52 protein-coding genes (2 of these 52 only partly in view) are annotated in these 55621 nt (G+C 72.0%); 22 read left to right on the top strand and 30 right to left on the bottom strand.

Annotation, left to right across the window (positions count from 1 at the left end; translation table 11 throughout):
• On the top strand, positions 1-178 hold the final stretch of the coding sequence (locus tag OG251_RS23525; RefSeq protein WP_326679021.1) for an FAD-dependent oxidoreductase. The gene continues 773 nt to the left of window position 1, outside the view; 178 of the gene's 951 nt are visible here — the last part of the coding sequence; its start codon lies off the left edge, out of view; the stop codon is at positions 176-178.
• 60 nt (positions 179-238) lie between these two features.
• On the opposite strand, the gene OG251_RS23520 is transcribed toward OG251_RS23525, so the two are convergent.
• The 3 genes from OG251_RS23520 to OG251_RS23510 all read right to left on the bottom strand — a co-directional run bounded on the left by OG251_RS23520 (position 239) and on the right by OG251_RS23510 (position 3080).
• Positions 239-1390, bottom strand: coding sequence for a Cmx/CmrA family chloramphenicol efflux MFS transporter (locus OG251_RS23520; protein ID WP_326679020.1), 1152 nt, complete (start codon positions 1388-1390; stop codon positions 239-241).
• A 259-nt stretch (positions 1391-1649) separates the two neighbouring features.
• Complete coding sequence (locus tag OG251_RS23515; RefSeq protein ID WP_326679019.1) at positions 1650-1784, bottom strand: hypothetical protein; 135 nt, start codon at positions 1782-1784, stop codon at positions 1650-1652.
• A 12-nt stretch (positions 1785-1796) separates the two neighbouring features.
• Positions 1797-3080 (bottom strand): geranylgeranyl reductase family protein, encoded by a 1284-nt coding sequence (locus OG251_RS23510; RefSeq protein ID WP_326679018.1) that lies wholly within the window; start codon positions 3078-3080, stop codon positions 1797-1799.
• 97 nt (positions 3081-3177) lie between these two features.
• Here OG251_RS23510 and OG251_RS23505 point away from each other — a divergent pair, with 97 nt between their 5' ends.
• Complete coding sequence (locus OG251_RS23505; protein ID WP_326679017.1) at positions 3178-3696, top strand: GNAT family N-acetyltransferase; 519 nt, start codon at positions 3178-3180, stop codon at positions 3694-3696.
• 12 nt (positions 3697-3708) lie between these two features.
• On the opposite strand, the gene OG251_RS23500 is transcribed toward OG251_RS23505, so the two are convergent.
• Positions 3709-4401 carry a demethylmenaquinone methyltransferase gene (locus OG251_RS23500; RefSeq protein WP_326679016.1) on the bottom strand — a complete coding sequence of 231 codons (693 nt, stop codon included), beginning with the start codon at positions 4399-4401 and terminating at the stop codon, positions 3709-3711.
• A 156-nt stretch (positions 4402-4557) separates the two neighbouring features.
• Here OG251_RS23500 and OG251_RS23495 point away from each other — a divergent pair, with 156 nt between their 5' ends.
• A complete protein-coding gene (locus OG251_RS23495) occupies positions 4558-5376 on the top strand; it encodes a DUF3152 domain-containing protein (protein WP_326679015.1) in 819 nt (272 codons plus the stop codon).
• A 275-nt stretch (positions 5377-5651) separates the two neighbouring features.
• Here the strand turns inward: OG251_RS23495 and OG251_RS23490 are convergent, their stop codons facing one another.
• The 4 genes from OG251_RS23490 to OG251_RS23475 form a co-directional block, all read right to left on the bottom strand.
• Positions 5652-6302 (bottom strand): imidazolonepropionase-like domain-containing protein, encoded by a 651-nt coding sequence (locus OG251_RS23490; protein WP_326679014.1) that lies wholly within the window; start codon positions 6300-6302, stop codon positions 5652-5654.
• Positions 6303-6311: 9 nt separating this feature from the next.
• A complete protein-coding gene (mqnC, locus tag OG251_RS23485) occupies positions 6312-7511 on the bottom strand; it encodes a cyclic dehypoxanthinyl futalosine synthase (protein WP_326679013.1) in 1200 nt (399 codons plus the stop codon).
• A gap of 72 nt (positions 7512-7583) precedes the next feature.
• Positions 7584-9458, bottom strand: coding sequence for a serine/threonine-protein kinase (locus tag OG251_RS23480; RefSeq protein WP_326679012.1), 1875 nt, complete (start codon positions 9456-9458; stop codon positions 7584-7586).
• A 346-nt stretch (positions 9459-9804) separates the two neighbouring features.
• On the bottom strand, positions 9805-10683 hold the full coding sequence (locus OG251_RS23475; RefSeq protein ID WP_326679011.1) for a menaquinone biosynthetic enzyme MqnA/MqnD family protein: 879 nt from the start codon (positions 10681-10683) through the stop codon (positions 9805-9807).
• Between the two features lie 285 nt (positions 10684-10968).
• Between OG251_RS23475 and OG251_RS23470 the strand changes: the two genes are divergently transcribed.
• Positions 10969-11172, top strand: a complete 204-nt coding sequence (locus tag OG251_RS23470) for a cold-shock protein (protein ID WP_006347360.1) — start codon at positions 10969-10971, stop codon at positions 11170-11172.
• A gap of 119 nt (positions 11173-11291) precedes the next feature.
• Here OG251_RS23470 and OG251_RS23465 read toward each other — a convergent pair whose 3' ends face one another.
• From OG251_RS23465 to OG251_RS23440, 6 genes are read right to left on the bottom strand one after another with little or no spacing between them, the layout of a single operon-like run.
• Positions 11292-12182 (bottom strand): ABC transporter ATP-binding protein, encoded by an 891-nt coding sequence (locus OG251_RS23465; RefSeq protein WP_326679010.1) that lies wholly within the window; start codon positions 12180-12182, stop codon positions 11292-11294.
• Positions 12179-13180, bottom strand: coding sequence for an ABC transporter ATP-binding protein (locus tag OG251_RS23460; protein ID WP_326679009.1), 1002 nt, complete (start codon positions 13178-13180; stop codon positions 12179-12181). The genes OG251_RS23465 and OG251_RS23460 overlap by 4 nt, the downstream gene beginning before the upstream one ends.
• Before the next feature lie 4 nt (positions 13181-13184).
• A complete protein-coding gene (locus OG251_RS23455) occupies positions 13185-14036 on the bottom strand; it encodes an ABC transporter permease (RefSeq protein WP_326679008.1) in 852 nt (283 codons plus the stop codon).
• Positions 14033-14980 (bottom strand): ABC transporter permease, encoded by a 948-nt coding sequence (locus tag OG251_RS23450; RefSeq protein ID WP_073718493.1) that lies wholly within the window; start codon positions 14978-14980, stop codon positions 14033-14035. The genes OG251_RS23455 and OG251_RS23450 overlap by 4 nt, the downstream gene beginning before the upstream one ends.
• A gap of 7 nt (positions 14981-14987) precedes the next feature.
• Positions 14988-16643 carry an ABC transporter substrate-binding protein gene (locus OG251_RS23445; RefSeq protein ID WP_326679007.1) on the bottom strand — a complete coding sequence of 552 codons (1656 nt, stop codon included), beginning with the start codon at positions 16641-16643 and terminating at the stop codon, positions 14988-14990.
• A 13-nt stretch (positions 16644-16656) separates the two neighbouring features.
• Positions 16657-17865, bottom strand: a complete 1209-nt coding sequence (locus OG251_RS23440) for a C45 family peptidase (RefSeq protein WP_326679006.1) — start codon at positions 17863-17865, stop codon at positions 16657-16659.
• A gap of 131 nt (positions 17866-17996) precedes the next feature.
• On the opposite strand from OG251_RS23440, the gene OG251_RS23435 reads away from it, so the two are divergent.
• Positions 17997-18896, top strand: a complete 900-nt coding sequence (locus OG251_RS23435) for a MurR/RpiR family transcriptional regulator (RefSeq protein ID WP_442818366.1) — start codon at positions 17997-17999, stop codon at positions 18894-18896.
• A 148-nt stretch (positions 18897-19044) separates the two neighbouring features.
• The gene (locus tag OG251_RS23430; RefSeq protein WP_326679004.1) at positions 19045-19872 is read left to right on the top strand and encodes a MerR family transcriptional regulator; all 828 of its coding nucleotides are present in this window, start codon (positions 19045-19047) and stop codon (positions 19870-19872) included.
• Between the two features lie 53 nt (positions 19873-19925).
• Here the strand turns inward: OG251_RS23430 and OG251_RS23425 are convergent, their stop codons facing one another.
• Positions 19926-21146, bottom strand: a complete 1221-nt coding sequence (locus tag OG251_RS23425; protein ID WP_326679003.1) for an amidohydrolase family protein — start codon at positions 21144-21146, stop codon at positions 19926-19928.
• Positions 21147-21407: 261 nt separating this feature from the next.
• On the opposite strand from OG251_RS23425, the gene OG251_RS23420 reads away from it, so the two are divergent.
• Both OG251_RS23420 and OG251_RS23415 read left to right on the top strand, forming a co-directional pair.
• A complete protein-coding gene (locus OG251_RS23420) occupies positions 21408-24365 on the top strand; it encodes an AfsR/SARP family transcriptional regulator (RefSeq protein ID WP_326679002.1) in 2958 nt (985 codons plus the stop codon).
• A gap of 204 nt (positions 24366-24569) precedes the next feature.
• Positions 24570-24734 (top strand): hypothetical protein, encoded by a 165-nt coding sequence (locus tag OG251_RS23415; RefSeq protein ID WP_198952980.1) that lies wholly within the window; start codon positions 24570-24572, stop codon positions 24732-24734.
• 333 nt (positions 24735-25067) lie between these two features.
• Here the strand turns inward: OG251_RS23415 and OG251_RS23410 are convergent, their stop codons facing one another.
• On the bottom strand, positions 25068-26651 hold the full coding sequence (locus OG251_RS23410; RefSeq protein ID WP_326679001.1) for a FadD3 family acyl-CoA ligase: 1584 nt from the start codon (positions 26649-26651) through the stop codon (positions 25068-25070).
• Between the two features lie 103 nt (positions 26652-26754).
• On the opposite strand from OG251_RS23410, the gene OG251_RS23405 reads away from it, so the two are divergent.
• From OG251_RS23405 to OG251_RS23395, 3 genes are read left to right on the top strand one after another with little or no spacing between them, the layout of a single operon-like run.
• Complete coding sequence (locus OG251_RS23405; RefSeq protein WP_326679000.1) at positions 26755-27903, top strand: lipid-transfer protein; 1149 nt, start codon at positions 26755-26757, stop codon at positions 27901-27903.
• A 1-nt stretch (position 27904) separates the two neighbouring features.
• Positions 27905-28357, top strand: a complete 453-nt coding sequence (locus OG251_RS23400) for a Zn-ribbon domain-containing OB-fold protein (protein WP_326678999.1) — start codon at positions 27905-27907, stop codon at positions 28355-28357.
• A gap of 3 nt (positions 28358-28360) precedes the next feature.
• Positions 28361-29143 carry an enoyl-CoA hydratase/isomerase family protein gene (locus OG251_RS23395; RefSeq protein ID WP_326678998.1) on the top strand — a complete coding sequence of 261 codons (783 nt, stop codon included), beginning with the start codon at positions 28361-28363 and terminating at the stop codon, positions 29141-29143.
• Between the two features lie 43 nt (positions 29144-29186).
• Here OG251_RS23395 and OG251_RS23390 read toward each other — a convergent pair whose 3' ends face one another.
• Complete coding sequence (locus OG251_RS23390; RefSeq protein ID WP_326678997.1) at positions 29187-29735, bottom strand: hypothetical protein; 549 nt, start codon at positions 29733-29735, stop codon at positions 29187-29189.
• A gap of 277 nt (positions 29736-30012) precedes the next feature.
• Between OG251_RS23390 and OG251_RS23385 the strand changes: the two genes are divergently transcribed.
• Entirely contained in the window at positions 30013-30702 is a 690-nt protein-coding gene (locus OG251_RS23385; protein WP_326681380.1) for a hypothetical protein, read from the top strand.
• A gap of 156 nt (positions 30703-30858) precedes the next feature.
• Here the strand turns inward: OG251_RS23385 and OG251_RS23380 are convergent, their stop codons facing one another.
• The gene (locus tag OG251_RS23380; protein ID WP_326678996.1) at positions 30859-33240 is read right to left on the bottom strand and encodes a serine/threonine-protein kinase; all 2382 of its coding nucleotides are present in this window, start codon (positions 33238-33240) and stop codon (positions 30859-30861) included.
• 201 nt (positions 33241-33441) lie between these two features.
• On the bottom strand, positions 33442-34251 hold the full coding sequence (locus tag OG251_RS23375; protein ID WP_326678995.1) for a VOC family protein: 810 nt from the start codon (positions 34249-34251) through the stop codon (positions 33442-33444).
• A gap of 322 nt (positions 34252-34573) precedes the next feature.
• On the opposite strand from OG251_RS23375, the gene OG251_RS23370 reads away from it, so the two are divergent.
• On the top strand, positions 34574-35221 hold the full coding sequence (locus OG251_RS23370) for a TetR family transcriptional regulator (protein WP_326678994.1): 648 nt from the start codon (positions 34574-34576) through the stop codon (positions 35219-35221).
• A 306-nt stretch (positions 35222-35527) separates the two neighbouring features.
• On the opposite strand, the gene OG251_RS23365 is transcribed toward OG251_RS23370, so the two are convergent.
• Together OG251_RS23365 and OG251_RS23360 are read right to left on the bottom strand one after the other, a co-directional pair.
• Positions 35528-36016, bottom strand: coding sequence for a nitroreductase/quinone reductase family protein (locus OG251_RS23365; RefSeq protein ID WP_326678993.1), 489 nt, complete (start codon positions 36014-36016; stop codon positions 35528-35530).
• The gene (locus OG251_RS23360; protein WP_326678992.1) at positions 36016-37251 is read right to left on the bottom strand and encodes an acyl-CoA dehydrogenase family protein; all 1236 of its coding nucleotides are present in this window, start codon (positions 37249-37251) and stop codon (positions 36016-36018) included. The genes OG251_RS23365 and OG251_RS23360 overlap by 1 nt, the downstream gene beginning before the upstream one ends.
• A 194-nt stretch (positions 37252-37445) precedes the next feature.
• Between OG251_RS23360 and OG251_RS23355 the strand changes: the two genes are divergently transcribed.
• The 4 genes from OG251_RS23355 to pspAB all read left to right on the top strand — a co-directional run bounded on the left by OG251_RS23355 (position 37446) and on the right by pspAB (position 41144).
• Entirely contained in the window at positions 37446-38627 is a 1182-nt protein-coding gene (locus OG251_RS23355) for a thiolase C-terminal domain-containing protein (RefSeq protein ID WP_326678991.1), read from the top strand.
• A 122-nt stretch (positions 38628-38749) separates the two neighbouring features.
• Positions 38750-39427, top strand: a complete 678-nt coding sequence (locus OG251_RS23350) for a pyridoxine/pyridoxamine 5'-phosphate oxidase (RefSeq protein ID WP_326678990.1) — start codon at positions 38750-38752, stop codon at positions 39425-39427.
• Between the two features lie 105 nt (positions 39428-39532).
• Entirely contained in the window at positions 39533-40444 is a 912-nt protein-coding gene (gene htpX / locus OG251_RS23345; protein WP_326678989.1) for a zinc metalloprotease HtpX, read from the top strand.
• A 115-nt stretch (positions 40445-40559) separates the two neighbouring features.
• On the top strand, positions 40560-41144 hold the full coding sequence (pspAB, locus tag OG251_RS23340; protein WP_326678988.1) for a PspA-associated protein PspAB: 585 nt from the start codon (positions 40560-40562) through the stop codon (positions 41142-41144).
• Between the two features lie 89 nt (positions 41145-41233).
• Here the strand turns inward: pspAB and OG251_RS23335 are convergent, their stop codons facing one another.
• Positions 41234-41647, bottom strand: a complete 414-nt coding sequence (locus OG251_RS23335; RefSeq protein ID WP_326678987.1) for a Zn-ribbon domain-containing OB-fold protein — start codon at positions 41645-41647, stop codon at positions 41234-41236.
• Positions 41644-42096, bottom strand: coding sequence for a DoxX family protein (locus OG251_RS23330; RefSeq protein WP_326678986.1), 453 nt, complete (start codon positions 42094-42096; stop codon positions 41644-41646). Before OG251_RS23330 ends, OG251_RS23335 begins: the two co-directional genes overlap by 4 nt.
• A gap of 157 nt (positions 42097-42253) precedes the next feature.
• Here OG251_RS23330 and OG251_RS23325 point away from each other — a divergent pair, with 157 nt between their 5' ends.
• Positions 42254-43414 carry a flavin-containing monooxygenase gene (locus OG251_RS23325; RefSeq protein WP_326678985.1) on the top strand — a complete coding sequence of 387 codons (1161 nt, stop codon included), beginning with the start codon at positions 42254-42256 and terminating at the stop codon, positions 43412-43414.
• Positions 43415-43451: 37 nt separating this feature from the next.
• Here the strand turns inward: OG251_RS23325 and OG251_RS23320 are convergent, their stop codons facing one another.
• The 4 genes from OG251_RS23320 to OG251_RS23305 form a co-directional block, all read right to left on the bottom strand.
• Entirely contained in the window at positions 43452-43931 is a 480-nt protein-coding gene (locus OG251_RS23320; RefSeq protein WP_326678984.1) for a hypothetical protein, read from the bottom strand.
• Positions 43932-44020: 89 nt separating this feature from the next.
• Complete coding sequence (locus OG251_RS23315) at positions 44021-45823, bottom strand: alpha/beta hydrolase (RefSeq protein WP_326678983.1); 1803 nt, start codon at positions 45821-45823, stop codon at positions 44021-44023.
• Positions 45820-46074, bottom strand: coding sequence for a hypothetical protein (locus OG251_RS23310; RefSeq protein ID WP_326678982.1), 255 nt, complete (start codon positions 46072-46074; stop codon positions 45820-45822). The genes OG251_RS23315 and OG251_RS23310 overlap by 4 nt, the downstream gene beginning before the upstream one ends.
• Positions 46075-46571: 497 nt before the next feature.
• Positions 46572-47453: an NAD(P)H-binding protein gene (locus OG251_RS23305; protein ID WP_326678981.1), complete on the bottom strand. Its 882-nt coding sequence runs from the start codon at positions 47451-47453 to the stop codon at positions 46572-46574.
• A gap of 102 nt (positions 47454-47555) precedes the next feature.
• Here OG251_RS23305 and OG251_RS23300 point away from each other — a divergent pair, with 102 nt between their 5' ends.
• The gene (locus tag OG251_RS23300; protein WP_326678979.1) at positions 47556-48506 is read left to right on the top strand and encodes an AraC family transcriptional regulator; all 951 of its coding nucleotides are present in this window, start codon (positions 47556-47558) and stop codon (positions 48504-48506) included.
• A 156-nt stretch (positions 48507-48662) separates the two neighbouring features.
• Here the strand turns inward: OG251_RS23300 and OG251_RS23295 are convergent, their stop codons facing one another.
• Positions 48663-49511, bottom strand: a complete 849-nt coding sequence (locus OG251_RS23295; protein WP_326678978.1) for an NAD(P)H-binding protein — start codon at positions 49509-49511, stop codon at positions 48663-48665.
• A gap of 285 nt (positions 49512-49796) precedes the next feature.
• Here OG251_RS23295 and OG251_RS23290 point away from each other — a divergent pair, with 285 nt between their 5' ends.
• The 3 genes from OG251_RS23290 (at position 49797) to OG251_RS23280 (ending at position 53738) form a co-directional block, all read left to right on the top strand.
• Positions 49797-52025 (top strand): acetate--CoA ligase family protein, encoded by a 2229-nt coding sequence (locus OG251_RS23290; RefSeq protein ID WP_326678977.1) that lies wholly within the window; start codon positions 49797-49799, stop codon positions 52023-52025.
• Between the two features lie 199 nt (positions 52026-52224).
• Positions 52225-53070, top strand: coding sequence for an enoyl-CoA hydratase/isomerase family protein (locus OG251_RS23285; protein ID WP_326681379.1), 846 nt, complete (start codon positions 52225-52227; stop codon positions 53068-53070).
• 65 nt (positions 53071-53135) lie between these two features.
• The gene (locus tag OG251_RS23280) at positions 53136-53738 is read left to right on the top strand and encodes a flavin reductase family protein (RefSeq protein ID WP_326681378.1); all 603 of its coding nucleotides are present in this window, start codon (positions 53136-53138) and stop codon (positions 53736-53738) included.
• Between the two features lie 13 nt (positions 53739-53751).
• Here the strand turns inward: OG251_RS23280 and OG251_RS23275 are convergent, their stop codons facing one another.
• The gene (locus OG251_RS23275; protein WP_326678976.1) at positions 53752-55173 is read right to left on the bottom strand and encodes an MFS transporter; all 1422 of its coding nucleotides are present in this window, start codon (positions 55171-55173) and stop codon (positions 53752-53754) included.
• A 267-nt stretch (positions 55174-55440) separates the two neighbouring features.
• Positions 55441-55621 carry the end of a ribosomal maturation YjgA family protein gene (locus OG251_RS23270; RefSeq protein WP_326678975.1) on the bottom strand. 257 nt of this gene lie beyond the right edge of the window, so only the last 181 of its 438 coding nucleotides appear in the window; its start codon lies beyond the right edge, outside the window — the gene reads right to left on this strand; it ends in the stop codon at positions 55441-55443.

The raw sequence follows: 55621 nt of genomic DNA, 5'->3' as shown, positions 1-55621 counted from the left end.
TGACCTCGTCCGCGGCGCGGACGGCTACTGCCCGCCGACCGGCCGGCGCTCCCGCCTCATCGTGGCCGGTGACCTGCGATCCGCCCGCTTCCAGCGGATCATGACCGCCATGGGCTCCGGCAGTGAGGCCGCGCTGCGCGCCTACTACGCGACGCGGGAGTTGTCCGCCGGGGACTGATCCACGCGTCAGGGCGGTCGGCGCCGAGCATGTGCCCGGTGCCCCCGCGCCACCCGGCCCTCATGCCATCACCCCTACCCGTACGCGCCGTGCCCCGGCCGTGACCAGGGCGAGGACCATCAGCGCACCGCTCACCCAGACCGGCGCCCGGTAGCCGAATCCGGCGTCCAGGGCCAGACCGCCCGCCCACGGGCCCACCGTGGCCCCGAGGTTGAAGGCGGTCGTGGAGAAGGCGCCCGCGAGGGTCGGGGCGTCCGGGGCCTGGTTGAGGACGCGGGTGATCAGGGCCGTGCCCGTACCGAAGGCGAGCATCCCCTGGACCAGGATCAGGGCGAGGGCCACCACCGGACTGCCCGCCGTCAGGGCCAGCGCGCTCCAGCCGAGGGTGAGGGCGACCATCCCCGAGGCGATGAGCGCGGTGGGGCGGACGTCGGCGAAGCGGCCCGCGACGGTGACGCCGAGGAACGAGCCCACGCCGAAGAGCGCGAGGGCGGCCGGGACCCATCCCGCGCCCAGACCGGTCTCCCTGGTCAGCAGCGGTTCCAGGTAGGAGAACGTACAGAAGGTGGCCCCCTGGACCAGGGCCATCGTGAGCAGGGTGAGCCGGAGCCGTGAGCGGGTCAGGACGCGCAGCTCGGTGCGGACCGGTACGGGTTCGGCGTCGGGCCGTCCGCCCGGGATGCTGCGGACGATCGCCAGGACCGCCGGTACGGAGACGAGGGCCACCGCCCAGAACGCCGACCGCCACCCCCACCGCTCCCCCAGCACCGCACCGGCCGGCACCCCGACCACACAGGCGACCGTGACCCCGCCGACCACCACGGCGGTGGCCCGCGCCTTCAGGTGCGCGGGCACCAGCGAGACGGCCGTCATCAGGGCCACCGCCCAGAAGCCCGCGTTGGCGAGGGCGCCGACGAAACGGGTCGCGAGGAGCACTCCGTAACTCGGGGTGAGCGCCCCCACGACATGGACGGCGACGAACACCGCGAGGAACAGCAGCAGTGCGCGGCGGCGGGGCCAGCTGCGGCTGAAGAGCGCCATCAGGGGCGCGCCGATCACCATCCCGACGGCGAAGGACGAGGTCAGCAGACCTGCCGCGGACAGGGAGACGTCCAGGTCGGCGGAAATGCCCGAGACCAGCCCGGACAGCATGAACTCGGAGGTGCCCTGGGCGAAGACCGCGAGCCCGAGGACGTAGACAGCGAATGGCATGGGAACAGGACCCCTTGGACGGAACCGTCGATGGACGAGACAGACCGGTGTGCGGGGATACGGGCCCACGCCCCGTCGTGCGCGCCGGAGCGGATCCGGCGGGCGGCGACCTGGCGGCGCGGAAGAATGCCCCGCTGATCGCGGGGGCATGACTCGGTGAGCCGCGCTGCGGCGCGCGTGACCGAGGAGGGAACGGCCCGTACCCGCGGTGATCCGGCGGGGACGGAGCCGTGCGAAGAGATGCCCGTGACCCTGTGGGTCACCCGGCGTCGGTCAGCAGGAACTCGGCCACCGGAGCACCGGTGGCCTCGGTCTGTCGGACTCGGGGCTGGACATGGGCGCCACGGTATCCGGCCGGGCGGTCCCGGTGCCAGTGGATAACAGGAGCAGGCACCGGGGGGGAACGTCAGGCCTTCGGGGCCACCTTCGACAGGCCGTTGATGATGCGGTCCATCGCGTCGCCGCCCGTCGGGTCGGTCAGGTTGGCGAGCATCTTCAGGGTGAACTTCATCAGGATCGGGTGCGTGAGACCGCGCTGCGTCGCGATCTTCATGACCTTCGGGTTGCCGATCATCTTCACGAAGGCGCGGCCCAGCGTGTAGTAACCGCCGTAGGTCTCCTTGAGCACCTTCGGGTAGTTGTGCAGGGCCAGTTCGCGCTGGGCCGGGGTGGCGCGGGCGTGGGCCTGGACGATGACGTCGGCGGCGAGCTGGCCCGACTCCATGGCGTACGCGATGCCCTCGCCGTTGAACGGGTTGACCATGCCGCCCGCGTCACCGACGAGCAGCAGGCCCTTGGTGTAGTGCGGCTGACGGTTGAAGGCCATCGGGAGCGCGGCGCCCCGGATCGGCATCGTCATGTTCTCCGGGGTGTAGCCCCAGTCCTCCGGCATGGACGCGCACCACGCCTTGAGGACCTCGCGCCAGTCCAGCTCCTTGAAGGCGGCGGAGGAGTTGAGGATGCCGAGGCCCACGTTGGACGTGCCGTCGCCCATGCCGAAGATCCAGCCGTAGCCGGGCAGCAGCCGGTCCTCGGCGCCGCGCCGGTCCCACAGCTCCAGCCAGGACTCCAGGTAGTCGTCGTCGTGGCGGGGCGAGGTGAAGTACGTACGGACCGCGACGCCCATCGGGCGGTCCTCGCGGCGGTGCAGGCCCATCGCGAGGGAGAGCCGGGTGGAGTTGCCGTCGGCGGCGACGACGAGCGGGGCGTGGAAGGTGACCGGGGTCTTGTCCTCGCCGAGCTTCGCGTTCACCCCGGTGATGCGGCCGGTGCGCTCGTCGATGATCGGGGCGCCGACATTGCAGCGCTCGTACAGCCGGGCGCCCGCCTTCTGCGCCTGCCGGGCCAGCTGCTCGTCGAAGTCGTCGCGCTTGCGGACGAGGCCGTAGTCCGGGTACGAGGCGAGGTCGGGCCAGTCCAGCTGGAGACGGACGCCGCCGCCGATGATGCGCAGCCCCTTGTTGCGCAGCCAGCCCGCCTCTTCGGAGATGTCGATGCCCATGGAGACGAGCTGCTTGGTGGCGCGCGGCGTGAGGCCGTCGCCGCAGACCTTCTCCCGGGGGAAGGCCGTCTTCTCCAGGAGCAGGACGTTCAGTCCGGCCTTGGCGAGGTAGTACGCGGTCGTGGAGCCGGCTGGGCCCGCTCCGACGACGATCACGTCCGCGCTGTGCTCGGAGAGGGGCTCGGTCACGGTCGGATCTCCCGAAGACTCGAATTCGCGTGCCGCGCGGCACATGTCCCATGCAGTCTAGGGGGGCCTGCTGATCAACCTCCCGAAGGGCTCCCCGATGTCGACCGCGCCTGTTTCCCACCCCGACGTACGTCTGCGAGTTCCGACCGACGAGGACGCCCTGACCTGGCACCGGGTGTTCGACGACCCCGAGGTGATGGAGTTCTTCGGTGGCCGGACGGCCGAACTCTCCGTGTACGAGGAGCTGACCGCCCGGCAGCGGCGGCACGACGCGGAGCTGGGCTACTGCCTGTGGACCATGACCGACGAGGAGGACCGCGTCCTCGGCTTCACCGGCGCGCAGCCCTGGCCGCACACCACGTACGGCCCGGTCGGCGAGATAGAGATCGGCTGGCGGCTGGGCCGGGCGGCCTGGGGCCGGGGGTACGCCTCCACCGCCGCGCGCACCGCGCTGGAGCGGGTGCGGGCGGCCGGGGTGCCGGAGGTGGTCGCGATGATCGACTCGCGTAACGCCCGGTCGGTCGCGGTGGCCGAGCGGCTCGGGATGCGCCGGGCCGAGACCTTCACGACCCCCAGGGCGGGGCAGGTCGCGTGGTGCTTCCGGCTGGAGCTGTGACCGGGAGGGCCGTCAGGCGCGTACGCCCCGGTGCAGGGCCACCACTCCGCCGGTGAGATTGCGCCAGGCCACGTTCGACCAGCCGGCGTCCTGGAGCCGTGCGGCGAGGCCCGCCTGGTCGGGCCAGGCACGGATCGACTCGGCGAGATAGACGTACGCGTCGGGGTTGGACGACACCGCGCGGGCGGCGGACGGCAGCGCCCGCATCAGGTACTCGATGTAGACCGTGCGGAACGGCGTCCACGTCGGCTGGGAGAACTCGCAGATGACCACGCGGCCGCCGGGCTTCGTCACGCGGTACAGCTCACGCAGCGCGGCGTCCGTGTCCTGGATGTTGCGCAGCCCGAAGGAGATCGTGACGGCGTCGAACGTCTCGTCCTTGAACGGGAGTTTCGTGCCGTCCCCGGCGGTGAACGGCATCCACGGGTGGCGTTCCTTGCCGACCTTGAGCATGCCGAGCGAGAAGTCGCAGGGCACCACATAGGCGCCCGCCCGCGCGAAGGGCTGCGAGGAGGTGGCGGTACCGGCGGCCAGGTCCAGGATCTTCTGGGCCGGGCGGGCGTCCACCGCCTTCGCGACCTCCTTGCGCCAGAGCCTGGCCTGTCCGAGTGAGATCACGTCGTTGGTCAGGTCATAGCGTCTGGCCACGTCGTCGAACATCGAGGCGACTTCGTGCGGCTGCTTTTCCAGGGAGGCTCGGGTCACCCTCCCATTCAAGCAGTCCGGCCGGATCGCCCTCACGGCGGCGTAAGAGCGGCCGGCACATCGGGGGCCGTCCAAGTCACCCACAACCTTTTGGCCCCGGAGGCACTCAGTAACGGTGAGAAGCGGAACACCTGAACGCGAAGGAGACCTCTGTCCGTGGTGGCTGAGCAGGGCGGACGGCGTACGCGCCGTGCAGCGGGGCAGGGGCGGGGCACGGGGCGCGGGCGGCGCACGCGGCGCGAGGCCCGGCGGGCCCGGACGCGGATACGGGTGCTGGGGGCGACGGCGGTCCCGGCGGTGCTGGTGGCCCTGGCGCTGCTGACCGGTCCATGGGGCGGGGAGGCGAAGTCCCCGGCCGCCGCGGGTGCCTCGGCCGGCTCAGGCCCTGCGGACTCCGCGGACTCGGCCGACTCCGCGAAGCCCGCCACCACCCCGAAGCCGCCCCCCGCCGTCTCGCCCACGGCCGACGCGGACGACACCGCCGAGCCGCCCGCCGGCTCCGTACCGCGTTCCGCCTCCGGCCGGTTCACCGTGGCGCGGCCCGTCGGCGGCACCCAGGGCAAGGGAGAGGTCCACCACTACCGGGTCGAGGTGGAGCGGGGCAGCGGGCTCACCGCCGGGCCCGCGGCGGCGGAGATCAGCGAGATCTTCGGCGATCCGCGCGGCTGGACCGGGCCGGGCGACGACGCCTTCCGGCAGATCTCCTCGGGACCGGCCGGGCTGGTGATCCGGATCGCCACGCCCGACACCGTCGACAAGCTCTGCGGCGCGTACGGGCTGCGGACCCGCGGCGAGGTCAACTGCCGGATCGGCACGACGGTCGTGGTGAACCTCAAGCGGTGGATCAAGGGCTCGCCCCGGTTCGACGGGCCGATCCACGACTACCGCGCGCTGATCATCAACCACGAGGTCGGGCACTGGCTCGGCCACGGCCACGAACCTGTCCGGGGGCGGGACGCCGGGCCCCCGCGATGATGCAGCAGATCGACGGGCTGAAGGGCTGTGTCGCCAACGGCTGGCCGTACGACGCGGACGGAACGTATCTGCGCGGCCCGTCGGTGCGGTGAACCGGGCCGGACACCCCGCGCGCCGGACAGCCGGGCCGGACACCCCCACGGCGCCACAGCCGGGCCGGGCGCCCCCACCGGTCGGCGTCGCAGGTCAACCCCACCGGACCGTGTCGCCGAAGGCCCTCGCCGGACGCCCTCGCCAGACGCCCTCGCCGATCGGCCCCGGCGCACGGCCCACCGTCAGCGGCGCCGGTACACCATCCGTCCGGCGAGCACCGTGACCACGCAGGACGCGGCACCCACCGTGGTGAGGCCCGCGACATCGGGCACGTCGAACACCGCGAAGTCGGCGTCGCGGCCCGCGAAGTCCAGCGGCGGCGGCAGCAGCGCCTCGCTCAACGGCCGCCCCGCCAGGGGGTCCAGGGACGGGCGCCCCGGGGCCTCGCCCCCGGCGGAACGTCCCCGTACGCCCAGGCCCACCCGGTGCACGGCGTCCGCCACCGCGTCCCGGGTCAGCGGGCCCGTGACGGCGACCGTGCCGTGGGCCAGCATGCGCTGCACCCCGCGCCGGGCACTCGCGCCCCAGCGGGTGTCCGTCATGCCGAGGGCGTCGAGCGCGGCCCCGGTGAGCGGCTCGGTGCCCAGGGCGTCGGCCTCGCGCGGGTCGGGGTGGTAGGTCCGCTCCAGCAGTTCGGGGCCGTACGGATGGAGCAGACCGGGCGTCAGCACGCCCGGCCAGCGGCGGACCCTGGCGGCCGGATGGGCGGTCGCCAGCTCCTCGTACGGACCGGTGGCGGTGAGCAGCCGCCCCTCCACGAGGACGGCACCGCCGGGCACGGGCTCGCGCCCGTGGCCCGGCAGCAGCAGGTCCGCGGTGTGGATCGTCAGCAAGGAGGGGGCCTAGTTGGTGCTGAGGAGCTTCAGCTCCGGGTGGGCCGTGCCGCCCTCGATCGCGGTGGACGAGATGTGCGAGACGACACGCTCGTCGACCGGGTCGTTCGCCGGGTCGTCGTGCACGACGAGGTGCTCGTACGTCGTGGCGCGCTGGGCGGGGACACGGTCCGCCTTGCGGATCAGGTCGATGATCTCCAGCCGGTTGGAGCGGTGCTTGGCACCGGCCGAGGAGACGACGTTCTCCTCCAGCATGATCGAACCGAGGTCGTCGGCGCCGTAGTGCAGCGACAGCTGGCCGACCTCCTTGCCGGTGGTCAGCCAGGAGCCCTGGATGTGGGCGACGTTGTCCAGGAACAGCCGGGCGATGGCGATCATCCGCAGGTACTCGAAGAGCGTGGCCTGCGTCTGGCCCTTCAGCTTGTTGTTCTCGGGCTGGTAGGTGTACGGGATGAACGCGCGGAAGCCGCCCGTGCGGTCCTGTACGTCGCGGATCATGCTCAGGTGCTCGATGCGCTCGGCGTTGGTCTCGCCGGTGCCCATCAGCATCGTGGAGGTGGACTCGACGCCCAGGCCGTGGGCGATCTCCATGATCTCCAGCCAGCGCTCGCCGGACTCCTTGAGCGGGGCGATCGCGGTACGCGGCCGGGCGGGCAGCAGTTCGGCGCCCGCGCCCGCGAAGGAGTCGAGACCGGCGGCGTGGATCCGCTCGATGGCCTCCTTCGCCGACACCTTGGAGATCCGGGCCATGTGCTCGATCTCGGAGGCGCCCAGCGAGTGGATGACCAGCTGCGGGAACGCCTTCTTGATCGCGGAGAAGTGCTCCTCGTAGTACTCGACGCCGTAGTCCGGGTGGTGGCCGCCCTGGAACATGATCTGCGTACCGCCGAGCTCCACGGTCTCCGCGCAGCGGCGCAGGATGTCGTCGAGGTCGCGGGACCAGCCCTTGGCGGTGTCCTTGGGCGCGGCGTAGAACGCGCAGAACTTGCAGGCCGTGACGCACACGTTGGTGTAGTTGATGTTGCGCTCGATGATGTACGTCGCGATGTGCTCCGTACCGGCGTAACGGCGACGGCGTGCGGTGTCGGCCGCCGCTCCCAGCGCGTGCAGGGGGGCCGACCGGTAGAGGTCGAGCGCTTCCTGCGGGGTGATCCGACCGCCTTCGGCGGCTCGGTCGAGGACGGGCTGAAGGTCGGCCTTCTCGGTCACCGGGCTGTCACCTTTCGGCGGTTTTTCTACGGATCCACGGACCGATCCAGCGTACGCCAGCCCCTGGCGCCGTCAGCCGCCGGACCGGGTCAGCGTGCCGTACGGAAGACCCGCGCCGCTCTCCTCGGACCGGAACCGCAGCCGGCCGCCCGCGCTCCTGGTGAAGACGACCTCGGCGGTGGTCGTGGTGCACAGGCCCGCCGTGCTGGGGCGGTCGGGGTCGGTGCGCTCCTTGAAGGTCAGCTCGTCGGCGGTTCCGGAGGCGAGCGTGCCGACGCTGTGGCAGCTGACGCTGATGCCGAGGCTGGAGATGGTCGTACGCATCCGGACCACGTCGGTGCCCCGCTTCCCCTCGGTGAACACCGCGGTGAGGGTGCCGTGCGGCTGTCCGGTCGTCCGCTCCGTGAGCGAGCCCTTCCAGGTGCCGACGAACTCCTTCGGCAGCGCGTCGACCTGAGCGCCGCCGGAACCGGTGGGTGCGGAGCCGGCGGGGGTCGGATCCCCCTCCTCGGACGGGGACTTGGAGACCGACGGTGCCGCGCCCGCGCTGTCGCCGCTCTTCCGTTCCCCGCCGCTGCCGGGCAGCACGTCGGTGAGTATGCCGGTGCTCACCATCACCACGGCGCAGGCGCTCGCCACGGCCAGGGCGACCGTGCAGCTGACCCGTCGCCCGCGGCGCTCACCGGCCGGCTGCGATTCGGCGTTCACGGTGACGGAGAACCGGGGGTCATGGGTCCGCTGCTCGGGCGTGGCGCCCGCACCGGTCTCCCCGGCGGAGGAGAAGAGCGGAGGCCCGGGGGAGAAAAGCTGAGGCCCGGGGGAGAAGAGCGGAGGCCGGGGGGCGGAGCGTCCGGAGGCCCAGCCGGTGGCGGGCTGCCCGCTGTACGGCGGCGTGGGCGATACCGGACCGAGCCGCCGCCCCAGGGACGGGGGGCCGCCCGTGCCGGGCCCGTCGCCCCCCTCCCCCGGGCCGGCCTCTCCCTCGCCCCGGTCCTGGATCTCCAGCGACGCGTTGCTGAACGGCACCGGACCCGTCTGCATCGGTACGTCCTGAGGCTCCAGGTCCAGCAGGGCCACCGCGGCCCGGCTGACCTCACGCACCAGCGGACCCGGCAGCCAGCCGCCCGCCACCATCGCGGCGGCCCCGCCGGGTGCGAGGGCGCGGGCGAGGGAGGCCGGGGCGGGCCGGTCCGCCGGGTCCTTGGCCAGACACCCGGCGACCACCTCGCGCAGCCCGCCCTCCAGGTCGCCCAGCTCCGGCTCCTCGTGCACCACCTTGTAGAGGAGCACGGCGGACGAGTCGCCGACGAAGGGGGCGGTGCCGGTGGCCGCGTACGCGAGGACCGCGCCCAGCGAGAAGACGTCGGCCGCGCCCGAGACGTCGTGGCCCCGGATCTGCTCGGGGGCCATATAACCGGGCGAGCCGACGGAGACGCCGGTCGAGGTGAGCGAGACGGTCGCCCCGAGGGCCCGCGCGATGCCGAAGTCGATCAGCCGGGGGCCGTCGAGGGCGAGCAGCACATTGGACGGCTTCACATCGCGGTGCACGATGCCCTGCCCGTGGACGACGGCGAGCGCCTCGGCGAGGCTCGCGCCCAGGGTGCGTACCGCGTGTTCGGGCAGCGGGCCGTGGTCGGTGACCGCCTCCGACAGCGGGGGTCCGGCCACATAGCCGGTCGCGACCCAGGGCACGGGCGCGTCCGGATCGGCGTCCAGCACCGGGGCCGTCCACTGGGCGCCGATGCGCCGGGCGGCCTCGACCTCGCGCCGGAACCGGGCCCGGAACTGCTCGTCCAGGGCGAAATGGGGATGGACGACCTTGACCGCGACGGTACGTCCTCCCGCGCTGCGCCCCAGATAGACCCGGCCCATACCGCCCGCACCGAGCCGGCCGAGCAGCCGGTAGGCGCCGATGGTGTGCGGTTCGCCGGCTTCCAGCGGCTGCATAAGGACTCCCCCTGTGGACCGTCCGGACCTCCGACCGAAGCCTATGGGGCGGGGGTCATGAGGTCACAGGGAAACGTGTTACCGATTTCCCCCCTAAGGGCACGAAGGGAGGTTTTCGCCACGGTAAAAGGCGCGAATGTGTCGTTCATCCGATCGATACCGGGACGCAAACGAGACTCACCCCGGACGCCGTCCATTATTCGACATCCGGGCACCGGACGTATGTCCGGCCCATTCGTTCCATTCGCTCCATTCACCGTCGCGCCGATAAACGGCTGGACGGTACGGGATTCATCCATTCCCGCTATCTCTTCCCGGGACACCTCCGGGCCGCTCCCGGCCGCTCTCAGCCGCCCAGCAGTTCCACCTGGACGTCCGCCGGGTACCCGGTGTCCGCACCGGTCCGGCGCGCGAACTCCCGTACGCCCGCCAGCTGATCCGGACCGAAGCGGAAGTCCAGGGTCGTGAAGTACCTCTCCAGCACCTCCGCGTCGAAGGATTCCCAGCGCGCGGCCTGCTCGGCGACCTTGGTGACCTCCTCCAGGGAGACGTCCCGCGAGGCCAGGAACGCCTCGTGCACCTTGGCCGCCTGCTCGGGCTGCGCGGCCAGATAGTCCTTGCGGGCCGCCCAGACGGCGAAGACGAACGGCAGGCCCGTCCAGTCCTTCCACATCCGGCCCAGGTCATGGACCTGGAGCCCGAGCCGGGGCGCGTCGTGCAGGTTGGCGCGCAGCGCGGCGTCACCGATCAGCACGGCGGCGTCCGCCTCCTGCATCATCTGCCCGAGGTCGGGCGGGCAGGTGTAGTAGTCGGGGCTGACTCCGTAGCGCTCGGCGAGGAGCAGCTGCGCGAGCCGCACCGAGGTCCGCGAGGTCGAACCGAGCGCCACCCGGGCCCGGTCGAGCTGCTCCAGCGGCACCTGGGAGACGATGACGCACGACATGACGGACCCGTCGCAGCCGACCGCGATATCGGGGAAGGCGACGAGGTCGTCGGCGTTGCGCAGGAACTCCACCAGCGTGATGGGGCCGATGTCCAGGTCGCCCCTGATCAGTTGCTCGCTGAGTCTCTCCGGGGTGTCCTTCGAGAGCTCCAGGTCGAGCAGGGTTCCCGTCCGTGCCAGGCCCCAGTACAGGGGGAGGCAGTTGAGGAACTGGATGTGACCGACGCGCGGCCGGCTGCGACGGTGGTCGCCTTCGAGGGGAGAGACGGTTGAATTGTCCACATCCCGAGGCTAGACCCGGACCCGTCCGAGGACGTCACCGGGGCGACGCGACACCCTCCCGAGTCGCTTCCGCGTCACGTCATCGGCGGGGCAATCAAACATTCGAGTGAAGTGATCTTTCCCTCTACCGCTCGCCAGAGACTGCGTGCTAGGCTCGTCGCAAGTTGCAGTTTGGTTTCCCTTGCAGTACAGAGCCTGCGGAGCATGTAACCCGCAGGCTTTTGTAGTTTTCAGACTTGTTTGCAGGTTCTGGAGCAGGGCAACCCTTTGGCCCAAGGAGGGCTTATGGCTACCGGAACCGTCAAGTGGTTCAACGCTGAAAAGGGCTTCGGCTTCATCGCCCAGGACGGCGGCGGCCCGGATGTCTTCGTCCACTACTCCGCGATCAACGCGGCCGGGTTCCGCTCCCTTGAGGAGAACCAGGTCGTGAACTTCGACGTCACTCAGGGACCCAAGGGTCCGCAGGCTGAGAACGTCACCCCGGCCTAGTTGCCCGGGTCGGCCGATCGCGGCCGTTTTGCAGTACCCAAGGAGCCCCGCTCCTCCGTTTCGGCGGAGGAGCGGGGCTCCTGCCCTTTTCTTCCCTGAACTCTCCGGGAAGCGTCTGCTCACACCGTGGCGGCCCGCGCCCTGACCGCGTCCGCCGGGTCCCAGCCCGCCCGGGGCACCGAGGCCAGCAGCAGCCTGGTGTACGGGTCGGCCGGGTCGGCCAGCACCGCGGCCGTCGGGCCCTGTTCCACCGTCGTGCCCCGGCGCATCACCACGACCTCGTCGGTGAGGTGCTGGACGACCGCCAGATCGTGGCTGACGAAGACGAGGGCGACCCCGGTGTCCCGGCGGATCTCACCGAGCAGCTGGAGGATCTGCGCCTGGATCGAGACGTCGAGCGCGGCCACCGCCTCGTCCAGGACCAGCACCTTCGGGCCGACGGCCAGCGCACGGGCGATGGCCAGGCGCTGGCGCTGGCCGCCGGAGAGACCGTGCGGCCGGGCGCCCGCCTCCCGCGCACCGAGCCCCACCTGATCGAGGAGCCCGTCGACCAGGGCCTCCTCCCGGCCGTGCAGCCGCACGGCCGTGGTCAGGCACTGCCGGGCGGTGAGCCGGGGGTCCAGCGAGATGTACGGGTCCTGGAACACCATCTGGATCTCCCGGGCGCGCGCCAGCCGGGCCGCCCGCCCGCGCGGCGTCCGGCGGTCACGGGGCCGCCCGGCCACGGTGACGGTTCCCGCGTCGGGGCGTACGAGGCCCACCAGCATCCGGGCCACGGTCGTCTTCCCGGAACCGGACTCCCCGACGATCCCCAGCGAACCGCCCGCCGGGACGGTGAAGGTGATGTCGTCGGCGGCGGTGAGGTGCCCCTTGCCGGGCAGCGCGTACGTCTTGCGCAGCCCGGCCACGGCGAGCAGCGGCACGGCTCCGGTGTCGGTGTAGGTGGCAGTGGCAGTGGCAGCCTTCGCGGCGGTCCCGCTCATGGAAGCCCTGCTCGTACCGGCGGTCATCGCTCACTCCTCTTCTCCGTGGCCGTCCCCGTGCCCGTCCCCGTGCCCGCGAGCGCGGGCAGGCGGCGGCAGGACGCGGTGCCGCCGCCGTCCAGCGGCACCGGCTCGGGCCGCCAGGTAGCGCACTCCGGTTCGGCCTCCGGGCAGCGGTCCGCGAACTCGCAGCCGCCGAAGGCGTCCGCCAGCGACGGCGGGCGCCCCGGGATCGGCCGGATCTCCCGCTCGCCCTCCCCCAGGGTGGGCGAGCAGGCCAGCAGTCCCCGGGTGTAGGGGTGCCGGGGCCGGTCGAAGAGGGCCCCGGCGGGTTGCTCCTCGACGACCCGGCCCGCGTACATCACGTACACCCGGTCGCAGTACGCGGCGGCCAGGTGCAGGTCGTGCGTGATGAACAGCAGGCCCAGGCTCCGCTCGGCCCGCAGGGTGCGCAGGAGGGCCAGGATCTCGGCCTGGGTGGTGACGTCCAGGGCGCTGGTCGCCTCGTCGGCGAGCAGCAGCCTGGGCTCGGCGGCCAGGGCGCCGGCGATGACGACCCGCTGGAGCATGCCGCCGGACAGTTCGTGCGGACGCTGGCGGACCCGGCGTTCGGGATCGGAGAGGCCCACGGTGTCGAGCAGTTCCACCGCCCGTGCGCGGGCGGCCCGCTTGTCGAGGCCGGTCCCGGCGAGCCGTTCGGTCAGGAAGTCGCCGACGCGGCGGACCGGGTTGAGGGCCGAGCGGGGGTCCTGGTGGACCATCGCGACCGTACGGGCACGGTGCTCGCGCAGCGCCTCACCGCTCAGCGCGAGGACGTCGGTGCCGTCGACCCGTACCGAACCGGAGACGGCCGTCTCCGCGGGGAGCGCGCGCAGCGCCGCCCTGGCGGTCGTGGACTTGCCGGAGCCGGACTCGCCGACCAGGCCGACCACTTCGCCGCTCGCCACCCGCAGGGACACCCGGTTCAGGAGGGGCCGGGCGGCGCCGGGGAGTTCGAGGGTGAGGTTGTCGATGTCGAGGAGCATGCGGCTACCTCCCGCTGTCGAGTCGGTCGGCGGCCCAGACCCCGACGACGTTGAAGGACACCACGACCAGGGCGATGGCGACGCCGGGGACCATGGCCGGCAGCAGCGCGCCCTGGACGACGGCCGCCTGCCCCTCCTGCACCATCAGGCCCCAGTCGGAGCTGGGCGGCTGGGCGCCGAAGCCCAGGTAGGAGAGCGTGGCCAGGGACATCAGGGCCTCGCCGAACAGCACCACCAGATAGCCGGTGATCGACCGGCCGAGGTTGGGGACGAGATGGCGGGCGCAGATCCGGGCGCCGCCCATGCCCTGGACGCGGTAGGCGTCGATGTAGGGCTTGCGGCGTTCGGCGAGCGCCACGGAGCGGGTGTATTTGGCGACGGTCGGGGTGTAGGCGAGTCCGAGCGCGAGCACGGAGGTCGTCATTCCTGCGCCGAAGACCGCGATGATCAGCACGGTGAACAGCAGCCCGGGGAAGGCGTACATGACGTCGGTGAGCCGGGAGACCACCGTGTCCGCCCAGCCGCCGCGCCAGGCCGCGAGGGTGCCCAGGGCGACTCCCAGGACGGCGGCGATGGCGAGCAGGAGCACCGGCGCGATCAGGCTGGTGCGGGCCCCGTACAGCACCCGCGAGAGCAGGTCCTGTCCGGAGGAGTCGGTGCCGAGGAGGTGCGCGCCGGTGGTGCCGTTCAGCGACGCGGAGAGGTCGATGGCGTCGGGGGCGTACGGGGCGAGCAGCGGGGCGAGGACTGCGGCGACGACCACGAGGGCGAGCGCCGCGCCCGCGACGACGACGCCGGCCGGCCACCGGTCCCCGGTCCGCTTCGGGAGGGAAGGAGTGGACAGGGTCGTGCTCATGCGGCGGCCTCCTTCACCCGTGGGTCGAGCAGCGGGTGCACCAGGTCGACGAGGGTGGTGACGACGATGTAGCCGGTGACCATCAGCAGGAGGACGGCCTGCGCGACCGGGAAGTCGTGCGTGTTGATCGCGCCGACGAGCAGCGAGCCGATGCCGCTGATCCCGAACGCGGTCTCCACGACGACGGTGCCGGCCAGCATGCCCGCCATGACCAGACCGCACATGGTGACGATCGGGCCCAGCGCGTTGCGCAGGACGTGGCGGAGCACGATCTCGCGCTCCGGTACGCCGGAGGCGCGGGCGACCTCCACATGGTCGGCGGCGCCCGCGTCGGCCATGGCCTGCCGGGTCACCCGGCTGATCAGCGCGAGTGCGCCGAGCGCCAGCGCCAGGGCGGGCAGCGTCAGATGGTGCAGGGTTCCGGCGAAGCCCTCGCCGCCGCCGGTCACCGGGAACCACCCCAGCTGGACGCCGAACAGCGCGACCAGCGCGATGGCCGAGACGAACGAGGGGACGGAGGCGGCCAGGGTCGTCCCGCCGACCACGGCCGAGTCGATCCAGGTGCCGCGGCGGACGGCGGCCAGGATGCCCGCGCCGACGCCGAGGACGACGAAGAGCACGGTCGCGTACGCCACCAGCGCGAGCGTCGTCGGGAAGCGGGCGGTGAGCAGATCGGCGACCTGGTCGCTGTATTTGAAGGAGCGGCCGAGGTCGAACTGGAGGCAGTCGCCCAGCCAGCGCCCGTACTGCACGACGAGGGGCTCGTCGAGGTGGTACTGCGCCCGGACCAGTTCCAGCTTTTCCGGGGTGAGTTTGTCGCGGCCGCCGGCCAGGAAGACGGCGGGGTCGCCGGGTGCCGCGTAGACCGCGGCGAAGATGACGAACGAGGCGGCGAGGAGGGTGGCCAGCAGTCCGGCCAGCCGCCGGGAGATCCGGGCGAGCATCGCGGAATCAGCCCTCCTTCGCGCCGAGTTCGGCGGCCCACGGGTAGTAGAGGTAGGCCATGGAGGCGGGGGGTCCGGTCAGCTTCTCGTTCAGGACGAGGACGGACGGGACCTGGGCGACCGAGATCCAGACGGCGGCGTCGGTGAAGGTCTTCTGGACGTCGGCCGTGAGTTTCGCGCGGGCGGCGTCGTCGAGGGTGCCGAGCGCCTGCTTCACCTTGGCGTCGTACGCCTTGTCCTTGAATCCGACCCAGTTGTTGGAGGAGTCGGAGAGCGCGTTGTCGTAGAAGCCCATCGGGTCGGCCTTGGAGATGTACCAGTCGCCGACCAGGACATCGATCTCGCCGCGGATCTCCGGGTCGCTGTAGAACTGCTCGAACTGCGCGGTCGGCACCGTCTTGATCTGCCCCTTGAGGCCGATGCGCTGGAGTGCGGCGCGCACGGCGTTGGCGACGACGGTGCGGCCCTGGCTGGCGTCCGTACCGATCACGATCGGGGTGGCCGCGTCGGCTCCGGCGTCCTTCACCAGCTGCTCGGCGGCGGCGAGATCGTCGGCGGTGGGGGCGGCGGGGGCGTACGCGATGGCCTTCTGGGCGGCTTCGAAGACGGGCTTCTCGTAGCCCCACGCGCCGGAGCCGACCGGGGTGCCCCACGGCTGGACCATGCCGCCGTAGCCGGAGGCGGCGATGCCCTTGCGGTCCAGTGCGAGCGAGAGCGCCCGGCGGACCCGGGGGTCCTTCAGCCCGCCGCGTTCGGTCGGGATGAGGACGAGGGAGGCGGTGGAGGGGCCGTAGTGCTGCTCGATGCCCTTCTTGCCGTTGAGCGCGGAGGCGGTGTTCGGCGACTCGGCGTACGCGCCGTCGGCGGCGCCGGTCGTCAGCGCGTTGACGAGGGCGCTGTCGGTGGCCCAGCGGAAGATGACCTTCTTGGTCAGCGGCTTCTCGCCCCAGTACCCGTCGTAGCGCTCGATGGTGATCGAGTCGCCGGACTTCCAGCCGCCGAGCGCGTACGGCCCGGTGCAGGCGTCGGGCTGTCCCGGGGTGCCGAAGTCCTTGCCCGCCTTCTCGACCTGCTCCTTGTTCCAGACGATGCCCGCGTCACCGGCGAGCGCCTTGGAGAACAGGGCGTCCGGGGCCTTGAAGGTGATCGTGATCTGCCGGTCGCCGGTCTTCTTCATCCCGGCGATGTTGCCGAACTCGTCGCCCTGCTCCATGTCGGGGTCGGCGTGCCGCTGAAGGCTCCACAGCACGTCGTCGGCGGTCATCGGGGTGCCGGCGTGGAAGGTGACTCCGGAGCGCAGGGTGAGGACGAGGGTCCGGTCGTCGGGCGTCTCGGCCTTCTCCGCGAGGAAGGGCTTCGTCGACATGTCCGGCTGGAGCTGGTAGAGCCGCTCGCAGACGTTGGTCAGGACGACGCGGCCCGCGCTGGAGCCCTGGGTGTCCAGGTCGAGCGAGTCCGGTTCGTCCTCCAGCAGCCAGTCGGCGCGGGCGAGTTCGCCCTTGGCGGGGGCGGTGACCGGGGTGAGGGTCAGCTTGGCGGCGTCGGTGGCGGTGCCGCTGCCCGAGGTGCTCCGGGTGGCGCCGCTACAGCCCGCGGCCGCGACCATCGTCGCGGCGACGAGGCCCGCGGCGAGTGCCGTCCTTCGTGAAGGGAGGTGGGTCATCACTGCGTTCCTGTCAGTTCTGGCCGTACGGGCCGTCGTAGAGGTTCCAGGGGAGGTGCTGGTACTCGCGGTCGCAGGGGGTTCCGGCGGTGACGTGGTAGTCGCCGGTGGTCAGGTCGGCCAGCGAGGAGACGAGGGTCGTCCAGTGCTTGACGACGGGCTGCCGGGGGTCCGGGTGGGTGCACAGGGACTCGGGGTGACCGAGGTGGTCCGACATCGCGCTGCGGATGATCCGCCGCGACTCGTCGGGCCCGGTGGAGCCGCGCAGCGCCTTGAGACCCTGCTCGGCGCGCGGGACGCGGACCAGGGAGTCGGACGACATGGGGCGGTATCCGGCGGCGGCCAGCGGGGCGGGGATGCCGGCCTGGTAGTGGTTGCCGTGCACGAGCAGGCCGTCGGTGGGATACATCCAGCCGTGCCCGGCGGGGGTGGTCTCCAGGTCGATGGCGAAGCCTTCGCGGCAGGTGAGCAGGGCGTTGCTGGCGATGTGGGCCCGGGTGCGGCACAGCACGTCGAGGGCGTCGGTGATGTTGCTCTGGTCCAGGACGCTGCGGCGTACGACGGTCTGGGGCAGCCCGATCGTGTCGTCGAAGCGGCCGCCGAGACCGTTGGCGTTGAAGGCGATCCCGGCGGAGTTGGCGCCCTGGCGGCCGATCTGTCCGGCCTCGACCTGCATGATCAGGGTCGGCCGCGGCGGCTGGACGATACGGATCATGACGACGGTGTCGGCGACTCCGGCCCGCCAGTCCCAGTTCTGCCCGGCGTAGACGTGTCCGTCGCCGCTGGCCTCGCCGTAGGCGGCGAAGGAGGTGCAGCCCTCGGCGGGTTCCTCGTCGGGCGGGCCGGCGGGCTCCTCGTCGGACGTCTGCCCGTCCGCCCTCATCCGCGCGAAGGACTTGTCGTAGATGACCTCGCCGCGGGCGTTCAGGGCGAGGACGTCCAGCAGGCCGACGCCCGCGCCGTCCGCGATGCCCCGCATCTCCTCGACGAGGTGGGGCGCGAAGTCGCGTACGGGTTCCAGCCAGCGGGCGGCGCGGGCGGCGACCCGGGACCAGGTCAGCCCGGCCGACTGGCCGAACGCCTCTTCGTAGTAGCCGAGGGCCGCGCGCAGTTGGGGCCGTACGGCTTCGCCGTACTGGCGGCCCCGGTCGAGCGGGCTGCCGGAGATCTCGATGACCGGGAGGACCCGGGCGGGGGCGGGTTCCGTGGGACGGGGTGCCATTGTTCTCCTCGCGACGGAACGCTTCCGCGACCGGCACCGCAGGATCACCACGATCCTGTAACGTCGATTTCAGAAAGCGTTCCCTTTGGAACGTACTGCCCAGGACAGTAACGCCGGTCACACGGAAGTCAATGCTTGTAATGGAAATTCCAGAGAACGAGACCGGAGTGACGCGTCTCCGTGCCGCGATTCGCGACCAATGGGAGGAACTGTCCGCTTCCGAGCGGGCGGTGGCGCAGTACCTCGTCAGCGCACCCGTGGAACAGCTGCTCTTCGCCAGCGCCCAGGAGCTCGGCGCCGCCAGCTCCACCAGCAACGCCACCGTCGTCCGCGCGCTCCAGCGCCTCGGTTACGCCGGTCTGCCCGCGCTCAAGCGGGAGCTGGCCAACGACTTCACCTCCGCCGTCGCGCCCGAGGTGCGCCTCAAGCAGCGCATCGCGTACGTGGGCCAGGACCTGGACTCCATCTGGGCCGATGTCTTCGACGAGGCCCATGAGCGCATCGAGCACGCCCGGCGCCTCACCGAACCGGAGGCCCTGAGGCGTTCGGTGGCCGCGCTCGCCGAGGCGCACGAGGTGTTCTGCTACGGGATCGCCGCCTCCGAACCGGGCGCCCGCCACCTGGCGCTGGCGCTGGGCCGGATCGGCCGCCGGGCCCGCTTCGTCTCCGAGACGGGCTTCGCCCTCGCGGACCAGCTGCTGGCCCTCGGCCAGGGCGACGCCGTGGTGATCTTCCAGCCGGGCCGCCGGCTGGTGGAGCTGGCCGTCATGATGGACCGCGCCCGCGCGGTCGGCGCCAAGGTCGTCCTGGTGACGGACGAGCTGGGCGAGGCGTACGCGGACCGCGTCGAGGCCGTCCTGACCGCGCCGCACACCCCGACCGGGATCACGGCGGAGTCGCTGACGGGGCTGCTGGTCGCCGACGCGCTGCTGCTGGCGCTGGCCACCCTGGACGAGACCCGGGCGGTGGAGTCCTCGCACCAGCTGACGGCGCTGCGGGAGCAGTTGCTGGACCGGAAGCGGCGCGACTGAACGCCTTCGCGAACGCCTGAACACCTTCGCGGACGCCGGAACGCCTTCGCGACGTGGCGGCGCTCGCCCCCGCGGTACGTCCGAACGCCCGCGCGGCGCGACGGCGCTTGACCTTGACACCGTGTGAGGCGGTGCAGTGGGGGCCATCATGTTCACCATCGGAGACTTCGCCCGGTACGGGCGGGTGTCGGCCCGCATGCTGCGTCACTACGACGCCATCGGTCTGCTGCGCCCCGACCGCACCGACCCCGCCACCGGATACCGCTTCTACGGCGCCGCCCAGCTCGCCCGCCTCAACCGCGTCATCGCGCTCAAGGATCTCGGCTTCACGCTCCAGCAGGTGCGGGCCGTGCTCGACGAGGAGGTGGGGCCCGAGGAGTTGCGCGGGATGCTGCGGCTGCGGCGGGCGGAGCTGGAGGCGGCCAGGTCGGCGGCCGAGGCGCGGCTTGCCCAGGTCGAGGCGAGGCTCCGGTCGATCGAGAGCGAGGGGCACATGCCCACGGACGATGTCGTACTGAAGACCGTTCCCGCGGTACGGGTGGCGGAGCTGACCGGGACCGCGGCGAGTTACGGGCCCGCGGACATCACGGAGGTGATCGTTCCGCTGTACGACCGGCTGTTCGGCCTGCTCGGCACGGCGGGGCTCTCCCCGTCCGGACCGGGTATCGCGTACTACGAGGACGCCCCGTCCGGCGGCGGCGCGATCGCCGTGCACGCCGGGGTGACGGTCTCCGCACCGGTGGGCCCGGTCGGGGCCACCGGGATCACGGTGGTGGAGCTGCCCGCGTTCGAGGCGGCGACGATCGTGCACCGGGGCCCGATGGACACCGTCCTGCCCACGGAGCAGACGCTGGCCCGGTGGATCGACGCCAGTGGATACCGGTCGGCGGGGTACGCCCGGGAGGTCAACCTGGAGTGCCCGGACGACCGGGAGAAGTGGGTGACGGAACTCCAGGAGCCGGTCACCGGGGCCTGACACACGGAACGGGGGTGAGGGGCTCGGGGCCCCTCACCCCCGTTCCGCCCGGTTCACGGCCCCGCCCACAGCCCGTCGTCCGTCAGCCCCAGCAGGTCGATCGCGTTCCGGCGCACGATCCGGTCCACGATCTCCGCGTCCAGGTGCCCCATCTGCTCCTCGCCGACCTCGCGGGAGCGGGGCCAGGTGGAGTCGGAGTGCGGGTAGTCGGTCTCGTACAGGACGTTTCCGACGCCGATCGCGTCGAGGTTCTTCAGCCCGAAGGCGTCGTCGAAGAAGCAGCCGTACACATGCTCCGTGAACAGCTCGGACGGCGGCCGGTGGACCTTGTCGGCGACGCCGCCCCAGCCGCGGTTCTCCTCCCAGACCACATCGGCGCGTTCCAGGATGTACGGAATCCAGCCGATCTGGCCCTCCGCGTACATGATCCGCAGGTTCGGGAAGCGCTCGAACTTGCCGCTCATCAGCCAGTCGACCATCGAGAAGCAGCAGTTGGCGAAGGTGATGGTGGAGCCGACGGCGGGCGGGGCGTCGGCCGAGGTGGACGGCATCTTCGAGGAGGAGCCGATGTGCATGGCGATCACCGTCCCCGTCTCGTCGCAGGCCCGCAGGAACGGATCCCATTCATCCGTATGTATGGACGGGAGCCCGAGATGCGGAGGTATCTCGGAGAACGCCACCGCGCGCACGCCCCGCGCCGCGTTGCGCCGGACCTCCTGTGCCGCCAGCTCCGCGTCCCAGAGCGGGACGAGGGTGAGCGGGATGAGCCGGCCCCGCGCGTCGGGACCGCACCACTCCTCCACCATCCAGTCGTTGTACGCCCGGACTCCGAGCAGGCCCAGCTCGCGGTCCTTCGCTTCGGTGAACGTCTGGCCGCAGAACCTCGGGAACGTCGGGAAGCACAGCGCGGACTGGACGTGGTTGACGTCCATGTCGGCGAGCCGGTCGGGCACCGAGTACGAACCCGGACGCATCTGCTCGTAGGTGATGACCTCCAGCCTGATCTCGTCCCTGTCGTAGCCGACGGCGGTGTCCAGCCGGGTGAGCGGCCGGTGCAGGTCCTCGTACACCCACCAGTCGCCGACCGGCCCTTCGTCACCCTTCGCCCCCATCACGGGCGCGAACCTGCCGCCCATGAAGGTCATTTCCTTGAGCGGCGCCCGGACGATCCGCGGACCGGTGTCCGCGTACTTGGACGGGAGCCGGTCCCGCCAGACATGAGCGGGCTCCACCGTGTGGTCGTCCACCGAGATGATCTTCGGGAAGGTCTCCATGCGTACCACGGTAGCGTTGATCTGACGAACCGTCAGCTATCTGTTCGTGATCGGCACCCGGCTCGGTTCCCGAATCGTTGTCGAGGGCTTGTGCAGAGCGTCACCCGCTGCTGACGAGTCGGCCTAAAACAAGGCAGACTGTTGAGCGCGATACCAGCGGTACGGAGCAATCCGGATGCCCGTCACACATCGGCACACAGGCAGGCATTCCGACACAGGCACCAGAGCAGGACCGGCAGGCGAGCAGGACTGGGGGCATCAATGGACCGTCACCACGGGCCACGCGTGCGCGTGCCGGAGCAGCGCGCTCCGGACGAACCGGCGGCCGGTGCCGCGCTGCGGTTCGCCGTGCTCGGGCCCGTACGCGCCTGGCGCGGTGGCGAGCTGCTGCCCTCCGGTTCACCGCAGCAGCGGGCCCTGCTGACCGCGCTGCTCCTGCGCGACGGGCGGACGGCCACCGCGTCCGAACTCATCGACGCGATCTGGGGCGAGGAGCCGCCCCAGCAGGCGCTGGCGGCGGTACGGACGTACGCCTCCCGGCTGCGCAAGGCGCTCGGCCAGGACACGCTGGTCAGCGAGTCCGGCGGCTATGCGATCCGGACCCGGCGGGAGGCCCTGGACGTCAGCCTCGCCCAGGAACTGGCCACCGAGGCGGAGAAGGTCCGCGCGGGCGGCGACCGCTGCCAGGCCCGCACCCTGATCAACAAGGCGCTGAGCCTGTGGGACGGCGAGGCGCTCGCCTCCGTGCCCGGTCCGTACGCGGAGAACCAGCGCACCCGGCTGGAGGAATGGCGCCTCCAACTCACCGAGACCCGGCTCGACCTGGACCTGGAGGTCGGCTGCCACGCGGAGGCCGTCTCCGAACTGACCGCGCTCACCGCCACGCACCCGCTGCGCGAGCGGCTGCGCGGACTGCTGATGATCGCCCTGTACCGCAGCGGACGCCAGGCCGAGGCCCTCGCGGTGTACGCGGACACCCGCCGACTGCTCGCCGACGAACTGGGCGTCGACCCGCGCCCCGAACTGGCGCAGCTCCAGCGGCGCATCCTCCAGGCCGACGAGGAACTGGCCCGCCCGGCCGACGAACCGGCCCCGGTGTCCGCCACGCTCCGCCCCGCCCAGCTCCCCGCCACCGTCCCCGACTTCACCGGCCGCACCTCCTTCGTCGCGGAGCTGGGGGCCCGGCTCGCGACCGCCGAGGGCTCGGTCATGGCGGTGTCCGCGCTGGCCGGCATCGGGGGCGTCGGCAAGACGACCCTCGCCGTCCACGTCGCCCACCAGGCCCGTCCGCACTTCCCGGACGGCCAGTTGTACGTCGACCTCCAGGGCGCCGGATCCCGTGCGGCGGAACCCGAGACGGTGCTCGGCTCCTTCCTGCGCGCACTCGGCACCGCCGACTCCGCGATCCCGGACACCCTGGCCGAACGGGCCGCCCTCTACCGCTCGGCCCTGGACGGCCGCCGCATCCTGGTCCTCCTGGACAACGCCCATGACGCGGCGCAGATCCGCCCGCTGCTCCCCGGCACGGCGGGCTGCGCGGCGCTGGTCACCAGCCGGGTCCGGATGGTCGATCTGGCCGGTGCGCACCTGGTGGACCTCGATGTGATGTCCCCCGAGGAGGCCCTCCAGCTCTTCACCCGGATCGTCGGCACGGAGCGGGTCGGCGCGGAGCGCGAAGCGGCCCTGGACGTGGTGGCCGCCTGCGGCTTCCTGCCGCTGGCCATCCGCATCGCCGCCTCCCGGCTGGCCGCCCGCCGCACCTGGACGGTCTCCGTCCTCGCCGCCAAACTCGCCGACGAGCGCCGCCGCCTGGACGAACTCCAGGCCGGCGACCTCGCCGTCAAGGCGACCTTCGAGCTCGGCTACGGCCAGCTGGAGCCCGCCCAGGCCCACGCCTTCCGCCTCCTCGGCCTCGCCGACGGCCCGGACATCTCGCTGGCCGCCGCCGCCGCCCTGCTCAACCTGGAGCCCCACGCGGCGGAGGACCTGCTGGAGGCACTGGTCGACACGAGCCTGCTGGAGTCGGCGGCACCGGGACGCTACCGCTTCCACGACCTCGTACGCCTCTACGCGCGTGCATGCGCGGAGCGCGACGAACAGCCGCCGGAGGAGAGGGAGAAGGCGCTGTCACGGCTGCTGGACTTCTACCTCGCCACGGCGGCCGGGGTGTACGCGCTGGAGCGGCCGGAGGACCGGCTGGTCGACCATCTGGAGCCCACGGTCCACGCGGGACTCACCTTCGCCGGCCGCCACTCGGCGCTCGACTGGCTCTACGCGGAGGCGACCAATCTGCTCGCCTGCGTGTGCCAGGCGTCCCGCCCCGCGACGCTGCGCCGCGCCGTCGACCTGCTCTACGCCGCCCTCGACCTGGGCGAGTCCGGCGCGAACGCGAAGCAGTACGAGGCGGCCGCGCTGACCGTCCGCGAGGCGGCCCGGGAGTGCGGCGATCCACGGGCGGAGGGCCGCGCCGTGATGTCCCTGGCCAACGCGCACCAGCTGGCCGGGCGGTTCGACCACGCGGACCGCGAGGCCCAGGAGGCGATGCGGCTGGCGGACGCGGTCCAGGACCTGCTGCCCGCCAGCTGGGCGGCCAACGCCCGGGGGATCATCGCCCTCTACCAGAACCGGCACGCGGACGGCGAGGAGTTCCTGAGCCAGGCCATCGCGGCGTTCCGCAGCGACGGGAACCGTCCGGGCGAGGCCAGTGCCCTGTGCAACCTGTCCCGGATACATCTGGCCACCGGCCGGACGAGCAGCGCCATCACGCTGGCCCGGTCGGGCATAGAGATCTACGACTCCCTCGGCCACGCGCTGCGCGGGGCGAACGGCCGCTACGCCCTGGGGATGGCACTGACCCAGAGCGGACAGTTCGCCGCGGCGACCGCCCAGCTGACGGAGGCACTGGAGATCTTCCGTGACAGCCGTCAGCGGCTGTGGGAGGGCATGGCGATGTTCCGGCTGGCGGAGGTGGACATCGCGTCCGGCCGTCCCGCACAGGCCGCCCAGTACTCCGAACTCGCGCTGACCGTCCTGCGGGGCATCGGTGGCGAATGGCGGCGGGGCAACGTCCTGACCGTCCTCGGGCGCGCACTGTCCGGAATCGGGCAGACCGGCCGCGCCCAGGTCTGCTGGCACGAGGCGCTCACCATCTACGAGGAGCTCGGTTCTCCGGAGGCCGACGAGGTCCGGTCGCTGCTGGCGCCGGCCTCCGCGTCCTGACAAACGCGGGCGTTCATCGTTCGTTTATCGCCGCCCGGCATTGTCGTACCTGTCGATCCGTCGCGTCGGGGGGCAGACGGGGCGACAGTGGCCACCCACTAAGGTGAGCGGCCCGATGAGGCCCGTCCGGCAGTCCACGGGGGAACAGCCGGACGGGCCTCGCCAACCCATAGCGCACAGCGCGGAGAGAAGGAGTTGACCATCATGGCCGACGCCAAGAAGCAGGACCCGATCTTCAAGCCTGCGGACCAGCACGCCACCGGTGAGCCCAAGACGCCCATCACGACGCAGGACCAGCACGCGACGGGCGAAGAGATCACCACGCTGGACCAGCACGCCACGTCGGAGCCGTTCAAGCCGGCCAAGTAGGACTTTCTGCCCACGGGGACGGGGGAGTGGCCGCGGCGGCGCGGAGGGGGAGCCGTCGCGGCCGCTGCATGTCCGCGTACGGGCGGCGCCGGGGCCCGAGGACCGTTCCGCGGCTCGGGCCCGTTCCGTGCGCGCGCCACAGCCCCCGGACCAGGAACTCGTGGCCGTGCCGACCTGCCTCCCGCAGCGGCCTGATCGCCTCGTCCGCGACATCCTCGGTGACCGGTTCGACGACGACGCCGCACATCGCCCACTCCCGGACGGGTCGCCGGATCCTGCCGTGATGCGCCTCGATCAACGTGACGGAACGGCCGCCGGACTGTCACCGCACGGTCAGCGGCGCGCGGGACGCGAGCCCTGCTCGCCCCTCCCCCGCAGCTCTCGCTTCACCACTTTGCCGCTCGCGTTGCGCGGCAGCTCGGTCACGAACTCCACCGACCTGGGCACCTTGAAGTTCGCCATCTCGCGCCGTGACCAGGCGATCAGGTCGTCCGCGGTCACCGTCGCCCCCGGCCGCCGTACCGCGTACGCCTTGCCGACCTCGCCCAGCCTCGGGTCCGGGACGCCGATCACCGCCACGTCGGCCACGTCCGGGTGGAGGCCCAGGAGCTGTTCTATCTCGGCCGGGTAGGCGTTGAAGCCGCCGACGATGAACATGTCCTTGATCCGGTCCGTGATCCGGAGGTTGCCCGCCTCGTCGAGCACGCCCACGTCGCCGGTGCGCAGCCAGCCGTCGGGGGTGAGCGCGGCGGCCGTGGTGTCCGGATCCTCGAAGTAGCCGTGCATCACGTGGAAGCCGCGCACCAGGACCTCGCCCGGCTCGCCGGGTCCGGCCAGCACGCGGATCTCCGTACCGGGGATCGCGCGGCCCGAGGTGGTGGCGATGACGTCCGCCGGGTCGCCCCGGCGGCACATCGTGACGATGCCGCTCGCCTCGGAGAGGCCGTACGCCGTGAGGACCGTGGAGATGTGCAGTTCGGTGCGCAGGCGTTCCACCAGTTGGAGGGGGACGACGGCCGCACCGGTCACCACCAGGCGCAGGGCGGAGAGGTCGTGCGCCGCGCGGGACGGGTGGTCCAGCAGGGACTGGTGCAGGGTGGGCGGGCCCGGCAGGACCGAGATGCGTTCGGCGGCGATGTTGGCCAGCGCCGTGTCCACGTTGAACACCGGCTGCGGGACCATGGTCGCGCCCCGCATCAGACAGGCGATGATCCCCGCCTTGTAGCCGAAGGTGTGGAAGAACGGGTTCACGATCAGATAGCGGTCGCCCTCGCGCAGCCCCGCCAGGTCGCTCCAGATCGCGTAGCACCGCAGGGTCTGGGCGTGGGTGATCACCGCCCCCTTGGGGCTGCCCGTGGTGCCCGAGGTGTAGATGATGTCCGAGGGGGCGTCGGGAGCGATCGCGTCGGCGCGGGCGCGCACCTGCGCACCGGACACCCCTTCGCCCGCCGCCAGGAAGTCCTTCCACGTGACGTAGTCGTGCGGGGCGCTGTCCGCGAGCACCACCACCGTCTCCAGGTGCGGCAGTTCGACGTCCGAGCGGCGCAGCGAGGCGACATAGGACGTACCGAGGAACGTGCCCGTGACGAAGAGCAGTTTCGCGCGGCTCCGTTGAAGGATGTACGCCGCCTCCGTGCCCTTGAACCGGGTGTTCAGCGGCACCAGCACCGCCCCCGCCGTCACCGCGCCCAGCGCCGAGACGATCCAGTCCAGGGTGTTCGGGGCCCAGATCGCGACCCGGTCCCCCGGCTCCACGCCCGAGGCCATGCACGCGGCGGCGGCCCGCTCCACGCGCTCGCCGAGTCCGGTGTACGAGAGACGGGTGCGGCCCTCGACCACCGCCTCCAGATCGCCGTACCGTTCCGCCGCCGCCCGTACCAGCTTCGGGATGCTTCCCCACTCCTCGTCGCCGCGCATCGCACGCCCTCCCGCCGAACCGAACCGCAGTAGCTGACTATCCGTCAGATTAGCTGTAGCCTCGGGCGCTGTCAGCAGTCAGGACGTTCCGGGAGGTGCACGGGTGGCGACGCTCAAAGACGTGACAGCGATAGCCGGCATCGGACAGACGGCCTTCGCGAAACAACTCCCCGAGTCCGAGAAGACCTTGGCCTGCCGTGCCATCGTCGCGGCCCTCGACGACGCGGGCATCGACGCCTCGGAGGTGGACGCCTTCGCCTCGTACACGATGGAGGAGACCGACGAGGTCGAGGTCGCCAAGGCCGTCGGGGCCGGTGATGTCACCTTCTTCTCCAAGGTGGGCTTCGGGGGCGGGGGGTCCTGCGCGACCGTCGCGCATCTCGCCGCCGCCGTCGCCACCGGGCAGGCGAGCGTCGGGGTGGCCTGGCGGTCCCGGAAGCGGGGCTCGGGGCCGAGGCCCTGGAAGAACACCGCCGTGCAGCTGCCCACCCCCGCCCAGTGGACCCGGCCGTACGGGCTGCTGCGGCCCGCCGACGAGATCGGCATGCTCGCCCGGCGGTACATGCACGAGTACGGGGCCACCCGCGACCATCTCTTCAACGTCGCGCTCGCCTGCCGCAACCGGGCCAACCAGAACCCGGACGCGATGATGTACGAACGGCCGCTGACCCGCGAGATGTACATGACCTCCCGCTGGATCAGCGAACCTCTCTGCCTCTTCGACAACTGCCTGGAGACGGACGGGGCGCTCGCCTGCGTCATCGTCTCCGCGGAACGCGCCCGCGACTGCCGGCAGAAGCCCGTCCTCATCCACTCCGTCGCCCAGGGCCTGCCCGCCCAGCACCACGGCATGGTCAACTACTGGAACGAAGACCCGCTCACCGGCCCCGCGTGGACGGCGGCGCGACAGCTGTGGAAGCAGGCCGACTTCGGTCCGGACGACGTCGATGTCGCCCAGATCTACGACGCGTTCACTCCCCTCATTCCGCTCTCCCTGGAGGGCTACGGCTTCTGCGGGCGCGGCGAGGGCGCCGCGTTCACCGAGGGCGGGGCGCTGGAGAGCGGCGGCCGGCTGCCCATCAACACCGGGGGCGGCGGGCTCAGCGAGGCGTACGTCCACGGCTTCAACCTCATCACCGAGGGCGTCAAACAGCTGCGCGGGACCTCCACCGCCCAGGTGCCGGACGCCGCCACCTGCCTGGTCACCGCGGGTGAGGGCGTGCCCACCTCCGCCGTTCTGCTGAGGAGTTGAGATGCCGACACCGGATTCCGCCCTTCTGCTGCCCGTCGTCGACGAGGACGGGGCACCGTTCTGGGAGTACGCCGCCGCCGGTGAACTCCGCGTCCAGTCCTGCGCCGCCCCCGGCTGCGGCGAACTCCGCTTCCCGCCCCGGCCCTGCTGCCCGCACTGCCAGTCCTTCGACAGCGAGTGGCGGGCGATGAGCGGGCGCGGCCGCATCTGGTCGTTCGTGCTGCCGCATCCGCCCCTGCTGCCCGCGTACGCCGAACAGGCCCCGTACAACGCGGTCGTCGTGGAGCTTTCCGACGCCCCGCACATCCGGCTGGTCGGAAACGTGGTCGCCGGGCCCGACGCGCGACTGGACTCCGTCGATCCGGGGCGGCTGCGGATCGGGGCGGCGGTCCGGGCCGTCTTCTGCCCGGTCACGCCGGACGTGACCATGGTCCGCTGGCTGCTGGAGCGCTGAGCGATGGCGCTGCGCACCGAGACGGACAAGGGGAGCAAAGTCGCCGTCGTCACCCTGGACCGGCCCACGAGGCTCAACGCCATCGACCTGGCCACCGCCGGTGAACTGGCCGCCGCCTGGCGGGCGTTCCGCTTCGACGAGGAGGTGCGTGCCGTCGTCGTGACCGGAGCGGGCGGGCGCGCCTTCTGCACCGGGATCGACCGGGGGGCCGAGGTCCCGCAGCCCCCGTCCCCGTACACGATCGACGATCCGCTGCTGGCGATCGGCCCCAAGGCGAACGACCTGTGGAAGCCGGTGATCGCGGCCGTCGAGGGGATGGCCTGCGGCGGGGCGTTCTATCTGCTGGGCGAGGCCGAGTTCGTCATCGCGTCCGAGGACGCGACCTTCTTCGACCCGCACACGACATACGGCATGGTCAGCGCGTACGAGGCGATCGCCATGGCCCAGCGGATGCCGTTCGGGGAGGTGGCCCGGATGTCCCTGATGGGCACGGCCGAACGGGTGACGGCCCGCCGGGCGTACGAGACCGGGCTGGTCAGCGAGGTCACCGCGCCCGGCGGCGCGCTGGCGGCCGCGGTACGGGCGGCCACCACGATCGCCTCGTACCCGACGGCCGCCGTCCAGGGCACCGTACGGGCGGTGTGGTCCGCGAAGGAGGCGGCCCGCGCCCAGGCCATGGCGCATGCCCCGCACCTCATCGCGCTCGGCAACCTGGCGCCGGAGCGGCAGGCCGAGCTGTTCGAGGGACGGAGCAGGGGCGGGGACGGGGCTCCCCGGTTGCGGTGAGCCGGTGGCGTTCCGCGGTCGCGGTGAGCCCGCCCGTCCGTCGTCAGGGGCGCGCCACCGCCGTGACCCGGCAGCGCTTCACCTTGGACACCTTGCGGGGGCTGTCCATGCGCACGGTCAGGCTCTTGACGTCGCCGTAGCCGAGTGTCGTGGTGGTCTCCGCGGAGTCGACCTCACGGCCGGCGGCGTCCAGGAAGGTCACATCGATCTCGTACGTCTGATCCGTGCCGGCGGCCTTGGACCTGATCTCCACGACGGACGAGGTGACGGCCCTGCGCTTGCCCTTGCGGGGCTGGGCGCAGCGGATGACCCGGACGTCGGGGGCGTCGGACGCCGTGGTGCCGGGGGTGGGCGTGCCGTAGTCGGTTCCGCCGGAGGAGCTGCTCGACGAGCTGTCGTTGTCGTCGTAGTCGTCGTAGTCGTGGTTGCTCTTCTTGGAGCTGGAGCATCCGCCGCCGCCACCACCCGAGCTGCTGCTCTTGCCACTGCGGCTCTTTCCGCCCTTGCCCCCACTGGTGGAGGTCGAGAACCCGGTGAGCGCGAGCACCACCACGACCAGCACCGCCGCGAACTTCATACGCTGCCGCATCATCGATGCAGCCCCCCTTGAGTTGTCACCGTCTGCTTGCCGGCCGTCTCCGTACCGCCCACAGCATGGCGGCCGAAGACCCATGACCAAGTCATGACCCTGTCACGGTCCCGTCATGGTCTGTGTGTCGGGGTGACCGGTGCGTGAGGGGCGGGGGTGACCGGCGCCTGTGTGGCGGGGGTGATCGGCCGGGCGTAGCGTCGGCCGGGGGTGGGGCGCGGAGGCCGTCGGCACGCGCCGCACGCACCGCACACGCGGCAAGCGCCGCAGGAGGCTGATGATGATCCGCAACGTCCTCGGCTCCGTCGTCGCCCTCATCGGAGCGGCGGGCGCCGTCCAGAGTCCCTTCAGCGAGTGGTACAACAGCCGGCTCGGGCGCGACTACCGCGTCCAGGACCTCTTCGGCGGCATCACCACCACGTCGTCCGGGGTCATGGTCTCGATCCTGCTGCCGTTCCTGTTCGCCGCCCTGGTGGTGATCGTCGGGGTGATCCTGCGGTCACGGCTGCTGGTGGCGTTCGCGGGCGTGGTGGTGCTCGGCTTCACCGTGCTGTGGATGGTCCGGCAGGGGCAGGCGGCGGGCAGCCTGACCGTGTCCGGGGACGGGTCGGGCCTCCGGATGGGGGTGGCGAGCGCCGCGGCGGGCGGGGTGCTGATCCTGCTGGGGGCGCTGCTGATGTCGGGGCGGGTGAAGAAACCGGCCGGGCGGCATGCGGCCCCCTATCGTGCGCCCGGGGAGGACCACCCGGACACCTGGCCGCCCACGCAGGAGCCGGGGATGTCCGCGCAGACGACGCCGTGGCCGGAACCGGAGGCGGACCCGTACACGGGCCCGGACCCCGGCGCCCCGCACGACCCGCCCTCCCGGGGCGCGGCTCCGTACGCGGACCCGGACCAGGACACGGCTCCGCATCCGGTGCATCCGGAGCACGACGAGGGGCACGACCCGGGCCGCCCGCCGCGGAACTGAGACCGCCGCCGTTCCCTGCGCGCGGGCCCGGTACCGTCCCTGCGCGCGGCCCTGCTCCGTCCCTGCGCGCGCGGCCCTGCTCCGTCCCTGCGCGCGGCCCTGCTCCGTCCCTGCGCGCGGCCCTTCCGGCCCCTGCGCACAGGCTCTGTTCCGCCCCTACGCGCGGGCCTTGTTCCCCGTGCCCGTGCCCTTCAGCGCGTCCAGCGCGTACACGCACCGGTCCTTGCTACAGGCGTAGACGACGCCCGCCTGCGCCACCGGTGAGCCCGTGATCTCGCCGCCCGTGGCGAGCTTCCAGCGCAGCTGACCGCCCGCCGCGTCCAGGGTGTAGAGCACATGGTCGGCGGAGCCGAAGTGCACCCGGCCGTCGGCGACGACCGGGGAGCCCACCACGTCACCGCCCGCGGCGAACCGCCACTTCGGGGTGCCGGTGACCGCGTCCAGGGTGTACAGCGCACTGCCGCTGCCGACGTGCACGTTCCCTGCCGCGACCAGCACGGGCTCGATCGACTGCCGGGCCTCCGTGGCGATCCGCCAGCGGTCCTTGCCGGTCGACGCGTCGAGCGCGTACACCGTGCCCAGGTAGTCGGCGAGGTACACCCCGCCCCCGGTGACCGCGGGGCCCGGAGCGAAGGCGGGCGGCGAGAGGAAGACCGCGGGTGACTCGAAGTGCCAGCTCACCCGGCCCGAGGCCGCGTCGACGGCCAGCACCCGGGTTCCCGCCGCGACATAGACGTAACCGTCGGGAGCCGGGGTCACCCGGACCGGGACACCGCCGCAGGAGGCGGCGTCGCCGATCGGGTACGACCACCGCTCGCGGCCGGTACGGGCGTCCACGGCCCGCAGCCGGGCGTCCTGCCACAGGTAGACCGTGCCGTCGTGTATCGCGGGCCCGGCCTCCGACGTCTCGAAGTCCGTCTGGAGGCCCGAGGACTCCCACAGCTTCTCGCCGCTGGACGCCTCCCACGCCTGTACGCCGCCACCGCGGGTCCCCGTCAGGACGGTCCCCCGGTCGGCCTTCAGGGAGTACACCCAGGCATCGGTCCGGAGCCGCCAGCGTTCGGCGCCGCTCGTCGCGTCCAGGGCGTAGAGGGAGGGGCCGTCCGAGGCATGGATCCGGCCCCCGTCGACGGCCATCGCCCAGGCCACGTCACGGGTCTTGAACTGACGGCGGCCGTTGCCCACGTCCAGCGCGTGCACCTCGAAGGACGTCACGTACAGCAGGTCCCCGGAGACGATGGGCGTCCCCCACACATCGTTCGACATGCGAAAACGCCAGGGCCGCCAGCGGTCCGGCGCCGCGGGCGCCGCGTCCGGGGCGGGTGCCGGGGCCGGCACCGGGGCGGTCGCGCCGTTCAGACCGGCGGGCGGCCGGACCCAGCCGGTGGCCGCGGCCGGATGCGCGGCGGCGGCGCCGCGGCCCTCCCCCGCACGCGGCCCGGGGCCGATCGGCACCTTCGCCCCGGCGAGCCGCACCGGGCCGCCGTCGGGCAGCGGGGACGAGACGGGGGCGGGCGAGGAGAGCGGGGACGGGGAGCGCAGGTCGGCGCCGCTGCGCCAGCCGGTGTCCGGGGAGCGCGGCGGGCGCGGGGGCGGCGGCGGTGCGGCGACCGGGGCGGGCGCGGCAGGCGCGGCGGTGCGCCCGCCGCCCCGGCGCCGCTCGATCATCGCCGTGGCACTCACGGGCAGCCAGGCCGACGCCGTACCGCTGTCGTCGCTCCCGGAGGCGAACAGGTGCGGTGCGAGCTGGGCCTGGAGATCGGCGGGGCTGGGCCGCAGCCCGGCGTCCAGCTGCATGCAGGACTCGATCAGCGGGCGCAGGTCGTCGGGCAGGCCCTCGGTGTCCGGGCCCTCCCGCAGCAGCATGAACACCGTCTCGACCGGGTTCGCCCCGTGGAAGGGCGCATGGCCGGTGGCGGCGAAGACCAGCGTCGAGCCGAGCGAGAAGATGTCGCTGGCCCCCGTCACGCTGCGCGAGTCCCGCGCCTGCTCGGGCGACATGTACGCGGGCGTGCCCACCGCGACGTTCGTCATGGTCAGCCGGGTGTTGGAGACCCCGGACGCGATGCCGAAGTCGATCACCCGGGGGCCGTCCTCGACGACCAGGACGTTGGACGGCTTCAGGTCGCGGTGGACGAGTCCGGCACCGTGGATGGACTGGAGGGCCTCGGCGATCCCGGCGGCCAGCCAGCGCACCGCCTGGGTCGGCATGGGCCCGCACTCGTTCACTATTTCTTCGAGGGAGGGGGCGGGCACATAGGCGGTGGCCAGCCAGGGCACCGCGGCCCGCGGGTCGGCGTCGACCACGGCGGCCGTGTAGAAACCGCTGACGGCGCGGGCGGCCTCCACCTCACGCGTGAAGCGGACCCGGAACAGCTGGTCCTCGGCGAGCTCCGTACGGACCGTCTTGATCGCCACCCGCCGGCCGGACGCCGAGCGCGCGAGATAGACCAGCCCCATGCCGCCGGCACCGAGCCGTCCCAGCACCTCGAACGGGCCGATCCGCCTCGGGTCGTGCTGCGTCAGCTGTTCCACCACTTGCCTGCCACCTCCCCGTACGGACCTCAGGAACAGAAGCCCGCGAATTCCCGCCCTGTGCAGCGTCTCACCACTGGGCACCACCTGGCGGTGCGCACCCCGATTGTTCCTGGCTCGGGCGCCGGTTGCGAACCCGGGGGCGGATCAGGGTGTCTCATGTCACTTCGCCCGCTATCCGCCCACAACGGCCGCCCGGAACGATTACGGAAGCAGTTCGATCGGCTGGAGTACGGCGAAGGCGGCGCCCTGATCGTCGTGGAGCACGGCCATCCGCCCGTGCGGGATGTCGAACGGCGGCGCGGAGACCCGGCCGCCCAGCCGCACCGCGGTCTCGACGGCCCGGTCGCAGTCGGCGACGGCGAAGTAGGTGAGGAAGTGGCTGGGCAGCTCGGCGGGGAAGGCGTCCGTGATCACGCTGCGCCCGCCGATCGCGGTGTCGGGGCCCGGCTCGGTGCCCGCCGGGGACCACATCCGGAAGTCGACGAGGGACTCGGCGGTGCCGGAGGCGTCGCTTCCGGACTCTCCCAGGTCGGTGCCCCGGAAGCCGAAGACCTTCTCGTAGAACGGATCGACGCGCTCCGGCTGCCGGGTGTAGACCTCGGTCCAGCAGAAGGCGCCGGGCTCGTTCTGCTTCTCGAAGCCGGCGCGGTCGCCCGCCTGCCAGAGCCCGAAGACCGCGCCGCCGGGGTCGGCCGCCTGGGCCACGAACCCGGCCCGTCCGGCGTGCACCGGCTCGGTGATCACCTGGCCGCCCTCCTCGCGGATCGCGGCCACCGTTGCCCTGATGTCGTCGGTGGAGAAGTAGACGCCCCAGGCGGTCGGCATCCGGCCGTCCTGCTTCGCGGCGAGTGCCGCGACGAGCCTGCCGTCACTGAGGGCATCGGCGAAGGGCATGCCGTCACCGGCGCGGAAGGTCCAGCCGAAGAGCCCGCCGTAGAAGCGCTTGCCCGCTTCGAGGTCGGAGAGCTGCACATCCACCCAGCACGGCGCGGAGTGCGCGAATGCGGCCATGGGCCCGGGTCCTTCCGTTGCAGTGACGCCCGTCACACTCAACGTAGCCTCGGGCCCCGCACTCCGCGCCCCGGCACACCCCCGGCCCATCCATATAGAACTTTCGCCCGAATCGTGAAGATCCTGCACCCCCGTGGACAAAAGTTGTCCACCGAAGTTGTCCACAGGCTGTTGATAACACTAATGCCGACCGGCCTCCCGCCCCGTGGGCGAGCCTCCCGGAACGGGCCCGGATGCCTCCGTACACCCCTCCGGTCCTGCGGCGTTCCCCATTTGCAGTCGGCCGAATCGCGCTCCGATCACCCGTCGGTAAGCTGACGGCATGACAGGACAAGTACGCACCGTCGACGGCCGCGTGGCCGGACGACGCGGCCAGGCGACGCGGCAGAAGCTGCTCGACTGCCTCAGCGAGATGCTCAGTTCCTCGCCGTACCGGGACGTCAAAGTCATCGACGTCGCCCGGAAGGCCGGGACTTCACCCGCGACTTTCTACCAGTACTTCCCCGACGTCGAGGGCGCTGTCCTCGAAATCGCCGAGGAAATGGCCAAGGAGGGCGCCGGGCTGACCGAACTGGTCGCGGGCCGCTCCTGGGTCGGCAAGGCCGGCTGGCAGACCTCCGAGGAACTGGTCGAGGGATTCCTCGACTTCTGGCGTCACCACGACGCGATCCTCCGCGTGGTCGACCTCGGCGCGGCCGAGGGCGACAAGCGGTTCTACAAGATCCGCATGAAGATCCTGAACTCGGTCACCAACTCCCTTACCGAAGCGGTCAAGGAACTCCAGGCCAAGGGCAAGGTCGACAAGGACGTCAGCCCCGCGGCGATGGCGGGCGCCCTGGTCGCGATGCTGGCTGCGGTCGCCTCGCACCAGAAGGGCTTCACCACCTGGGGCGTGAAGCAGGCCGAACTCAAGCCGAACCTCGCCCTGTTGGTCCACCTGGGCATCACCGGCAAGAAGCCGACGAAGTAAGCAACGGCACGGGCTCCGGACGCCCCGGCACACGCCGGGCACGTACGGCAGCCCCGGGCGCCCCCAGGTCCTGTCTCACCGACGGCGGATCACGCATGTGATCCGCCGTCGGCGTCCCCGGCCCCGGCCCCGGACGCGGGCGTGACCTGGAACTGCGGCTTCCAGGGCCTCACGGCGCCCCGGCTCCGGGATGCCGCCCCCGCGCGGCTCACGGCGCCCGGTCCCACCGAAGCCCCGGTCCCAGCCAACGCCCGACGTCACCGCGCACCCGGCCTCACCGAAGCCGACGCCACCGCGCACCCGGCCTCACGCCCCCTCCCGCAACTCCACCCGGAAGAGCCGGATCTCCCGGTCCACCCGCGCCTGATACGTCGCGTAGGGCGGCCAGAACGCCAGCGCGACCTGCCACACCTCCGCCCGCTCCTCGCCCTGGAGCAGTGTGGCGCGCACCGGGATGTCCCGCCCCTTCCAGTTGACGACGGCCGCGTCCGGACGGGCCAGCAGATTCGCGGTCCAGGCCGGATGCCCCGTACGGCCGAAATTGCTGCCGACCAGGATCCAGCTGCCGTCCGCCCCGCCCTCCGGCATACAGGCCAGCGGGGTGGTTCTGGGCTGCCCGCTCCGCGCCCCCGGCACCGTGAGGACGAGCCCCGGCAGCATCCGGGCGCTCAACAGCACCCTGCCCCGGGTGAGCCGGTGCACGGCGCGGTCCATGGCGGGGACGACATGCGGGGCGATCCGCGCGAAGGTGCGGGTCGAGGAGACCTTCTGCATCAGCCGGACACCGCGGGCCATCAGACCGCCACCCGCTGCCCGGCGGTCCGGGGTGCGAACAGTCCCGCCTGGCCCGCCGCGTGGTCGCGCAGCCGGTGGACGGGGCCGAAGAGCAGTTCGTCGGCCGCCGCCCGCTTGAAGTAGAGATGCGCCTCGTGTTCCCAGGTGAAGCCGATGCCGCCGTGCAGCTGGACGGCCTCCGCCGTGGTGACGCGCAGCGCCTCCAGCGCCTGGGCGAGCGCGAGCCCGCCCGCCGACGGGTCCCAGGCCGCGTAGTAAGCGGCGGAGCGGGCCGCCTGCACCCGTACGTACAGATCGGCGAGCCGGTGTTTCACCACCTGGAACGAACCGATGGGCCGGCCGAACTGTTCGCGTTCCTTGACGTAGGCGACGGTCCGGTCCAGCGCGCTCGACGCGGCCCCGACCGCTTCGGCCGCCAGTACCGCGGCGACCGCGCGTCCGGTCGCGGCCAGCGCACCGGCGGCGTCCACGGTGTCGTCGGCGCCGAGGAGTTCGGCGCCGGTGTCGCGCAGTTCGACGCGGGCGAGCGGCCTGGTCGCGTCCATCGAGGTCTGCCGGGTGCGGACGAGTCCGGCCGCCGTGTCCGCGCGGACGAGGAACAGGAGCGTACGGCTGCGCGGGAAGCCTCCGGTGTGGGCGGCGACCACGAGCAGCCCGGCGCTGTGGCCGTCGAGGACCTGGGCGGCCTCCCCGTACAGCCGCCAGCCTCCGTCCCCTTCGTCGCCTCCGCCTCCGTCCCCGCCCACGGCCCCGTCGGCCCGTCTGGCCTGGACCCCACCGGCACGGCCACCGCCCGCCCATTCGCCGCGGGTGTTGTCGCCGGTGAGGCCGAGCGCGGTGGACAGGGAGCCGCCGGGCACGGCGAGGGTGGCGGTCAGCCCGCCCGCGGCGATGCGGGGCAGCAGGGCCGTGCGCTGGGCCTCGGTGCCGAGCGCGGCGATCAGGGGTGCGGCGAGCACGGAGGTGGCCAGCAGGGGTGAGGGCAGCAGGGCGCGGCCGGTCTCCTCGCAGGCGAGGGCCAGTTCGGCGGTCCCGCAGCCGACACCTCCGTACGCCTCGGGCAGCGCGATCCCGGGCAGCCCGAGCTCCCCCGCGAGCCGGTTCCACAGGGCCTCGTCGTAGCCGAGGGCGGTGTCCACGGCGGCACGGACCTCGGCGGGTCCGCAGTGCTCGGCCAGCAGTTCGCGCAGGGTGCGGCGGATCTCGTGCTGCTCCGCGGTGAAGGCGGCGTCCATCCTCGGGCTCCTTCCCCTCGGGAGCGGGTGCCCCCGATCTGACGGTGCGTCATGCTAGGCGGGAAGCGGCGAGAAACCCAGACTCCGGCACACCCCCGCCTCCCCGGAAGCCGCCCCGACTCCCTTCGCGGAAGCCGGAGAACCGGCCTCCGCACCCGGTCACGTCCCCCTGAATCTGATGTACCGTCAGATTCATGCCTTCCTCACCCTCCTCCTCCCCGCGCAAGGTCGCTGTCGTCGGCATATCCCTCGCGGACTGCGGACGCGTCGACGGGCCCACCCCGTACGCCCTGCACGCCCAGGCGGCCCGCCGGGCACTCGCCGACTCGGGCCTGGAGCGTTCGGTCGTCGACGGCTTCGCCTCGGCGGGCCTCGGCACGCTCGCCCCGGTCGAGGTCGCCGAGTATCTGGGCCTCCGACCCACCTGGGTGGATTCCACGGCGGTCGGCGGCGCGACCTGGGAGGTGATGGCCGCCCACACGGCGGACGCCATCGCCGCGGGCCGGGCCAACGCCGTGCTCCTGGTGTACGGGTCGACGGCCCGCGCCGACATCAAGGCGGGCCGCCGCACGTCGAACCTGTCGTTCGGGGCGCGTGGCCCCCTCCAGTTCGAGGTGCCGTACGGGCACTCGCTGATCGCCAAGTACGCGATGGCCGCCCGCCGCCACATGCACGAGTACGGCACGACGCTGGAGCAGCTGGCCGAGGTCGCGGTACAGGCGCGGGCGAACGCGGCGGTCAACCCGGAGGCGATGTTCCGGGACCCGATCACCGTGGACGACGTGCTGTCGGGCCCGATGATCGCGGACCCGTTCACCAAGCTTCACTGCTGCATCCGCAGTGACGGCGGCTGCGCGGTGCTGCTGGCGGCGGAGGAGTACGTACCGGACACGGCGAAGGCCCCGGTGTGGATCCTCGGCACCGGCGAGCACGTCTCGCACTCCGCCATGTCCGAGTGGGAGGACTTCACGGTCTCCCCCGCCGCCGTCTCCGGCCGGCTGGCCTTCGAACGGGCCGGGGTGCGGCCCGCCGACATCGACATCGCCGAGATCTACGACGCGTTCACCTATATGACGCTGGTGACGCTGGAGGACCTGGGGTTCTGCGCGAAGGGCGAGGGCGGCGCGTTCGTCGAGAAGGGCCGGACCGGCCTGACGGGCGAGCTGCCGGTGAACACGGACGGCGGCGGCCTCTCCGCCTGCCACCCCGGAATGCGGGGGCTGTTCCTGCTGGTGGAGGCGGTACGGCAACTGCGCGGCGAGGCGGGCGCACGTCAGGTACGGCGCGCGGGCGGCCGGCTCCCGGAACTGGCGGTGGCCTCGGGGACGGGCGGCTGGTTCTGCTCATCGGGCACGGTGGTGCTGGGCCGGGGCTGAGGGCCCGGCCCAGCAGGCGGGGGCGGGCGGGCCGGGGCTCTCGTACGACCGGCGCGGCCGAGCCTGCCCGGTGCGTGCCACCGCACCGCGTACGGGAGCGCCGCGTGAGGTCCAATGGCCGCATGACCGACGCGACTCCTGATGCTCAGCGCACGTTCCGGGACCTTCTGCACGCCCAGCGCGTCTGGGACGTCGACCTCCCCGGCTTCGACCCGGCCGCCGCGCCGGACGCCCCCGTACCCCTCTTCCACGCCTGGTTCGCCGAGGCGGTGGCCGCCGGGCAGCCCGAGCCGCACACGATGACGCTGGCCACCGTCGACAGCGCCGGCCGCCCCGACGTACGGACGCTGATGCTGCACGACGCGGACGGCCGGGGCTGGCACTTCGCCACGCACTCCACCAGCGCGAAGGGCCGCCAGCTCGCCGCCCGCCCGTACGCCGCGCTCGGTTTCTACTGGCCCGCCCAGGGCCGGCAGGTGCGGGTACGGGGCCCGGTCACGGCCTGCACACCCGCCGAGAGCCGGGCCGATCTGCACGCCCGGTCCACCGGGGCCCTGGCCTCGGCGCTGACCGGGTCACAGAGCGCGGTCCTCGGCTCCGGGGAGGAGCTGACCCGGGCCGCCGACGCGGCGTGGGAGCGGGCGCGGGCGGAGCCGGACGCCGAGGTGGAGACCTGGACGCGCTATGTGGTCGAGCCGGAGGAGGTCGAGTTCTTCCAGGGCGACGCGGGGCGACGGCACGTCCGGCTCCGCTATCGCCGGGAGGCGGACGCCTGGGTGCGGGAACTGCTCTGGCCGTAGGAGACACGGCCGCCGCGCGTCTCCGTCCGTACCGCAGGCCGGATTTATTCGATTTCAACAAGAAAGGGGCATTATGGGAGACAGGTGAGCTGTTGGGAGGCATCGATGCCACGAACCCGTTCCCGTTACGCGCCGGACCGCGGTCTGACCACCCGCATGGTCAGCACCATGTTCTTCATCGGTCTGCTGTACGTCGTCCTCGTCGGCGTGCTGCTCGCGGTGGCGCGCGGGGCCTGGCCGATCATCCTGATCATCACGGGCGGCCTCTTCATCGCCCAGTTCTGGTTCAGCGACCGCATCGCGGCGTACGGCATGGGAGCCCGCGAGGTCACGCCCGAGCAGGCCCCCGAGCTGCACGGTGCGATCGACCGGATATGCGCCCTGGCGGACATGCCGAAGCCCCGGGTGGCGATCGCCACCAGCGACGTACCGAACGCCTTCGCCACCGGGCGCAGCGAGAAGACCGCCCTGGTCTGCGCGACCACGGGACTGCTGCGCAGGCTGGAGCCCGAAGAGCTGGAAGGGGTCCTCGCGCACGAGATGTCGCACGTCGCGCACCGCGATGTCGCCGTCATGACGATCGCGTCGTTCCTCGGTGTGCTGGCGGGCATCATCACCCGAGTGGCCCTGTGGGGCGGCTTCGCCCGCAACAGCCGGGGCAACGACCCCGTGGGCATCGCGATCATGCTGATCCCGCTGGTCAGCGCCGTCGTGTACGCCCTCAGCTTCCTGCTCACCCGGCTGCTCTCCCGCTACCGCGAGCTGTCCGCGGACCGCACGGCCGCGCTGCTCACCGGCCGCCCGTCGTCCCTCGCGTCGGCCCTCACGAAGGTCAGCGGCCAGATGGCCCGCATCCCCACCGAGGACCTGCGGAAGGCGGAGCCGTACAACGCCTTCTACTTCGTCCCGGCCTTCGCCTCCAAGGAGAGCCTGAGCCGGCTGCTCTCCTCGCACCCCACCCTCGAACAGCGCCTGGACCAGCTGGCCCGCATCTCGGCGGACCTGTCCCGCCCGTAGGGGTCCCCGCCGTAACCGTAGGGATCACCCCCCTTCGCGGATCGCCACCCGTACGGATCACCGATCCGCCCCCGCCAAGGACCCCCGCCCGTAACCAACTCCCGAAGGAGACTCCGTGGGCCTGCTCGACGCGATCCTGGGCCGGAGCAAACCGGTCCGCCCCGACCTCGACCAGCTCTTCGCCGTCCCCTCGGCCGCGCTCACCCTCCAGGCGGGCGCGGGTTTCACGCCGACGGGCCTGGGTTCGGTGTGCTTCGCGGGGGTGGAGGGCGGCGGTTTCGCCCGTATCCAGCAGGACGTACGGGAACTGCTGGACGCGGACACGGACCGGGGCGGGGTCCCGGTGGAGTTCAGCCGGGACTCGTACGGCTACACCTGGCTGCTGGCCCGCCACCCGCCCGAGGACACCGCCGGCCTCGTCAACGACCTGCACGCGGTCAACACCCTGCTCCAGGACGGCGGCTTCGGCCCGCAGCTGCTCTGCTCGCTGATCGGCTTCCGGGATGCGGAGGGGCGTTCGCTGGCGTTGGTGTACCTGTACAAGCGCGGCACGTTCTATCCGTTCGCCCCGGTCCCAGGAGGTGCGGAAAAACGGGACAGCCAGCTGGAGTTGCAGACCAGGGCCGTACTCGGCGACGACCTCCGGGTGGAGAAGGACCTCGCCCGCTGGTTCCCGGTCTGGGGTGCGCCGGGGCTGTGATCGAGACCTCAGCGGTCCGTGGTTCGCGGATGCCGAACCCCGGCAGCTCGCCTCTTCGGCACCCGGGTGGCGCGGCGAGCGGCCCCGCGTCAGCGCCGGGCCCGGAACACCGGTACGGCCTCCTCGCCCTCCTCCTGCCGGAAGGTGACCCGTAGCTCCATCCCGATGGCCAGATCCGCTTCCTCGCAGTTCACGATCTCCGTCATCATCCGAGGCCCCTCGGCCAGGTCGACGACGGCCGCCACGTACGGGACGCGGGTGCCGAAGGGCGGCAGGTCGTTGCGGTGGACGACGGACCATGTGTAGAGAGTGGCCCGGCCGCTCGCCCGCTCCCAGGTCACGTCCTCGCTCCAGCAGTGCGGACAGAACTCGCGCGGGTAGTGGTGGGCGCGCCCGCAGGCGCCGCAGCGGCGCAGGAGCAACTGCCCCTCGGCGGCGGCGTCCCAGTAGCGACGGGTGAAGGCGTCGGGTTCCGGCAGGTCGTAGCGGGTCGCGGCCGTCACAGGAAGAGTCCGATCGCGGCGTCGAGCGACCACGTCTGCCAGGACATGGCGAACAGGGCGACGAGCGAGATGAGCGCCATCATGGCGTTCTGCCCCTGCTCGGCCCAGTCGTGGATCATCAGGACGAGGTAGAGCAGGTTGAGCAGGAGCCCGGCGACGAGAGCGACCGGAGTGAGCAACCCGGTGATCAGCCCGAGCCCCAGGGCGAGTTCGGCGTACACGACGAGGTACGCCATCGCCTTGGGCCGGGGCTCGACGATCCGCCGGAAGCCGGTGCGCACCACGGGCCACCGGTGCTTGCCCGCGACGTCGGCCGCCCAGGCGATGCCCGTACCGCGCTCGAACCAGCCCTTCTTGTCCTTGTGCCGCCAGCTCTCCAGCCACCACAGGCCGAGCCCTATACGGAGAACGGCGAGCCATTCCGCGCCGCCGAGCCAGATGGTCTGCATCGGGGTCCCTCCCGGTCGCCAAATCTGACGGTACGTCAGTTCACCCGATGGCGACGGCAGTACGCAAGAGGCGTGCACGGGTCCCCGTGATCAATTCGCAATCGATTTCGGTCTTGACCGAGACCCAACAACAAATCCCGCTATTACGCTCCGAAGCATGTCCGACCGCGCTCTCCTCTCCGGCCCCTCCACCAGGCCCGTCTACGTCATCGGCGGCGGCCCAGGCGGCCTCGCCGCCGCTGCCGCCCTGCGCGCCCGGGGAGTGCGGACGGTGGTGCTGGAGAAGTCGGAGAACGTCGGCGCGTCCTGGCGCCGCCACTACGACCGGCTGCATCTGCACACCACCCGCCGCCGGTCCGCCCTGCCGGGGCTGGCCATGCCGCGCCGGTTCGGACGGTGGGTGTCCCGGGACGACGTGGTGCGGTACCTGGAGAAGTACGTCGAACACCACGAGCTGGAGGTGGTGACGGGCGTCGAGGTGTCCCGGATCGACCGGACCGCCGACGGCACCGGCTGGCAGCTCACCGCCACCGGCGGCCGGGTGCTGACCGGCCGGGCGGTCGTCGTCGCCACCGGCTACAACCACACCCCGCGCACCCCCGACTGGCCGGGCCGCGACACGTTCACCGGGGAGTTGACGCACGCCTCTGAGTACCGCAACCCGGCCCCGTACGCGGGCAAGGACGTCCTGGTCGTCGGCATCGGCAACACGGGGGCGGAGATCGCCGTGGACCTGGTGGAGGGGGGCGCTTCCCGGGTACGGATCGCGGTACGCACCGTTCCGCACATCGTGCGCCGCTCCACCGCGGGCTGGCCCGCGCAGTCGACCGGCATCCTCGTACGCCGCCTGCCGGTCCGGCTCGTCGACCGGGCGGGCCGCCTGATGTCCCGGATCGCCGTCCCCGACCTCGCCGCCCAGGGGCTGCCGCGCCCGACCACCGGCCTGTACTCACGGGTCAAGGAAGGGGCGATCCCGGTCCAGGACGTGGGGCTGATCAACGCGGTGAAGAAGGGCCGGGTGGCCCCGGTGGCGACGGTGGAGTCCTTCGACCAGGACACGGTGATCCTGGCCGACGGCACCCGGATCACCCCGGACGCGGTGATCGCGGCAACCGGCTACCGGCGGGCCCTGGAGGACCTGGTCGGCCACCTGGACGTACTCGACGCACGCGGCCGCCCGGTGACACACGGAGGCCGCACCCCGAAGCAGGCGCCCGGCCTGTACTTCACCGGCTTCACCAACCCGATCAGCGGCATGCTCCGCGAAATGGCCCTGGACGCGGAGAAGATCGCCAAGAGGGTGGCCCGAGCGCACTGAGCGGCGGCTTGCCCGCGACCTTCGTCCGGCCGTCGGATCAGCCGGTGGGAGGCGTCGACGCGGGCACAGGCGTTCCGACGGACCAGAAGTCGGAACGCACGTTGGGACGCGGAACCTCGACGCCCTCGTAGGCGGGCCCGTTGGGCGCGGCCGCGGGAGCCGCGACCTCCGACTTCGCCACGCACGGGGTGTTGACCTCGAAGTACGCCTGCCCCTTGTCCGCGATCTCGACATTGATACCGAACCCTTTCGGTGTCCTGGCAAAAATCGCGGGGTATTCCTTACTGGGATTCACCGAAATAATCTTGTAGCCACTCCTCTTCCAGAACCGCTCCACCATGCCGAGAAAGCTGCCGCGACGTTCCTCGGAGATGATCGTCATCACCGTCCGGCGACGGGTCAGGTCGCAGCTCCCCTCCGTCGTGTCGTCATGCGCCCACTGAACCTCCGGCTTGATGGCCCCGAGTGTCGCGTCCAACATGGCATCCGAGTGTTCCGCAGCTTCTTGCATATTCATGGCACCCTCACCCCCTTTGTTCCCCACTCCACATCCCGCGAGCAGCACGCCGGCCAGGAGCAGGGGCGGAGCTGACTTCACCAATCGGTTCACCGCCACTCCTCCGTCTTGATCTCTTCGGAATTCCCCGACACGATCAGGGCAATGTTTCGGGCGGACACGTCGTCCTTCTCCGGTGTGAAGTACTGGGAATGGGCGTCGAACCCGCCCAGGTCACGGATGGGCCGGGGTCCGTCATCGACCTCGAAGCGTCTGGCGCCGTATGCCGCGCTCGCCGGGTCCTTGCCGAAGTACAGGTCGTCGTCCCGGCGATCCGCGATGTCACCGGCCACGTATGTGAGCAGAGGGCCTCCCGGAACCAGCGCCGGGGCGGCCAACACGCTCTGTTGCTTAGCGGGGAGCTTGGTCACCGGATCGTTGTCGGCCGCTCCGACGAACACGTGCTCCTTGCCCACTCCCAGATCCGCAGCCTTGCCGACCCCGGTACCCGGGCTGCCGAGCAGGATGATGTCATCCGCGCCGGGAATGCCTCCGACTCTCTGCGCCGCAGTGCCCACCGTGAGCGAGCCGTAGGAGTGACCGATCGCGGTCAAGTGAGGGTCCTCGCTCTCGTTGGTGGCCTCCAGCCCGCGCATAAAGCTGTTGTAGGCCGGGGCTCCCTTCTCCGCGTCGCCCTTGCCCATGACGTCCACGTGCTGCGGTGCGTCGTAGCCGAGCCACACAATGGCCGCACTGGACGCATCGAACTTCCTCGCACCTTTGGCGGTGTCCATGCCTCGCTTCAAGGTGTCATCGACGAAATCCTTGTCCAGCTTGGTCCCCAGCCCAGGGACGTACGTCGACACGTTCCGCGATGTATCCGGATTTCCGTACGCCACGATGGCGCGCCCATTGCCTTCGTCCCCGATACCCAAGAGATACATCGGCACCTTGGTGGGCTCGTTCAGTTTGTCCCGGAGTTCTCGGAGCGCGTCCAGTTTCGTCCGGGCCGCCTCGCCGCCCCGCTGCTCCAAATCGCTGATCAGCACCGGCAGATGGTTTCGGTTCGCCTCGTCCCTCGCCACTGCCGGAACGCCGTCCAGGTTGCCGACCAGATCCGGGGCCACCTCCAGGTACTCCTGGCGCTGCTCCTCCGTCAGGGCGTCCCACCATTCCTTGCGCTCGGCGGGAGTTCGATCCCACGGAATGCCGTGACCGAGATAGGTGCCGGCGGTGGTGCGCACCACCGCCGTGTCGCGGAACACGTCGTCCATCGTCGCCTCGGTGACGTCGAGGCCCCGGGCTGCTCCGAGTTTGCCGAGTGCCGTCGCGTACCGGCCGTCGATCTCGACTGCCGACCGGACCGCCCGTGCAATGCCGTCCGCGATGCCCTGCGCTTTCGCCGCATGCGGATTGGGCAGGAATCGGCCTGCCGGAAGTCCGGGCCGCTCGTTCGGGCCGGGCGCTTCCAGCGGCAATCGCCCACTGCCCCGAGCCGTTCCCGCCGGCGCCTCCTCCTCCCCCAGCAGGGTTTCACCGACGGCCGCCGGATAGCTGACCGAACCATCCTCGTGGACGGTGAACTTGAGGCTCCGCGCATCCTCCAGGGCTTCGAGGAGTTGTTTGCGCGGCACGGCCAATTCGGCGGCGAGACCGTTCAATGCCGTACGGATGAGGCCCGCTTCGGTGTGGATGTACTGAAAGTTCCGGCTCAGCCGCTCCAACCGTGCCAGGGCCCCGTTCGCCGCCTCGCCCTGCTGTGTTTCCCTCAGGCCCGCCGTCATCACCCTGTCGGTCTTCACCCGGTCGGAATCGGCACGGCCCGAGACCTCGTGCCAGCCGTCTCCCGCGGTCTCGAACTCCGATGGCTCCAGGTCCCGCAGAAGCTGCCAGGTCAGAGCGGCGCCGGTCACCGGCGCCCGCCCTCCGCCACCGCGCCGAAGGAACGGTCCACAGCGACGTCGGTTTCGCCCATCTCCTTGGCGACCCTGAGCAGCACTGCCTTCAGACAGCCACACTCGCCCCGCACTCCGGCCAGTCGCTCCTCCCAGGATTCCCGGACGGACTTGAGTGCGGCCGCGGACGAGAGCCCCCTCGCTCCGGCGGCGATGCCCTCGTGCGCGGGTCCAAGTCTGCGGCGACTCCGTTCGGTGCTGATCCGCAAGGTGTCAGCCGCACCCGAGGCCCTGGTCCAGGGTCCGCCGCTGTGCCGCAGACCTCCCGCACCACCCTCGCCCGGACGGACCGGAATACTCCTCGGCCCGTCGGAGCCGACCGGGGCACGGGACATTCGCGGCGTCGCCTCTTCGGACCCGGGAGTTCTGGACCGCTCCGCCTGTTCGAACAATTTCTGCCACTGGGCCGAATATTGCACGAATATCCCCCGCCTTTCCCCCGACGCCTGCCGTTCCGCCGGGGAACGTTATCGCACCCCCTCTTGCGAAACACACACACGGAAGTCAGGAATCTCCGGGAATACCTGCGGGGCATATCATCGACAGTCGCCATTGCATGAATCATTCACCCTTTGGGATGACGCGGAATGAATCGCTTCCGCATTCGGCGTCTCGCACGCCTGGGCAGGCCCGGCCCGGCCCGGCGGTCGGCACGGCAGGCGGCGCGGTCCGCGCTCGCTGCGGCGGCCCGCCCGTCCCGGACCGGTTACGCCCAGGTGCCCTTGGCCGCGATGCGGCGGGCCCAGGTTTCCAGGTCCGACGGTGCGCGGCCGAGTACCTCCCGTACGCCATTGGTGACATCCGCCGAACGGCCTGCCCGGTGCAGGGCGAACATGGCGCCCAGCGCGTCGGCGGCGGCCTCGGGCCAGCCCTCGGTGAGCAGTTCCGAGCGGTAGGCGTCGGGGGTCAACTCCTCGTAGCGGATGGCCCGTCCGGCGGCGCGGGCGATCGTCTCCGTGGCCTCGGCGAAGGTGAGCGCGCGGGGGCCGGTCAGTTCATGGATCCGGCCGGCGTGGCCGCCCTGGGTGAGGACGGCCACCGCCACCTCCGCCACGTCGTCCACATCGACGAACGGCTCGGGCATCGCGCCGATCGGCAGTCCGAGCCGGCCGGCCCGCAGCGGGGCCAGCCAGAGGTCCTCGTCGAAGTTCTGGAAGAAGTTGCTGGGCCTGAGGATCGTCCACTCGGCCCCGGACTCGCGTACCGCCGTCTCGCCTGCCGCCATTCCCCGGCCGAAGCCTCCCCCGGCCTCGTCGAAGCCGCCCCCGGCCTTGTCGATGCCGTGGCCGGACAGGGCGACGAAGCGGCGTACGCCCGCGACCGTCGCCCGGGTGACGAACTCCCTTACCGGGGACGGGTCGTCGGGTGCGACGAGATAGACGGCCGACGCCCCGGACAGTGCGGGCTCCCAGGTGTCCGGGAGGGTCCAGTCGAACCGCACTTCACCGGAGCGCGAGGCCGCCCGGACCCTGGCCGTCCCGGCGTCGCGCAGGCGCTGGACGACCCGGCGGCCGGTCTTGCCGGTGGCACCCAGGACGAGGATGTCGGCGGGGGCGGACGCGGCGTGGGTGCTCGTCTTCGTTGTCATGGGGCAAGTCCATCGCGGCGCCGGTGCCACAGCCATGGCCGCCCGTCCGTGGCACATAGGCGATCGTCCGGACCGGCGCCGGGGCTGCGTACGGTGGGGAGCATGGACGTGTTCGATGAGCTGTTGCGGGGCGTACGGGGCAAGGGTGCGGTGTTCGGCCGTTCGGTGTTGTGGCCGCCATGGTCGCTGCGGTTCACGGACGGGGCGTATCTGACCCTGTGCGTGCCCCTGCGGGGTGCCGGGTGGATCGTGCCGGAGAGCGGTGCGCCGCAGCGGGTGGGGCTCGGTGAGACCGCGATCGTGCGGGGTCCGGCGCCGTTCGTCTTCACCGACGACCCGGCCACGAGTGCGGGGCCCGGGGCCTCGGTGCGGGAGGTGCGCTGGCGTGAGGACCGGCCGGACGACGCGTCGGCCCCCGACGACGAACTCACCGGACCCACCGTCCTGCTGGCCGCCGCCTACGACGTGCACGCGGAGGTTCCGCAGCGGCTGCTGCGGGTCCTGCCCCCGGTGCTCGTCGTGCCGGACGACCACGACTGCACGGCGATGCGCGACTATCTGGAGGCCCAGATCACCGGCGCACGACCGGGCCGGCAGATCGTGCTCGACCGGCTGCTGGACTGGCTGCTGGTCTGCACGCTGCGGGACTGGTTCGACCGCCCCGAGGCGGACCCGCCCAAGTGGTACCGCGCGCTGGGTGACGAGGTCGCGGGCCCCGCGCTGCGCGCGATGCACGAGGACCCGGCCCACCCGTGGACGACGGCCGAACTGGCGACCCGGGCCGGGGTGTCGCGGACGACCCTGGCGAAGCGGTTCACGGAACTGGTCGGCGAGGGCCCGGTGGCGTATCTGACCGAGTGGCGCATGACCCTGGCCGCCGACCTGCTGACCCGCCCCGAGCTGACGGTGGCGGCCGTGGCCCGGCGGGTGGGGTACGCGGACGCCTTCGGCTTCAGCGCGGCGTTCAAGCGGCTCCGGGGCGAGAGCCCGAGCACATACCGCCGGGAGGCCGCTTCCCTCGCACCCCCGGAGCTGAAGGCCCCTGCTGGGTGAGTGGGCGCCTCATGCGGAAACGGTCGGCACTGGGCACTGGGCACTGGGCACTGGGCACTCCGGATGAGAAAACGGTTGGTACGGGCCGGGACGGGTCGGGACGGCGCGCGGGGGCACAGGGCCGTTCGCCCCCTGCTCCCGCGCGCTCCCCCGCCCTCACACCTGCCAGGCGCCCCCCGCGGCCGCGTCCCGCACGAAATCGGTGAAGTCGCGCGGTGCCCGGCCGAGCGCGCGCCGTACCCCGTCGACGACCGGGGCCTCCTTGCTCGTCCGGATCGGCTTCAGCGCGTCGGTCCAGACCTCCGCCTCCTCGGCCGGGAATCCCTGGGCGACCAGCCCGGCCCGGAATTCGTCCTCCTCCACGGGGACATAGCGGGCCCGCACCCCCGTCACCCCGGCGATCTCCGCGAGGACATCGGCGATCCCCAGCGCCCGGGTGCCGGACAGTTCGTACACCTGGCCCTGATGGCCGTCCTCGGTCAGCGCGGCGACGGCCACCGCCGCGATGTCCTCGGCGTCGACGAACGCGGCGGTGCCGTCCCCGGTGGGCAGGGCGAGCTCGCCGCCCGTCACTCCGTCGAGGAAGATGCCCTCGCTGAAGTTCTGGGCGAACCAGCCCGGCCGCAGGATCGTCCACTCCACCCCGGAGGCCCGTACGGCGTCCTCGCTCTGCACATGGGGCCCGTTACCGTCGTACGCGGCGCCGAAGTATCCGGGCACGTCCACGCCGCGGGCCGAGAGCAGCACCAGCCGCCGGACCCCGCTCGCCACGGCCCGCTCCACCAGGGCGGGCGTCGGCGAGGGCGAGATGTCGTACGGAACGATGTAGGCCGCGGTGACCCCGTCGAGGGCCCTCTCCCAGGTTCCCGGGTCCGTCCAGTCGAACGGGATCTCCGAGGAACGGGAGGCGACGCGCGCCTCCACGCCCTGCTCCTGGAGCCGGGCCACCACCCGGCGGCCGGTCTTGCCAGTGCCGCCGATTACCAGAACAGTTTGCTTTGTCATGCCTGAAGCCTGTCCCGGCGGCTTCCCTGCGGCCATGTTCCAGAATCCGGGATGGATGTCCGGACGTCCGGGCCCCTCCGGACGTCCGGACCCCGCGCCGGTCACGGCCGCCGGACGACGCCCCGGACCGGCGGTGCCGCACGCATTCCGTGCCACCCATTCCGTCCCAGCCATTCCTGACGGGCCGTCAGTTCAGTAACCTGACAAGGCGTCAGCTTTGGAACGGGGGCCCGGACGACTCCGCGGGGCCCGGACGGACACCATCGAGCAGAAGTGGGCGGAACGATGCTTGGATCGACTCACGGCACCCTCACCACCGACTTCCGCGCCAGAGTGGTGGCCTGCGGCGAGGAGCCGCACGCCGCCGTCGTCAGCATGCCGACCGCCGCGGTGGAGGGCGGTCTCGACGTCAGCGGACGGCCGCTGCACGCGGCCGTGCCCGACCTGGACCGGTTCTTCCGGCCACGCTCCGTGGCCGTCATCGGGGCCTCCGACACCGAGGGGCGGCCGAACACCGGGATCACCCGGCAGCTCATCGCCTGGTCCGAGCGGGTCGGGGCGCGGCTGCACCCGGTGCATCCCACACGGGAATCCGTGTTCGGGCGGGCCTGCTCCCCTTCCGTGGCCGACCTGCCGGAACAGGTCGATCTGGCCGTACTCCTGGTCGGCGACCCCCTTCCGGTCATCGAGGAACTCGCCGAGGCCAAGGTGAAGTTCGCCGTGGCCTTCGCCTCCGGGTTCGCCGAGACCGGCGAGGCGGGCGCGGCGGCGCAGGCCAGACTGGCGGCCGCGGTGGAGCGGTCCGGGCTGCGGCTGCTCGGGCCGAACACCAACCTCAACGCCTTCGAGGAGTTCCGGGAGGACCTGGACGGGCCCGCGATCGCCCTGATCACACAGTCCGGGCACCAGGGCCGGCCCGTCTACACCCTCCAGGAGCTGGGCATCCGGCTCTCGCACTGGGCACCCACGGGCAACGAGGCCGATCTGGAGACCTCCGACTTCATCTCGTACTTCGCCGAGCGCCCCGAGGTCGGGGCCATCGCCTGTTACGTCGAGGGCCTCAAGGACGGCCGCGCGTTCCTCCTCGCCGCGGACCGGGCGGCCCGTGCCGGGGTCCCCGTCGTGGCGGTCAAGGTGGGGCGTACGGAGACGGGGGCCCGGATGGCCGCGTCGCACACCGGCAAGCTGACCGGCGCCGACCAGGTGGTGGACGCGGCGATGCGGCAGTTCGGGGTGATCCGGGTGGACGGCCTCGACGAACTCCAGGACACCGCCGCGTTACTGGCCCGTGCCAGGCCGCCGCAGGCCGACGGGGTCGCGGTGTATTCGATCTCGGGCGGCACGGGCGCGCACTTCTCCGACCTGGCCACCGGCGCGGGGCTCCAGCTGCCCACCCTGTCCGAGGAGAAGCAGCGCGAGCTGCACTCCTGGATACCCGGCTATCTCAACGTCGCCAACCCGATCGACAACGGCGGCCACCCCGTCGGCGACTGGCGTGGCCGGAAGATCATCGACGCGATCCTCGCGGACCCGTCCGTCGGGGTGCTGATCTGCCCGATCACCGGCCCCTTCCCTCCGATGAGCGACCGGCTCGCCCAGGACCTGGTGGACGCGGCGGAGACCACGGACAAACTGGTGTGCGTGATCTGGGGGTCGCCCGTCGGCACCGAGGACGCCTACCGCACGACGCTGCTCGGTTCGTCCCGGGTCGCGACCTTCCGTACGTTCGGCAACTGCATCACCGCCGTACGGGCCTATCTGGACCACCACCGCTTCGCCTCCGGCTACCGTTCGCCGTTCGACGAGGCGCCGCGCACCCCGTCGCCCTCGTTCCGCAAGGCACAGGCGCTGATCCGCCCGGGACGCCGGCTGAGCGAGCACGCGGCGAAGCAACTGCTGCGCGCGTACGGCATTCGCGTGCCGCGCGAGCAGCTGGTGACCAGCGCGGCGGCGGCCGTCCGGGCGGCGGGGCTGGTCGGCTACCCCGTCGTCATGAAGGCGTCCGGCGCCCAGCTCGCCCACAAGACCGAGCTGGGGCTGGTGAAGGTGCAGCTCACCTCCGCCAGCCAGGTCCGCGACGCGTACCGCGAACTCACCGACATCGCGCGCTTCGAGTCCATCGACCTGGACGGGGTCCTCGTCTGCCAGATGATCGAGCGGGGCGTCGAGATGATGGTCGGCGTCACCCAGGACGCCCTCTTCGGGCCGACCGTGACCGTCGGCCTCGGCGGCGTACTGGTCGAGGTCCTGCACGACACGGCGGTCCGGGTGCCGCCGTTCGGCGAGGACCAGGCGCGGGACATGCTCGGCGAACTGCGCGGCCGTGCGCTCCTGGAGGGCGTGCGCGGCGGGCTGCCGGTCGATGTGGACGCGCTCGTCGAGGTCGTCCTCCGGGTGCAGCGCATGGCCCTGGAGCTGGGCGACGACCTCACCGAGCTGGACATCAATCCGCTGGTGGTGCTGGGGAGGGGGCAGGGCGCGGTGGCCCTGGACGCGCTGGCCATCTGCAGCTGATCCCCCACGCCGGCCCCGGCGCCACCACCCGTCACCCCCGCCCCGGTCCCTGCCTCCGCTCCGGCCGTACCCGCCCCCGCTCCTGTTTCCGCCCTTGTCCCACCATGTGCCGCCCCCACCCCGCCGCCGCCCGCCTTGGAGCTGCCTCATGCCGTCCTCCCCCGAAGACACCGCCGGGCCCTACACCCCCGTCGAACCCATGGAACCCATCGAACCCGTGGAACCCGTGGAACCCATCGAGTCCGTGGAACCCGTTGAGTCATTGGTACTCCACACCACTGACAACGGCGTCTCGTGGATCACCCTCAACCGGCCCGGCGCCATGAACGCCGTCACCTGGGACCAGCGTGAACGCGTCATCGCCCTGCTCGCCGAAGCCTCCGCCGACCCCGCCGTACGGGCCGTCGTCCTCACCGCGACCGGTCGCGGCTTCTGCGCGGGCGCCGACCTGCGCGGCGCCCCGGCCTCCGGTGGCGAACGCGTACCCGGAGATGTCGCCCGGACGATCCGGCTCGGCGCCCAGCGTCTGATCGGCGCCGTCCTGGACTGCGAGAAACCCGTGATCGCCGCCGTCAACGGCACCGCGGCCGGCCTCGGCGCGCACCTCGCGCTCGCCTGCGATCTGGTCCTGGCCGCCGACTCGGCGAAGTTCATCGAGGTGTTCGTACGCCGCGGTCTCGTCCCGGACGGCGGGGGCGCGTATCTGCTGCCCCGGCTGATCGGCCCGCAGCGCACCAAGGAGCTGATGTTCTTCGGCGACGCGCTCCCCGCCGCGGACGCGGAGCGGCTGGGGCTGGTCAACCGCACGGTGCCGGACGCGGAGCTGACGAAGACCGCCGGGGAATGGGCGCGGCGGCTGGCCGACGGGCCCACCCGGGCGATCGCGCTGACCAAGCAGCTGGTGAACGCCTCGCTGGACAGCGACCGGGCGACCGCGTTCGCCGCCGAGGCGATGGCCCAGGAGATCAACATGACGACGCGGGACGCGAACGAGGGGGTCACGAGCTTCGTGGAGCGGCGCTCACCGAAGTACCGGGGACGGTAGGGGTTCCAGCCCTTCCGATCTGATGGTTCGTCAGTTCTAATGGAGGTGTGATGGGACACGCAGGTATGGCCGCAACCGCCGTCCGGTACCTCAGGTCCGTCGGTGCCGGAACCACCGCCCCGGCGCCGCTGGACCCGTTGCCGCGGCCCGATCTCCGAGCCGTCCGCGACGACGAACGGCTGTCCGTCGACCCCGGCGAATTCCGGCGCGTGCTGGGGCACTTCGCGACGGGCGTCACCGTCGTGACGGCCCAGGACGCGGACGGTCCGACCGGGTTCGCCTGCCAGTCGTTCGCCTCGCTCTCCCTCGATCCGCCGCTGGTCACCTTCATGGTCGCCCGCACATCGACGACCTGGCCGCGCATCGCGCGCTCCGGAGCCTTCTGCGTCAACATCCTGGGCGCGGACCAGGGCGCGCTGTGCCGCGGGTTCGCGGTGAGCGGGGCCGACAAGTTCGCGGGAGTGGCGTACGGGAACAGCCCCGCGACCGGGTCACCGCTCCTGCGCTCCGTACCGGCCTGGGTCGACTGCCGCATCCAGGCCGTCCACACGGGCGGGGACCATCTGATCGTGGTCGGCCGGGTGGAGGCGCTGGGGGCGACGGAGGACGGCGCGGACGCGGATCCGCTGCTGTTCCACCGGGGGGCGTTCGGCCGGTTCAGCGTCTGAGGCTTCCGGGGCCTCACACAGGCGCCGGTGTCTTCCGCCTGATCACCAGCGCCATCAGCGCCGCCGTCGCGCACAGCGCCCCCGACGCGTACCAGACCAGGTCGTACGAACCGAACACGTCCCGCGCCACCCCGCCGAGGAACGCCACCGCCGCCGCGCCGACCTGGTGCGAGGCCAGGACCCAGCCGAAGACGATCGCGCTGTCCTCGCCGTACTGCTCACGGCACAGCGCGATGGTCGGCGGGACCGTCGCGACCCAGTCCAGGCCGTAGAACACGATGAAGAAGACCATCGGCGGGTGGACCGTCGGCGCCATCAGCATCGGCAGGAAGAGCAGCGAGACGCCGCGCAGCGCGTAGTAGACGGCGAGCAGTCGGCGGGCGTCGTAGCGGTCGGTGAGCCAGCCGGAGAAGACCGTGCCGATCACGTCGAAGACCCCGATGACGGCGAGCAGCGAGGCGGCGGCCGTGATCGGCATGCCGTGGTCGTGGGCCGACGGGACGAAGTGGGTGCGGATCAGACCGTTGGTCGAGGCACCGCAGATCGCGAACGTCCCCGCGAGCAGCCAGAACGGACCCGTCCGCGCCGCGTCGAACAGGATGCGCACCGCACGCCCCGCGGCGCCCTTCTCTGGTGCGGGCTTCGCCACGTACTCACCGCCGTACGGGGCCAGGCCCACGTCGGCCGGGTGGTCGCGCATCAGGAGCCAGACGAACGGGACGACGACCAGGGCCGCCAGAGCCACGGTCACCGAGGCCGGGCGCCAGCCGTGGGCGTCGACGATCCAGGCGCAGAGCGGGAGGAACACCAGCTGGCCGGAGGCACCGGCCGCGGTGAGGACACCGGTGACCAGGCCGCGCCGGGCGACGAACCAGCGGTTGGTCACGGTGGCGGAGAACGCCATCGCCATGGAGCCGGTGCCCAGGCCGACGAGCAGGCCCCAATAGATCATCAACTGCCACGCCGCCGTCATCCGGACACTGGCCAGTGCCCCCACGGCCACCATGCTCAGCGCGACGACGACGACCCGGCGGATGCCGAACCGGTCCATCAGCGCCGCGGCGAACGGTGCCGTCAGCCCGTACAGCGCCATGTCGATCGAGACGGCCAGCCCGATCTCCCCGCGCGACCAGCCGAACTCCGTGTGGAGCGGGTCGATGAGCAGGCCGGGAAGCGAGTTGAACGCCGCGCCGCCGATGATCGTCACGAAGGTGACGGCGGCGATGATCCAGGCCCGGTGGACACGGTCCGGGCGGCGGCGCCCCGGGTTCCCGGCCGGCCGGGAAGGAGTCCTGGAGCGGCGCTCGTACGTCCCGGAACGGGGACCGGGCCTGTCCGCGCGCCGGCCGGACGTCCGCGAACGGCGGCCGGACGCCGCGGCGGCGCCGGGCCGTCGGCCGTCGTCCCTGGCGGCGCCTTCGGTTGTCTGGGTCACGTCACTCAGCATCCGGTCCGGACATCGGGCGTACGAGTGGCCGGACGGACACAGTTCGCAGGGATCGGGCCACGGATCCGGCCGCAGGCCGGGCCATGGACCGAAGCCACGGATCCCGCCACGGGCGGAGACACGGGCGGGAAGCACGGGCGCAGGCAGGGGTGGCAGGGGTGGAGGCACGGGGTGCAGGCACGGGCGGAGGACGCACGGGCGGAGAAACGGGCCAAGGCACCCGCGCCCGTCCGGATCCGACCGGCCCTCCCCGGCCTATTCGACGCGCGCCCGCCCCGCAGCCCACCCACACCTGCCACGCCGCACCGCCCACGCGTGCGCACCACAGGCCGCTCCCGCCCCCACCGCGTACCAGAACAGGTCCGGGGAGTTGAACGTCGAGCCGAGCACCAGCCGGGCCACCCCGCTGCGCGCCGACAGCTCCGCCGGTACGCCG

The organism is Streptomyces sp. NBC_01237, from assembly GCF_035917275.1.
Taxonomy (GTDB): Bacteria; Actinomycetota; Actinomycetes; order Streptomycetales; family Streptomycetaceae; genus Streptomyces.
The sequence above is the reverse complement of the archived record's forward strand: the minus strand, read 5'-3'. Positions and strand labels throughout refer to the sequence as shown.

Excerpts from the sequence above, each read along its gene's own strand:
- OG251_RS23445 (WP_326679007.1), bottom strand. The coding sequence starts at position 16,643 with ATGACCCACCTCCCTTCACGAAGGACGGCACTCGCCGCGGGCCTCGTC.
- OG251_RS23295 (WP_326678978.1), bottom strand. The coding sequence starts at position 49,511 with ATGACAAAGCAAACTGTTCTGGTAATCGGCGGCACTGGCAAGACCGGC.
- OG251_RS23290 (WP_326678977.1), top strand. The coding sequence starts at position 49,797 with ATGCTTGGATCGACTCACGGCACCCTCACCACCGACTTCCGCGCCAGA.
- OG251_RS23370 (WP_326678994.1), top strand. The coding sequence starts at position 34,574 with ATGACAGGACAAGTACGCACCGTCGACGGCCGCGTGGCCGGACGACGC.
- OG251_RS23420 (WP_326679002.1), top strand. The coding sequence starts at position 21,408 with ATGGACCGTCACCACGGGCCACGCGTGCGCGTGCCGGAGCAGCGCGCT.
- OG251_RS23470 (WP_006347360.1), top strand. The coding sequence starts at position 10,969 with ATGGCTACCGGAACCGTCAAGTGGTTCAACGCTGAAAAGGGCTTCGGC.
- OG251_RS23360 (WP_326678992.1), bottom strand. The coding sequence starts at position 37,251 with ATGGACGCCGCCTTCACCGCGGAGCAGCACGAGATCCGCCGCACCCTG.
- OG251_RS23390 (WP_326678997.1), bottom strand. The coding sequence starts at position 29,735 with ATGATGCGGCAGCGTATGAAGTTCGCGGCGGTGCTGGTCGTGGTGGTG.
- OG251_RS23425 (WP_326679003.1), bottom strand. The coding sequence starts at position 21,146 with ATGGAGACCTTCCCGAAGATCATCTCGGTGGACGACCACACGGTGGAG.
- OG251_RS23460 (WP_326679009.1), bottom strand. The coding sequence starts at position 13,180 with ATGCTCCTCGACATCGACAACCTCACCCTCGAACTCCCCGGCGCCGCC.
- OG251_RS23280 (WP_326681378.1), top strand. The coding sequence starts at position 53,136 with ATGGCCGCAACCGCCGTCCGGTACCTCAGGTCCGTCGGTGCCGGAACC.
- OG251_RS23350 (WP_326678990.1), top strand. The coding sequence starts at position 38,750 with ATGACCGACGCGACTCCTGATGCTCAGCGCACGTTCCGGGACCTTCTG.
- OG251_RS23395 (WP_326678998.1), top strand. The coding sequence starts at position 28,361 with ATGGCGCTGCGCACCGAGACGGACAAGGGGAGCAAAGTCGCCGTCGTC.
- OG251_RS23320 (WP_326678984.1), bottom strand. The coding sequence starts at position 43,931 with ATGAATATGCAAGAAGCTGCGGAACACTCGGATGCCATGTTGGACGCG.
- OG251_RS23285 (WP_326681379.1), top strand. The coding sequence starts at position 52,225 with ATGGAACCCATCGAACCCGTGGAACCCGTGGAACCCATCGAGTCCGTG.
- OG251_RS23480 (WP_326679012.1), bottom strand. The coding sequence starts at position 9,458 with ATGCAGCCGCTGGAAGCCGGCGAACCGCACACCATCGGCGCCTACCGG.
- OG251_RS23430 (WP_326679004.1), top strand. The coding sequence starts at position 19,045 with ATGTTCACCATCGGAGACTTCGCCCGGTACGGGCGGGTGTCGGCCCGC.
- OG251_RS23520 (WP_326679020.1), bottom strand. The coding sequence starts at position 1,390 with ATGCCATTCGCTGTCTACGTCCTCGGGCTCGCGGTCTTCGCCCAGGGC.
- OG251_RS23450 (WP_073718493.1), bottom strand. The coding sequence starts at position 14,980 with ATGCTCGCCCGGATCTCCCGGCGGCTGGCCGGACTGCTGGCCACCCTC.
- OG251_RS23355 (WP_326678991.1), top strand. The coding sequence starts at position 37,446 with ATGCCTTCCTCACCCTCCTCCTCCCCGCGCAAGGTCGCTGTCGTCGGC.
- OG251_RS23385 (WP_326681380.1), top strand. The coding sequence starts at position 30,013 with ATGATCCGCAACGTCCTCGGCTCCGTCGTCGCCCTCATCGGAGCGGCG.
- OG251_RS23505 (WP_326679017.1), top strand. The coding sequence starts at position 3,178 with ATGTCGACCGCGCCTGTTTCCCACCCCGACGTACGTCTGCGAGTTCCG.
- htpX (WP_326678989.1), top strand. The coding sequence starts at position 39,533 with ATGCCACGAACCCGTTCCCGTTACGCGCCGGACCGCGGTCTGACCACC.
- OG251_RS23455 (WP_326679008.1), bottom strand. The coding sequence starts at position 14,036 with ATGAGCACGACCCTGTCCACTCCTTCCCTCCCGAAGCGGACCGGGGAC.
- OG251_RS23435 (WP_442818366.1), top strand. The coding sequence starts at position 17,997 with ATGCTTGTAATGGAAATTCCAGAGAACGAGACCGGAGTGACGCGTCTC.
- OG251_RS23375 (WP_326678995.1), bottom strand. The coding sequence starts at position 34,251 with ATGGCCGCATTCGCGCACTCCGCGCCGTGCTGGGTGGATGTGCAGCTC.
- OG251_RS23300 (WP_326678979.1), top strand. The coding sequence starts at position 47,556 with ATGGACGTGTTCGATGAGCTGTTGCGGGGCGTACGGGGCAAGGGTGCG.
- OG251_RS23325 (WP_326678985.1), top strand. The coding sequence starts at position 42,254 with ATGTCCGACCGCGCTCTCCTCTCCGGCCCCTCCACCAGGCCCGTCTAC.
- OG251_RS23365 (WP_326678993.1), bottom strand. The coding sequence starts at position 36,016 with ATGGCCCGCGGTGTCCGGCTGATGCAGAAGGTCTCCTCGACCCGCACC.
- OG251_RS23410 (WP_326679001.1), bottom strand. The coding sequence starts at position 26,651 with ATGCGCGGCGACGAGGAGTGGGGAAGCATCCCGAAGCTGGTACGGGCG.
- OG251_RS23330 (WP_326678986.1), bottom strand. The coding sequence starts at position 42,096 with ATGCAGACCATCTGGCTCGGCGGCGCGGAATGGCTCGCCGTTCTCCGT.
- OG251_RS23465 (WP_326679010.1), bottom strand. The coding sequence starts at position 12,182 with ATGACCGCCGGTACGAGCAGGGCTTCCATGAGCGGGACCGCCGCGAAG.
- OG251_RS23305 (WP_326678981.1), bottom strand. The coding sequence starts at position 47,453 with ATGACAACGAAGACGAGCACCCACGCCGCGTCCGCCCCCGCCGACATC.
- OG251_RS23400 (WP_326678999.1), top strand. The coding sequence starts at position 27,905 with ATGCCGACACCGGATTCCGCCCTTCTGCTGCCCGTCGTCGACGAGGAC.
- OG251_RS23440 (WP_326679006.1), bottom strand. The coding sequence starts at position 17,865 with ATGGCACCCCGTCCCACGGAACCCGCCCCCGCCCGGGTCCTCCCGGTC.
- OG251_RS23415 (WP_198952980.1), top strand. The coding sequence starts at position 24,570 with ATGGCCGACGCCAAGAAGCAGGACCCGATCTTCAAGCCTGCGGACCAG.